The following is a 54,339-nucleotide window of genomic DNA, read 5'->3' on the forward strand; positions in this document are numbered from 1 at the left end:
CGGCGGCGTCGCCCTGCTCCGGGCGCGACAGGCCGTGATCCGCAACCTGGACGGCGAGCAAGAAGAGCCGGAAAGCCTGTCTGACGCAGCGATGTCGAGCAAGCACGAGCTTGGAAAGCTGCTTCGCAAGCAGTCCCTGCTGAACAACAACCTCTTGCTCGAGATATTCGATTCGATCGAGCAGTTGCTGAAATCCGACAGCCCGTTCATCTATCCGGACTTCTTCTTTCACCATATCCATCAATTGAAACTTCCGGCGACACTCGAATCCGAATTGATCGACCTGCTGACGGACATGATTCTGAACTTTCGAAAGGCGCGGCAATCCGAACGCAAGCGCGCACCGCGACGCAGATCCGGCCCGTATAGTGCCGACGTGAGGGCCGGCTTCGACATCGTAATGCGGGCTCTGGCAGAGCCGGCGCGCCAGATTGCGATGAACGCGGGAGAAGACGGCTCGGTGATCGTCGGCAAGATTCTGGAGAGCAAGTCCTACGCCTACGGCTTCGACTCCCAGACCGGCGAATATGCCGACCTCGTCGGAAAGGGCATCATCGACCCCACCAAGGTGGTCCGCGCCGCGATCCAGAACGCAGCCTCGGTTGCGGCCCTGCTGATCACCACGGAAGCCATGGTCGCCGAGCTGCCCAAGAAGGGCGGCGCCGGTCCGGCCATGCCCCCGGGCGGCGGCATGGGCGGCATGGACTTCTAAGGTCCAACCACCTCAAGGACTACGAAACCCCGGCAGCGATGCCGGGGTTTTTGTTTTGGGGTACGCTCCCGTCGTAGCCCGGATGGAGCGCAGCGCAATCCGGGAAAGTCGCTCCATCGCGGGCAGTCGTCCCGGATTTCGCTGCGCTCCATCCGGGCTACAAGTGAACGCTGCCGCCTCACCACACCTTCCCCATCCGCTCGGCGCGCAGCCGGCCGTTTCGGTCGAGCGACCAGAAGATCCGCGTCACCTTGCCGACCAGATGGTCCATCGGGATGAAGCCCATCTGCGACATGAAGCGGCTGTCGGTCGAGTTGTCGCGGTTGTCGCCGAGCACGAAGAAATGGCCCGGCGGCACGGTGTAGACATTGGTGTTGTCCACGTAGCCGTTATCGATGCAGTCATACGTGATGTAGCTCGCCCCGTTCGGCAGCGTCTCGCGCCAGCGCTTGATCTTGGCGCCGTCGTCGGCCCCGCAAACATCCCCGCCCGCCACGCTGGCAAGCGCGACGCGGGTCACCGGCCTGTCGTTGAGGATGAGCTGGCCGTTGCGCATCTGGACCCGGTCGCCGGGCAGAGCCACGACACGCTTGACGTAATCGACCGTGTCGTCCTTCGGCAAACGGAACACGACGACGTCGCCGGGGTCGGGATCGGCGGCGAAGATGCGGCCCGACAAAAAGGACGGCGCGGCAGGCACCGCATAGCGGTCGTAGCCATAGGCATATTTCGCGGCGAAGACGTAGTCGCCGACCATCAGCGTCGGCACCATCGAGTTCGAGGGGATGTTGAACGGCTGATACAGAAAGAAGCGGACCAGGAACGGCGGCGACCACAGTACCGGGACCAGCAGGATGAGGATGACGATCGCCTTCCATTCCCGCGATTGCGCCGAGGGGCGGATCGTTTGCTCAAGAGTGGTCATGCGCCTGCCTGATCGAAACCGTGATCGTCATCGCAAGATTACGCAACCTTTGCGCGCGCGCAATCCCCTCTCGGCTTTTTGGTCGCACGGGCGCACGCACGCGTTCACCGTGACGGGCATGTGAAGGGCCGCCCGTGGGCGGCCCTTCCGTTTCACGCGCTCTCGGGCGCCTTGAGGCGCACGAGCCGGGTCAGGAGGGCATCGAGGCCCTCGCCGTTGGAGGCATGAAGGTCGATGCGGCCGACCTTCTCGACCAGCCGCTCCAGCGACTCCAGCTCCTTGAGCCGCAGCAGCAGGGGGCTCTCCTCCATCAGGCGGGCGGTGTTCAGGAGCGAACGCGTTGCCGCGGTCTCCTCCTGCCGGCGGATCAGGTTCGCCTTCGCGACCCGCTCCGCCTCCACCACCTTGTTCACCAGCTCCCGGATCTCGCCGGGCAGGATCACGTCCTTGACGCCGAGCTCGGTCACCTCCACGCCGGACTCCGCGACGCGTGCCCGCACATAGTCGCGCAGCTCCGCATCCAGCGCCGCCTTCGCAGACAGCACCTCGTCCAGCGTCCGGCCGGCGACCGCCTCGCGGATCGCGAACTGCACCAGGCGGTACAGCCACGCATCCACGTCGGGCACGGTCGCAACCGTGCGCTCGGGATCGACGACCTTACGGAACGCCGTCAGCGTCACCCGCAGCGCGATGCGATCCCTGGTCAGCATCTCCTGCGCGGTGATCTCTACCGCCTGGGGCCGCAGGTCGAGGCGCTTGACCTCGATCTTGCGGCCGACGGTCCAGAAGGCGTGCCGGCCGGGCGCGAGCCGCTCCACGAGCCGGCCCTCGACGTAGAGCAGACCCGCCTCGTGGTTCTCGACCACCGTCTCCGACGTCACGGCCGAGCGGTTGCGCTCGATCATGGCCAGATGCCGCGCGCCGACCTTGGGATCGGCGGACACATCGATGCGCTCGACATCGATGCGGGTCGCGACCTTCCAGTAGACGCGGACCTGCCAGGGCGTCATCAGATGCACGGGCCGGCCGTCGAGGCTGACGATCGCGATCTCGTCCGCGCCGGTCTCGACCGCCTCGAACAGCTCGGCAGCCAGATCAGGCCGCGCGGCCTTCAGCACCGCGTAGCGATCGGCGGGGAATTCGGTCCCCACGACGTCGTACACGGTGGCCGTCAGCTCGTTGCGCAGATCGAACAGGCGATGGCGCCCAGGCGCGAGCACGCGCTCGAGCTGGCCGTTTCGCGTGAGTAGCGCGCGCTCACCGTCCTTGACGGTGACAGTGGTCTTCAGCAAATGCCAGGTCATGGCACGCCTCCTTCGTTTGCGCCCGGCGGATGCCGGGCAACAGGTTTCGTCTGCAAAGGATGTGAGGACGCGGACGACGCTTCCCATGACATCGACGGGCCGGGGCTTGAGCTTGCGCGATGACGGGCGCACGCGCGCGATCGCCCGACGCGTGTCGAGCGGTCATGCGGAGCCACCCGGCATCGGCGCAAGCGGTATCGACCCGCGGCGCAAAGCCGGTCTCACGGTGTCTGGGTTCGGACGGAAAGCCTTGCGGCAGAACGGCCGGACTGCGACTGAAGCGCGCGTCCGGTCCTCGTCAGAGGTGTCAGTTTTTCAGGCTGACCCGGAGCGATGGAGCGGGATTCGAACCCGCGACCCGATGATTGACGTCACCTGCTCTACCCAACTGAGCTATCCTTTGTGGGACAAGAGACCGGAATCGAACCGATGCCTTTGGGTTTCACCCCGACGCTCTCCATGAGCTACATCCTGCTTTTGCCTTCATTCGGCGGAACACGACATCGCAGAGCGATCCGCGCCAGCCGGGATCTCAGAGAGCCCGGACACATGGCCTAGCGAAGGAGCGGGCTAATAGACGAAGCACGTTCGGGTTGCAAGGGGGAAAGTTGGGATTCTTGGTCACGCGTCATGCGCTGTGACGCGATCGTCACACCGCGGCATCACCTCAACCCCGCGACATCTCCTGGAAACACGCCCTCACCCAGTCGATCGTCACGCGCGTTGCGGCGTCGCGCTTGAGGTGGTTTTGCACCAGCAGCCAGGCGTCGCGCCGCTTCGGCAGCAACGCGGCGCGCAGGCGGCGGTCGCCGAGCAGGTCGGCGCAGAGATGCTCCGGCAACACGCCGGCGGCCCGATGCGCGCGGATCAGGCTGCGGATGACGCGAACGTTGTCGGTGACGCAGCGCGCGCGGGTCTTCTTCGCGCGCAGGAATTGCATCTCGGGAATGGCACCGAGCTCGTCCGGATAGGCGCACAGCATCGGCTCGCCCTCGGTCGCAACGGGCTCGAAATAATAGAGCTTGATGTCGCCGAGCCTGGTGATCGCGAAGTCGCCCTTGTCGGGCTTGCGCAGGCGGATGGCGAGATCGGCCTCCCAGCGCGAGAACCTGACGTTCTCGCTCGAGGTGAGGAATTGCAGCGTCAGGCCGGGATGGGCGCGCAGGAAATCGCTCGCGCGCGGCGACAGCACCTCCTCGGCGACCGTGTTGGTCGAGGCGATGCGCAGCCGTCCCACCGGACCTTCAAGACTCTCGCTGAGGCGACCGATCTCGGCGGCATGCGCGGCCATGGCCTCGACATGCGCCAGCACCGCCTCGCAGCTCCGCGTCGGCCTGCGCACGCCGTCGGCGGCCTCGAACAGACGCAAGCCGAGCGAACGCTCGATGCGCGACAGCCTGCGCCCGACCGTGGTCTCGTCGATGCGCAGCCGCGCGCTGGCGCCGGCATAGGTACCCTCGTCCCTGACCGCGGCGATAATGCGCAGATCGTCCCAGTTCATGGCGTGAGGTTACACCGGCCGGCAGATGCCTGCAATATTGCAGCCACCCGCTGCAATATCCCTGCATATCGGCAGGCACTCCCGGGGCTATGTTTGCGGCACCTCTTGCCCGGAGATGTCCAAGACCATGACGACCGCAAAGACCCTGCTGCAGCTCGCCGGTGCTGATCTCACCCCGCCGCGCCTCGGCGATGCCGCGCTGGTGCTGATCGACATCCAGAACGAATATCTCGCAGGTCCTCTCGCTTTGCCCGACGCCCGGCCCGCCATAGCCCGGGCGGCCGCGCTGCTGGCACGGGCCCGCGACAGCGGAGCCGCGATCATCCATATCGCCCATCGCGGCAAGGCCGGCGGCCTGTTCGATCGCGGCACCGAGCGCGGCGCCATCGTCGCCGAGCTTAAGCCCCGCGCCGGCGAGCTGGTGATCGAGAAGGAGTTGCCGAATGCGTTTGCCAGCACCGATTTGCAGGCGCGCCTTGCCGCAACCGACAGGAAGAACCTCGTGCTCGCCGGCTTCATGACCCATATGTGCGTCAGCTCCACGGCGCGCGCCGCGCTTGACCTCGGCTTTCGCACGACTGTCGACGCCGATGCCTGCGCCACGCGCGACCTGCCCGACGGCCGCGGCGGCACGCTGGATGCCCGGACCATCCACGAAGTTGCACTCGCAGAGCTATCCGACCGCTTCGCGATCATCGCGCGCGGCGATGCGCTGAACTGACGGAGCGAGACGATGCTGCAACTCTATTTCTCGCCGATGGCCTGCTCGCTTGCGAGCCGCATCGCGCTGATGGAAGCGGGCCTCGATGCGCGCTATCACCTGGTGCATCTCCGGACCAAGGCGATTGCGGACGACGACAGCGATTTTCGCGGCGTTTCGCCAATGGGCGCGGTGCCGGTCCTGGTGCTGGAGAACGGCGAACGGCTGACCGAGAGCGCAGCAGTGCTGCAATACATCGCCGATGCAAAGCCGGAGGCGGGCCTTGCGCCGCGCTTCGGCGACCCCGATCGCTATCGCTTGCAGGAATGGCTGAGCTTCATCGGCAACGAGATCCACAAGGCGTTCCTGTTCCCGACCTTCTGGTACCAGGACGACGGCTCGCTCGCCAAGCCGCGTGCACGGATCGCTCAGACATTGGCGGTGCCATCGGCGCATCTGGCGGACCGCGAATTCCTGGTCGGCAACAGCTTCACCGTCGCGGATGCGCATCTCGCCTGGGCCCTGCTGCTGCTCCGTCCCGCAGGCGTCGACATCGCGCAATGGCCACCGCTGTCGGCCTATCTCGAGCGCATGCAGGCACGGCCCAAGGTGCGGGAAGCCATCGCCATCGAACTCGCGTTACGTAAGACCTTGGCGGCGTGACAGGATGTCACGGCCGCCCGGCCCGGCGGTTCCATGGCGAGGCCATTGATGCCGGCGCGACATGCGCTAATCTGGGGGATATTTTTCGATATTTCCCTGGAAGGCATTCATGCGCGCTCCTTCTGGAATTTTGTCTCGATTGTTCCTGGCCCTCCCCGCCCTCTTGCTGAGCCTTGCCGCCGCAGCGGCGGACACGCGGGTCGCGCTGGTGATCGGCAACGGCGCCTATGTCTCTACGGCGCAGCTTCCCAATCCGTCGCACGATGCCGAGGATGTCGCGGCCTCGCTCAGGCGCAGCGGCTTCGAGGTGTTTCAGGGCATCGACCTGCGCCAGGCCGACATGCAGGACCTGACCATCCGCTTCGCGCGCGCCGCGAGCCGGGCCGATGTCGCGCTGTTCTATTACAGCGGCCATGCGATGCAGTACAACGGCGTCAACTACCTGATGCCCGTCGACGCCATGCTCACGGATGAGGCGGACCTCAAGCGCTTCGTGCGGGTCGACGACATCGTGAACGATTTGCAGCAGGCCAAGAACCTGCGCATTCTCGTGCTGGATTCCTGCCGCGACAATCCGCTGGCCGACATGCTCAAGCGTTCCGCGACGCGCGCCGCCTCGGTCGGACGGGGCTTGTCAAAGGTCGAGGCACCGCGCGGCACCATCGTGTCATTCTCGACGCAATCAGGCCAGGTCGCCGCCGATGGCACCGGCCGCAACAGCCCCTACACCACCGCGTTTCTGAAGCACATCGAGGAGCCGCAGGAAATCGGCGACGTGTTTCGCGACATCAGCAGCGACGTCTATGACGCCAGCGGCAAGAGCCAGCTGCCGGAGCTGTCGCTCTCGATCATCGGCAAGTTTTATCTGAACGGGCCCGTGTCGGTCACGGTGGCGCCGGCGGCCGCGCCAACTGCGCCGCGGCCAGATCCATGCGCATCCGCAGAGGCGCACTGGAAGGCCGCCGACGGCATCGGCACGGCCAGCGCCTTTGAGGATCATCTGGCGCGATTTTCGAGTTGCAGCTTCGCCAGCCTCGCCAGGGCGCGACTTGACGGGCTGAAGAAGGTGGCGCTGGCGCCTGCCAGCCCCCCCAGAACCAGCGGCAGCAAGGATTTCGACGGCAACTGGGACGTGACGCTGAACTGCGCGGCAACAGGCAAGGCGCAGGGCTTCACCAGGCCCCTGGCAGCTACCGTGACGAACGGCGTATTCCACGCCGAGGCTCAGAACAAGGACGGCGTCAACCGGCTGGAGATCGACGGCCAGATACCCGCGGACGGCAAGACGACGTTGAGTGCGCGCGGCACGACGGGAGCGAGCACATACACCCTCAACAACCTGCCACCCGGCTCGCCTTACGCCTTCACCGTCGATGCGCAGTTCGATCACAGCCGCGGCAGCGGCAAGCGCAACGAGGCGCGCGCCTGCAGCCTGGTTTTCGTCAAACGCTAGCCGCGCATCGCCGGGCGGTCACACGCCGGTCTGGCTGATGAACTTGGTGTTGAAATAGCCTTCCATCGCCTCGGTGCCGCCTTCAGAGCCGTAGCCGGAATCCTTGATGCCGCCGAACGGGACTTCCGGCAGCGCCAGACCAAAGCTGTTGATCGACATCATGCCGGCCTCGACCGCCGCGCCGACCGCAGCCGCAGTCTTGGACGAGCTGGTGAAGGCGTAGGATGCCAGCCCATACGGCAGCCGATTGGCCTCCTCCACAACCTCGTCGAACGACGAGAAGCGCGAGATCAGCGCGAGCGGGCCGAACGGCTCCTCGTTCATCGCGCGTGCATCCTTCGGCACGTCGCTCACCACCGTCGGCTCGAAGAAATGGCCCTTGTTGCCAACGCGTTTGCCCCCGGTCTCGAGCTTCGCGCCCTTGGCGACGGCATCCTGCACCATGCCTTCAATGGCAGTGACGCGGCGCGGGTTGGCAAGCGAGCCCATTTTTGAATCGGGATCGAGCCCGTTGCCGACCTTGAACGTCGTCGCGACATCGACGAACCGGTCCACGAATTCCCGGAACACCTCGTCCTGCACCAGCATCCGCGTCGGCGAGATGCAGACCTGTCCGGCATTGCGATATTTTGCAGCCGCCAAGATCTTCGCGGCCGACGTCACATCGGCGTCCTTGAACACGATCGCCGGCGCATGACCGCCCAGCTCCATGGTGGCGCGCTTCATGTGCAGGCCCGCGAGCGCGTTGAGCTGCTTGCCGACATGGGTCGAGCCGGTAAAGGAAATTTTCCGGATCACCCGATGCGGGATCAGATATTCGGAGATCTCCGACGGCACGCCATAGACGAGGTTGATCACGCCATCGGGCACGCCGGCGTCGGCAAACGCACGGATCAACTGCGCGGGCGAGGCCGGCGTCTCCTCCGGCGCCTTGACGATGATCGAGCAGCCGGCGGCGAGCGCGGCGGAGAGCTTGCGGACGACCTGATTGATCGGGAAATTCCAGGGCGTGAACGCGGCAACCGGGCCGACCGGCTCCTTCATCGCCATCTGGTAGATGCCGGGCCCGCGCGCAGGGATCAACCGGCCATAGGCGCGCTTGGATTCCTCCGCGAACCACTCGATCACGTCGGCGGCGGCCATCGCCTCCATCTTCGCTTCACCGAGCGTCTTGCCCTGCTCCATGGTCAGCAGCGGCGCGATCTCATCATTGCGCTCGCGCATGATCGCGGCGGCCTTGCGCATGATCTTGCAACGCTCGAACGGCGCAACGTTGCGCCAGACCTTGAAGCCGGCGGCAGCGGCAGCAAGCGCCTCGTCGAGATCGGACTGGCCGGCATGGGCGACGGTGCCGATCACCTCCTCGGTCGCGGGATTGCGGACCTCGATCATGTTGCCCGACTGGGCCGGGCGCCACTTGCCGGCAATGAAAAGCTGGGTGTTGGAATAGGCCAAGGGATTCTCCTTTCAGGTCGAACTTTGAACGGCGCCGCGACAAATCGCGTCGGCCGCCTTAGTCATGTCGGGTCCGAGGTAGGCGCGGCAGCGCGGATCGGCGACGAGCGCGCCGAAATCCGCCATGGGCGTGACGCCGCCGCCGGCCACGAACAGGAAGCGTCCGGCGATCTCGGCGAGGATGTCGAGGTGCCAGCCGGCTGTCGGATGCATGCAGAGGATCACCAGCCTGCCCTCGTCGCGCAGCTTGCGGAAAAAATCGAGCATGAAGCCGATATAGCCGTCCTGCAGGTTGAACTGCGGCTCGTCGAACAGATGAACCAGCGGCGTCCTGGTGGGTGACGGCGCCAGCAAGGCGGACGGAACGCGCTTGCGGAAGCGCCGGACCTGATAGGACTGGTGATAGTGGATCGCGAGCCGGTCGCGCTCGCGATATTTGACGCCGTGGATATCGGTGCCCGCCACCAGCACCCGCCCCGAGGTCGGCGCGTTGGAGCCGGTCATCATCTCGAACAGGGTCGTCTTGCCGGCGCCGTTCGGGCCGACCACGCCGACGATGCCGGGCTCGTCTAGCGACAAATTGGCCTGAAGCGTGAATGTCGGGCGGCGGACGATGCGGCCGCGCGTGTAGACCTTGCGGACGTCGTCAAGAACGAGCAGCGGTGCGGCCACTTATTGTACTCCCAGCAAACGCTGACGAAGGGCACGGTCGTCGCGCAAGGTTGCGGCTTCGCCGGTCCAGACGATCCGGCCGCGATCGATTACCGCGGCATGGTCTGCCACCGACAGCGCGATCTCGGCATTCTGCTCCACGACCAGCGAGGCGATCCCCTCCTCCTTCATGCGCAGAATGGTGGCGAGCACATCGCCGACGATCTTCGGCGCAAGACCCTGGCTCGGCTCGTCGAACAGCACCAGGCCCGGCGAGCCGACCAGCGCGCGCGCAATGGCGACCATCTGCATTTCGCCGCCCGACAAATTCTCGCAGTCTCGCTCCATGAGATATTCCAGCGGCGAGAAGATCGCGGCAGCCTCCTTGACGCTCCAGTTGCGAAAACGCGTGCGCTTTTGCGCGATCGACAAATTGCGTGCCACCGACAAGGTCGGGCACAGCCGCCGGTCGTCGGGCACCCAGCCGATGCCGGCGCGGGCGACCTCGTGGGTCGGACTGCGCGTGACGTCGTGCCCGTCGAAACGAACTGCGCCGCGGCGCGGCCGGGTCAGCCCGAGAATCGAACGGAGCATGGTGGTCTTGCCGGCCCCGTTGGGGCCGAGCAGCGCAAACACCTTGGCGTGCTCAATCGCGAGCGAGGCGCCGAACAGGGCCTGCGTCTCGCCATAGAACGTATCGACGCCGTCCACTTCGAGGATCATGCGAATTTCCCGAGATTGGAGCGGCGCACCCATTCGTTCTGCTGGAGCTCGTGCGGCGTGCCGCGCGCGACCACCTGGCCCCAATGGATCACCGAGATGCGGTCCGCCAGCGAGAACAGGAATTCCATGTCGTGCTCGATGGCGACGATGGTCAGCTTGCCTTTCAGCCGTGCGACCAGCGTCGCGAGCCGCTGCACGCCGTCGGAGCCAAGGCCGGAGGTCGGCTCGTCCAGGCACAGCACGCGCGGCGCCTGCGCCAATGCCACCGCGATCTCCAGTGCGCGGCGGTCGCCGTAGGAGAGATCCTTGGCACGGATACCGCCCCTGTCGGCAAGACCAACCGCCACAAGCGCCTCGGAGGCCTGCTCCGCGAACCTGCGGTCCCCGGCCGCGGCACGCGCGATATCGAGGCCGCGCGCGCGAAACTCCGGCAGGCCCATCATGACGTTGTCGCGGGCGGAGAATTCGTCGAACAGCGTCATGATCTGGAACGAGCGCGCGATGCCCTTGGCGGCGATGCGGTGCGGGCTGAGGCCCGTGACATCCTCGCCGCCAAGCCGGATCTTGCCACGGCTTGGTTTCACCCGGCCGGTGAGCACATTGAAGAACGTGGTCTTGCCCGCGCCGTTCGGGCCCATCACGCCATGAAACTCGCCCTCGGCTACCGCAAGATCGACGCTCTCCAGCACGACCCGATCGCCGAAGCGGACATGGACACCCGCGGCCTCCAACATGCTCATCGGCCGCCTCCCACCAGCAACCGCATTGCGGACGTGCCGCGGCGCCGCAGCGCGTTGAGCGAATGCTGCTTCACGGCGGCCGAGAGCGCGCCGGCAATGCCCTCTGGGCGAAACAGCACGATCGCAATGAACAGCAGACCAAAATAGAGCATCCAGGCGTTGGTCAGCGCGCCGATCACGTCGCGGGCGGTGAGGAAGAGAAACACGCCGATCACCGGGCCCCAGAAGCTGACCAGCCCGCCGCCGACCAGCGTCATCATCACGACGTAGCCGGACTGATGCAGGCTCATCACATCGGGGAACGCGGCGAGCTGCGCCATCGCGAACAATCCGCCGGCAAAGCCTGATATGGCGGCCGATAGCGCGAACACCGATGCCTTGTAGAGCCATACATTGTAGCCGAGATGGGCGGCGCGAACCTCGCTCTGCCGGATCGCGGCAACCACGCGGCCATAGGGCGAGTGCACCAGCCGCCACAATCCGGCGGTGCCGACCGCGAACACCGCGAGCACGAAATAATAGAACGCGACATTGTCGGTGAGATCGAACGACACCAGCCCGAAATCGGCCGGCAACCGCCTGATCTTGAGCAGCCCGTCCTCGCCGCCGGTGATCCGGTGCGACTTGATCGCCAGCGTCCAGAAGATCTGGCCGAATGCGATCGTCATGAAGGCATAGTAGATACCGCGCCGGTGCGAGATGAACAGCGCCACCAGCACGCCGGCAAGCCCGGCGACCACGGCCGCGGCGGCAAGGCAGATCCACAGATTGGCGACGATGTCGAGCTGGCAGAGCCCGAACGCATAGGCGCCGATGCCGAAATAGGCGCCGTGTCCGAACGAGGGAAGTCCGGCCGTGCCCAGCACCAGGTTGAACGCGAGCGCATAGAGCGACCAGATCAGGATCTCGATCCCGAGATAGGGATAGAGCCCGACCTTGGTGATCCAGAGCGGCACCGTTGCAAGCACGAGCCAGAGCACCAGCATCGTCGGCGTGACGAGGCGCGCGGCGTCGGATGACGAATTTGATCCCACAATCATTCCCTAGGCCTCGAGCACGCTCTTCTTGCCCCACAGGCCGCGCGCGCGGAACGTCACGACGGCGACGAGCAGGATGTACATCGACAACAGCGACCATTCGGACGCATACGCACCGGCAAGACCGACGCAGAGTCCGACCAGCAATCCGGCCACGACCGCGCCCCAGAAGCTGCCGACGCCGCCGAGCACGATCACCAGGAATGCCGGGATGACCGCGTCGACGCCCATATGCGGGCGAATGCCCCAGATCGGCGCGACGATGATGCCGGCGACCGCAGCCAGCATGGTGCCGAACACGAACACCAGCAGCCGCAGGCGCGACAAATTGATGCCGAGCGCACGGACGATCTCGCTGTCATGGGCGCCGGCCTTGACGGTCGCGCCGAACGAGGTCTTCTCGATCAGAAGCCAGACCAGGCCGATGATCCCGGCCGCGATACCCGCCGCGTAGAAGCGATAGGTCGACCAGATCAGGTCGCCGAACAGGAAGCCGCCATTGATGGCGGACGGGACCTGAAGCACATAGTCGCGCGTGCCCCAGACCAGACGGATCAGCTCCTCGATCACCATCGCGGCGCCAAAGGTCAGGAGCAGTCCGTACAGGGGATCCTTGCCGTAGGTGCGGCGCATGCAGAGCTCGATCAGCATGCCGACGAGGCTGACGATCACGGGCGCGATCACGAGCGTTGCGGCGTAGCGCCAGCCGAGCGGCAGCGCGAGCCATGCCTTTGCAAGCTCGGCCGGCAATGGCGGGCGCGGCCCGGTGAGCTGCATCGCGACATAGGCGCCCAGCGCGAACAGGGAGCCATGCGCCAGATTGATCTGCTCCATCAGCCCGACGATGAGCATGAAGCCGAGCGCGATCAGTGCGAACAACAGGCCAAGTGTCAGGCCGTTGAGGAGATGCGGAAGAAGGTCGAACAAGGTCTTGGCTCTCGCAACTGGCATGCCTCACCCGGGACGCGGATGGTCCGGGCGCGCGGCGCGCGACCTGCGCGCCGCCGTTCTGCGACGTGACGGACCGTCTAGGAGTCGACGGTCGGCACCTGCTCGTAGGGCGTGAGCTTGCACTTGCCGGGTGCGGCGTCATCGGCGGCCGATTTCGGCTCGGTCCAGCTGATGATCTCGAACAGATCGGTGTTATCAGCCGGCTTGGCGTTGCGCCGCGCCAGATAGATCGTCTGCTGCATCTGGTGCGTCGCCGGGTCCATGTAGGCGTCGAAATGCTGCATGCGGTCGGTCGCCGAGACCTTGAGATTCTCGATCTCCTTGATGATCTTGACGTTGTTGGTCGACCCTGCCCGCTCGATCGCACGGAGCAATTCGCGCGTCGACATGTAGCCGTTGTAGGAGACGTTGCCCGGCACCGGGATCGGGCCGTCCTTGTTGGCGACCTGCCACTTCTTGACGAAGTCGGCGACGCCGGGCAGCTGCAGCTTGTGATACCAGGTGGTGCCGAACACGCCGAACAGGCTGTCGGGCGCGCCCCACACGTCAGGCCAGTCCTGCTGGTTGTTGATCCAGGCCGGCTTTCCGTCGAGCTTGAGCTGAGCCACCTGCTCCCGCAGCGCCTTGATGTCGTCGCCGCCGATCGCGGTCGCGACCACGTCGGGTTTTGCCTGCTGGATCTTCAGCAAATAGGCGGTGAAGTCGCGCGTGTTCTGGGGCACCAGCAGATTGTCGATGATCTTGCCGCCGGCAGCCTCGACCTGCGTCCTGGTCGCGGCAGACGTGGTGTGGCCCCAGACATAGTCGTTGGTCAGCAGCATCCAGTTCTTGCCGATGGAATCGACGGCGTTCTTGACCGACGCCTTGGAGAAATTGGTGCCGTTGCCGTCCCAGACGAATTTGACGCGTGAGCAGTTTTCTCCGGCTTCGCTCGGCGCAGAGGAATTGGTGTTCATGTAGATGACGCCGTATTTGCTGGCGACCTGCGTGATGGCGTTGGCGACGCCGGAATGCAGCGCGCCGATCAGGATGGTGCAGTCCTCACGCGTGATGAAGCGTTCGGCGACGCGGCTGCCGGTGGCCGGCGTTGTCTCGGTGTCCGCGGTGATGAAGGTAACCTGGCGGCCGAGCACGCCGCCCTTGGCGTTGACCTCGTCGATCGCCATCTTGATGCCGCGGAAATCGTCCTGGCCGCTGTTGCCGTATTGACCGCTGGCATCGCAGGTCAGGCCGAGCTTGATCGGCTTGGCCGCACCTTGCGCCCACGCGTGATTCTCTTTCCACGGCCCGAAGAAGCTGCCGGTGCCGCCGATGACACTCGCCATCAAGCTGCCCTTCAAAACGCTCCGCCGTGAGATCTGACGCCCTCTCATCGTTTCCTCCCGTTTTCGAAATCTTTTGCTTTTTTGTGCGATTAGAATATTCATTCCATTTGTTATGTAAAGTGGAATATTTGATCCAAACGGTGAAATGCCGTTAAACAGGCGACCGATCCGGAGACCCGAGACGATGAACAAGGCACAAGGCGCGATGAGCTACGACGAGTTGCGCGGCGCCATTGCGCAGCGCCATCGGGCGCTGTCCGGCCGCCTGCAGCAGATTGCGGAGTTCGTGCTCGATCACCCGACCGATGTCGCGCTCGGCACGGTCGCTGAGGTGGCGCAGCGCTCGGGCGTGCCGCCGTCGGCGATCGTTCGCTTCGCCCATGCGCTCGGATTCGGCGGCTTCACCGAGATGCAGCAGGTGTTCCGCTCTCGCCTCGTTGCCGGCGTCGCACCAAGCTACAAGGCGCGGCTCGCTCGCATGAAGAGCGAGGAGAAATCGGTGCTCGGCCGGCAGCCCGCCGCGGTGCTGTCGCGCTTCGTCGCGGAAGCGCAGTCGTCGCTGGTCGCGCTGAGCCAGTCCGTGCACGCGCGCGAGCTCGACGCGGCAACCGCGATCCTTGCCAAGGCGCGCGACATCTATCTCCTCGGCCTCGGCGGCTCGTTTCCAGTTGCGACCCACCTCGCCTATGTGCTGCGCAAGCTCGGCCGTCGCGTCGTCCTGCTGGACGGCACCGGCGGCAGCATCCATGAGCAGTCGCATGCGGCGACTGGGGAGGACGCGCTGGTCGCGATCAGCTTCCGGAATTATTATCCGGATACGGCGCGGCTGTTTCCCGAACTGGTCGCGCGCGGCGTGCCCACGATCTCCATCACCGACAGCCTGTTGAGCCCGATCGTGGAAGGGGCACGCGTCGTATTCGAGATCCAGGACATGCCCGAGCCGGCACTACGCACGCTGGTCGCACCGATGTGCCTGGTGCAGGCGATGGCGATCGGCCTCGACCTCGCGGCGGACTGATTTTTCACAACAGGAGAAGATCATGGCAGCACATGACGGGAAAGTATTGGCAGGCAAGGTCGCGCTGGTGACCGGCGCAGGCCGCGGGCTCGGCCGCGCCTTTGCGGAGAAGCTCGCCGCGCTCGGTGCCGATGTCGCGATCCACGGCATGCGCGAGAACGGGCCGGCGGAATATGGCGAAGGCACCACCCTCACCGAGGTGGCCGCGGAGATCGGCCAGCAATACGCTGTCCGCAGCCAGCGCGTGCTCGGCGATCTCACCAAGGGCAATGATATCGCGCGCGTCATCGCCGAGACCGAGTCGGCGCTCGGGCCGATCGACATCCTCGTGCATAATGCCGGCGGCGACATCGCGGCCGCGGGCGGCAAGCCCGATCCGAACGACGCGGTGCACATCAAGGAGGCCGACGTGCGCGCGGTGCTGGAGCGGAATTTGCTCTCGACCATCCTGACCTGCCAGGCGGTCGCGAAGGGCATGATGGAACGGAAGCGCGGCCGCATCGTCACGCTCGGCTCGGTCGCCGCCTTCAAGGGGCGCACCCAGGGCGCAATCTATGCGGTGTCGAAGGCCGGCGTCACCCATTACACGCGGTGCCTCGCCGACCAACTCCGCCCCTATGACATCGCCGTCAATTGCATCGCACCCGGCGATACCCGCACCGGCCGCTTCCTCGGCACCCGCGCAGTGGACCCCGACAGGTTGGTCGCGACCGGCACGCTGGACCGCATCGCGACCGTGGACGAGGTCGCGCGCGTCGTCGAGTTCTTTGCCGGTCCGATGGGCGCCTTCGTCTCGGGCCAGGTGCTGCGGATCGACGGCGGCGGACAGGCCTGGCCGGGCTGAGGCGAAAACAAAAAGGGCCGCTCGAGAGCGGCCCTTTTGTCATCCGAAATTGGCTGAGCTCATTCGACCCGCGCCAGCACCGCGAGCTTGCGGATGCCCTTGTTGCGGTAGGCGTCGAGGAATGCGTAGTAATCCTTGAACGACACGCAACCGTTGGAGTCGCCGTTGGGCCCGAGCATGAAGGTGTGCGCGAGCAGGCCGTCGCGGCCGTAGATCGCACTCTCGCCGCCGACCGGGGTCAGGCGCAGCGCGGGCACGCCGTGGAACAGCGCCTCGCGCGGCTTCAGCGTGTAGATGTGCGGCGGCGTCACGCCGCGCATGCGGGTGCGCTGCGAGCGCGGATCGTCGAGATTGGAGCCGAGGCCGGAATGCGCCTCGAGCTTGGTGCCGTCGGGCAGATAAACCGTCTTGGCGGTGATGTCGTAAACGGCCGTGTCGCGCTCATAGGGCGGCGCGCCGCCGAACATCGGGTTCTGCTCCTTCGGCGCGATCGAGGCGGTGACGCTGGCATCGGCGGAAGCATAGGCGAGCAGCCCGCCGGACGGCTCACGCTTGCCCCAGAGCTTTTCGACCATCGACGGACGCGGACCGGTGATCGACATCACCGCGGCCTTGGCGCGATCGGCGAAGGATTTTGGCTTTGCCTCAGGCGCCGGGACGATCTCGGCCGGGTCGGCCGAAGCCAGCTGCACCGGCGCATCAGCGCGCTTGGCCTTGGCCGCATCGGCGATCTTTTCAGTGACCTTGGCCGGGCTCAGCGGCTTCAGCGCTTCGGCGACCTTCGCGACGACGGTCGGCTTTGCGGCCTCCGCTGTCTTCGTCGCGGGCACGGCGCTCGCCGCATTCGACTCCACGCCTTGCGTGGCAGCCGCGGCAAAGCGCTCGTTGAACATCTCGCGCGAGATCGGGGCTGCGACCTGCAAGCGGTCGGGCAGCAGCGCAAAGGCTTCCTTGATGGCATCGCCCGCCTCGCGCAGCGCGACCCTGGGCGCGCGCTTGACCACGGGCTCGTCGTAGCCGGCGCTCCCGACGGACGGGTAGACGCTGGCGGCGAAGATGTTGTTGTAGACGGTCCAGCCGGCAAGCACGACGCAGCCGATCACAGCCGCGCCAAGCACGTTTTGGGTGGTCATTTTCCGGGAAGGCTTCCGATGTGAATGCTTGCCAGGATTTTTGGGCTTTCGTGCCGCGTTACTCTGCGCAGCGATACTCGTACTCATTCGCCTTGCGTCCAGGACGGTGTCACTCAGTCCCCCTTCGAAGTGCCGCTGGTCACGATCCGGAACCAGCATTTCGCAGAGGGTCGGAGCGTCATTAAGGCGACTTTTAGTTAAATGCAGATTAAGTTCGGGCGGATGTAGGGCAACTCGTTAACGCTGTCTCATTCTGAGAAAAAAGCCCGCAGAACTACGGACTTAGACGCGTCTGTTAACCATAATTCTCGGCCGGTTTAGCACGCCGGCTGACGTCACCGGCCCGCTCTGTAAGGCCACCCAACCAAGTCATTTTCGTGGTCTTCAATACCCGGACGATACCGGGGAAGCGTTGCGCGAGGCTGGTGCCCGACGACCCCTCAGTCGATGCTTCGCCTCTCCAGATTGCGGAGCTAGAGAGGGGATAAGCAGTGCCTCCTGACTGAAAGTTGATCGCGCCGGACTAGAAAATGCCGCAGCGAGAAAATAGCTGCGAGGAGCGGCACTTTTCAGCAGCCTCTGCGTGTGATACGGTACCGTATCAACATCGCCTTGAACTGTGCCAAGCACGCAAACGGAGGCTGGCATGAGAGGGATCGTGCGCGCCGGGCTTTTTGCTCTGGCGGGGTCGTTTTTGTTGATTGGATCTGCGATTGCTCAGCCTGCTGCCAATCTTGGCTGCACGGCATCGCCGTCGGCCGCGGGCACGCAAGTCTGGCGCTGCGACAACGGCATCACCATCGTTGCCGAAAGCGGTGCCAGATTTGAACTTAAGGACGCCAACCGCGACGGACATATAGACTCCGTCGAGTTGAGCAGCAAAGCGCTGCTGGTCGAGGTGCCCAGGAAGCCCGGCGGCAATCCCTTCAAGGTGCTGACGCCGCAGGCGATCGCCGCGGTGCGCGGCACCAAATGGGCAGTCGATGTCGCCGAGGCCAAGACCTCTGTCTTCGTGGCCGACGGCCGCGTCGGCGTCAGCCGCAGGAGCCGCGGTCGCGGCGTCGTGCTCGGACCAGGCGAAGGCGTCGATGTCGAGGCGACCGGTCCCCTGACCGTCAAGACATGGGGCCAGCCGCGCGTCGACGCGCTGATGGCGAGACTCGGTCAATAGCAAACCTGGCCAATAGGCCTGGACCATTTAAGGCCCGCGCAGCAAGGCCCGGGCGACAGAAAAGATTGCAGTACGGCATGACTAGACGCGTTCAGATCCTGGTGGCACTCGTCCTCACCGCCCTGTGGGGCGCGGGCACCTATGCCGCTCATGCCAACGGTCACCTGCGCTTTCTCGACCGGCTCGAGGCGACGCTGACCGATTGGCGCACGCAAGTCCGCGGCGTGCAGGTTCCGCCCGATCTCGTCACCATCGTTGCGATTGACGACACCGTCGTCAAGCGCGGCGGCAGCTATCCGCTGCCGCGCGCCGACCTCGCCCGGGTCGTCGACACCATCGTGCAGTTCAAGCCGAAAGTCGTCGCGATCGACCTGCTGCTGGTCGACCGCAGCGCCGCGATCGGCGACGCAACCCTCGCCAACACGCTGGCCACCGGTCCCATGGTGCTCGCCGCAGCGGCGATCTTCCCGTCCGCCAGCGAGACCGTCGAGCCCGGCAGTCATGGCGCCCTCGCCGCCCTGCCGCAAGCCGAGCGATTCCTGCAGCCGCTGCCTGCCTTCGCCGAACACGCCGAGGTGGGCGTCGTCAACGTCGCAACCGGACAGTCGGGCTCGCCGTTGTCGGTGCCGATGCTGTTCCGGACCCGCGACAAGGTCGAGCTGTCATTCCCCCTGCGCGTCGCAACGCGTGCGCTCGACAAGCCGCTGACGATCGCGCCCGACCATCTGATGCTCGGCGACCGCGCGGTGCCGACCGACAGCGACTTCGCGTTGCCGATCACCTATTACGGCCCGCGCCGCACCATCCGCACCGTCAGCGCGCAGAGCATTTTCGACGGCACGCTCAATCGCGCGGCGATCGAGAACCGCATCGTCGTGATCGGCGCCGCGGTCGCCGGCGGCGGCGACTTCTATCCGACACCATTCGACTCGCTCATGCCTGGTGTCGAGGTGATCGCGACCGCGATCACCCATATCGTTGCCGGCGACGGCATCGTGCGCGACCGCAAGGTCCACATCGCCGACGCTTTCACCGCGATCCTGCTGCCGCTGCTGCTGGTCGGCCTGCTCGCCTGGCGGCGCAGCGCGCTCGGCATCATGGCGGCAAGCGTGGTGATGATCGCCTGGGCCGGGTTCAACCTGTTCGCCTTCACGCACGGTGTCTGGCTGAATGCGGCGACCACGCTCGCCGCGGCGGTCCCGCCGGTGGTGGTGTTTGCCGGCGTGCAGCTGTGGGCGGGCGGCCGCCGCACGCAATATTTCGCTGCCAAGAGCCGGTCGCTCGCGCAATTCCAGGCCCCTGCGGTGCAGGAGTGGCTGGCACGCGATCCCGATTTCCTGTCCAAGCCTGTCCGGCAGGACGGTGCCGCCGTCTTCATCGACCTCTCCGGCTTCACCGCGCTCAGCGAGAAGATCGATCCGGGCGAACTGCAGGACATTCTCGAGGCGTTCCACGTGCTGATCGACAAGACCGCGGTCGATTGCGGCGGCATGATCACCAGCTTTCTCGGCGATGGCGCGATGATCCTGTTCGGCCTGCCACGCGCAATGCCCGATGACGCGGCGCGCGCGCTGAAATGTTCGATCGACCTGCACCGCAGCGCGGAGCGCTGGATCGCGTCATTGCCATCGGAGATCGGCAGCCAGCTGGGCTTCAAGATCGGGGCGCATTTCGGCCCGATCGTCGCCTCTCGTCTCGGCGAGAGCCACCAGCACATCACGGCGAACGGCGACACCGTCAACGTCGCGAGTCGGCTGATGGAGGTCGCCGCCCAGAACAATGCGCGAGTGGCGCTCACCGACACGCTGCTGGACGCGGCCGACTTCCAGGGCGCACCCGACGGCATCCTGACAGGCCCCCTGCTGACGCAGGTCCGCGGTCGCTCCGGCGTCGTGACGGTGTGGTTCTGGCGCGACCTCTATCGCGCTTCCGGCGGCGGCGAGCGATCCAGCACATCGCCCTTGGCGCCTTCGAGCAGATCGATACCGTAGGTCTCGACCACGAGCGGCCCGCGCTTGCGCTGGAATTGCGCGACCTGCGTCGCCTTCGCAAAAAGGGCGTTGACGTCCGGATGGCCGTCGGGACGCAGCTCGTCGACATAGATCAGCTTGCCCGCGAGCAATTTGGGATCCGGCTCGGGCATGTTGACCCAGCGGATGCGCTGGTTCTGCTGCACCACGCAGGTTCCGCGCGGCAGATAGAAGGCGAGCCAACCGGTGGTGCCGTAATCCGGCGCAAGCACGCAGGTCGCACCATTGCGCGCGCGCACGGCTTCGATCTCGGCGGCGAGCTCGCGCCAGCCGACGCCGACGCTGCGCACGGTCGCGTCGCGGCGGTAGCCGGACAGCCAGCCGGTATTGGCCTGCACGATGAGGGCTGCAAACATCACGATGCCCACGGGCGCGGCCCAGCGCAGGCAGAAATCCACCAGGCGGCGCGCGCGCGGCTGCCACTGCACGAGGTTGGCGGCAGCGGCCGCGGCGACGACGAAGGGCGGGTAGACCGGCGCGAACCAGTTGGCCTCGACGCGCGCATGCAGCGAATGCCAGACGAAATAGGCGACGATGGTCCAGAACAGCGTCTCGATCAGCACGCGCGAGGCCAGCGCGCCGGCCCGGCGCCAGGTCAGCGCGTGCAGCCCCATCGCGCCGAGGATGAAGACCAGCGGGGTTGCGAACGCAATCTGGGTCGGGATCAGCTCGGCGATGAAGACCGGGCGGAAGTCCTCGATCTTGGCGCGGCCGAGCTGCTTTGCGAACGAGACCCATTGATGATCCGCGTTCCAGAGGATCACCGGGGAGAACAGCGCGAGCGCAACGAGGCCGCCGAGATAAGGCCAGGGCGAGAGAAACCAGCGCCGCAGTTTCGGCACGGACGCAAGCCAGATCAGGATCGCGGCGCCGAAGAACATCGCGGTGTATTTCGACAGCAGCGCCGCGCCGACGGCGGCGCCGACAGCCAGCCACCAGACGCCGCGGCCGGTCTCCAGGACCTTGGCGAGGAAGAACAGCACGAAGCTGGAGGCCACCAGCAGCGGCGCATCGGGCGTCACGATCAGCGTGCCGACCGAGGCCATCATGGTCACGTTGAGCAGAATGGCGCTGGTCGCCGCCACACGCGCGCCGCCGAACAGGATCGCGGCGGAGCGGTAGATCGCGTAGCTCATCGGCAGCGCGAGCAGAATCGAGAACAATCGCACGCCGAGCTCGGTGTCGCCGGCGATCATGGTGCCGGCGCGGATGACGTAGGCCACCATCGGCGGATGATCGTAGTAACCTCCCGCGAGGTTCTTCGACCACATCCAGTAATAGGCTTCGTCGAAAGTGATCGGCGTGAAGGCCGCCGCGACGAGCCGCAAGGCCACCAGCGCCAGGATCACCAGCGCGGTATTGCGGACGATCCGCGCGTCAGCCCCGCCCATGACGGTTTCCTTGCCGCGCTATTTCTTGCGCCAGACGAACAGTCCGGACATCGCGTAATTCCACACCACGCCCATCAGCGCGCCGGCCATGCCGGCCAGCCACCAGATCGGCTCCTGGTCGTAGACCGAGAAGGCGACGCCGACATTGGCGAGCAGGCCGACGCTGCACACGATGTAGAACGCGATCAGGCCGCGCAGCAGCGCAAAGCCCTTCAGCCGCTGGTCGCGATAGGTGAAGAAGTTGTTGAGCACGAAATTGCTGGTCATGGCGACGATCGCGCCGGCGGCCTGCGCCTCCGCGAACGGCACCTTGAACAGCTGAAGGGCGATGAACAGCGTGGTGAGATGCACCAACAGGCCGATGCCGCCGACCATGGCGAACAGGATGAAGCGCAGCGAGACGGCGTCATTGGTGAACTTCGCCAACACCAGGCCGAGAAAGTCCAGCGCGACCATGGAATCGAGCTTGCTCTCGCCGTGCTGGCGCTCGCCGAAGGTGTAGGGAATTTCCACGGCGCGCAAGGTGCCGTTCGCGCTGGCGACGAGGTCGAGCAGGATCTTGAAGCCGTGCACCGACAGTTTTGGCGCAAGCTGCTCGAAACGATCGCGGCGGATCATGAAGAAGCCGCTCATGGGATCGGCGATCTCGACCCGCAGCGCCTTCCTGGCGAGTTCGGTCGCGAGCGCGCTGGCGCCGGCGCGCTGCTTGTTGAAACCTTCGCTCTTGTAGCCCTCGATGTAGCGGCTGCCGACCACGAGGTCGGCCTGGTCGCTCGCGAGCAGCAACAGCATCTTCGGCAGCTGCGTTTCGTCATGCTGGAGGTCGGCGTCGATCACGGCCGCATAGGGCGCGCTGGAGGCCAGGATGCCCTCGATGCAGGCCCCCGACAGGCCACGGCGGCCGATGCGGCGGACACAGCGCACGCGGCTGTCGCGCTGCGCCAGCTCGCGCACCACGTCCCAGGTGCCGTCGGGCGAATTGTCGTCGACGAACACGACCTCCCAGGCGACATTGACGAGCGTCGCCTCCAGCCGCCGGTACAGCACCGTGACGTTGTCGCGCTCGTTGAAGGTCGGGACGATGACCGACAGTTCCGGCCCCTCTTGAGCCTGGGACGGATTGTCGGAGCCCGGTCTGATCGCTTCATTCATGACGGCAGCGTATATCCGCCGCGTCCTGCGCTGCCAAGTTCTTGCGCCACAAAGCCGGCGTTCTCTGGGGAACGGCCCAAAAAGGGGCCTGAAATGCAAACGACCCCGGAACAACGGGCGCGCGTACATCCGGCGCAGCCTGAGCTATCCCAAGGTCGTCCCAGCAACGGAGATTGTCACTCAACGTTACCGTTAAAGGCTAGATGGGAGCGGCAAAGCCGCTTTGCAAGGGGCAAAGGCCGCCTTTTTTCGGCCCCTGGCTAGTTCGGGACTTCCTTGATCACGGGGCCTCGGGGCGCGGGCGCGACGGGGGCTATGGGCGCCGCAGCAGGCGGCGCCTCGACCTTCGCCGGCTTGGGCGGCTTGCCGTACTGGCCGATCGGCCCCAGGACGACGGCAACCGCCAGCACGAACGCCGCGACGACCGCGCCCAGAATGCCACCCACCGACTCAGACGACATGGAAACCTATCCCCGCTGCAGATTGGCCCAGTGATACCATGGATGCGCGCGGCGCCGGAAGGGCTCCCGGACGGCAACGGTGCAGGGTCTATTTCTGCGGCGGCCTGTGCTTGACGAAAGCCGTCACGATGTCCTTCTGCGCCGACTCGACCGCTCTGTTCGCGGTCGCGAGATGGGCGCCGGCATCGATGTTCGGGTATTGCGTGGTGAGATAGTCGAGCAGCGCCACCCGGTAATATTGCCGCTCCGACGGACAGGCTCCCGCCACCGAGCGGCCAAAGTCCTGCTCCGAGAGGCCCTGGTTAGAGTCGCGCGAATATTCCCGGGCCAGGCAATGCCAGTAGTCGTCGCGCCCCTGCATGGCCTGCTTCTGCGCGCCCTTCGCGCCATCCTTGGCATCGTCATCGTCCGCCATGACGGAACATGTCATGGCAGCAGATGTCATCATCACGAGCACCGCTCCCACCATCAGCATCCGCATCTTGTTCTCCTGTTTGTGCAGATTTCCTGGTGAGCTTAAACGGGACTTGGCAACTGGCCAATCACAACTCGTTTGATTAGGATGACGCCTCTCCCCTCCCCGACGATGCGAGATCCTCCGTGGCCAAAGCAAAAACCGCGTCCAAAAAATCCGGCAACATCTTCATCGGCATCGGCGGCTGGACCTTCGAGCCCTGGCGCGGCGTGTTCTATCCGGAGAAGCTGACGCAGGCGAAGGAGCTGTCCTACGCCGCCTCCAAGCTGACCTCGATCGAGATCAACGGCACCTACTATGGCTCGCAGAAGCCGGAGAGCTTTCGCAAATGGGCGAGCGAGGTGCCGGAAGGTTTTGTCTTTTCGGTGAAGGGCCCGCGCTTCGCCACCAACCGCCGCGTGCTCGCCGAGGCCGGCGATTCCATCAAGCGGTTCTATGATTCCGGCGTGCTGGAGCTGGGCGACCATCTCGGCCCCGTGCTGTGGCAATTCGCGCCGACCAAGAAGTTCGACGGCGCCGATTTCGGCAAGTTCCTCGAGCTGTTGCCGCGCAAGCTGGAGGGGCGCGCGCTGCGCCATGTGGTGGAAGTCCGCCATGACAGTTTCTGCACGCCCGATTTCATCGCGCTGGTCCGCGAATTCGAGACGCCCGTCGTGTTCGCCGAGCACGGCAAATATCCCGCCATCGCCGACGTCGCCGGCGATTTCGTCTATGCCCGTCTCCAGAAGGGCAATGACGAGATCAAGACCTGCTATCCGCCCAAGCAGCTCGATGCCTGGGCCGGGCGCATCCAGGCCTGGGCGGAGGGCGGCGAGCCCGACGATTTGCCGAAGGTCGACAAGGCCAAGCCGAAGAAGGCGCCGCGCGACGTGTTCGCCTACGTCATCCACGAAGGCAAGGTGCGCGCACCGCACGGCGCCATGGAGCTGATCGCGCGGGTGAGTTGAGGTGTCCTATGGCCAAGGCGAAAAAGCTCTTCACCATCGGTTATGAGCAGACCCCACCCAAGGCCGTGCTCGACGAGCTCGAGCAGGCCGGCGTCAAGCTCGTGGTCGACGTGCGCGCGGTGACGTCATCGCGCCGGCCCGGCTTTTCCAAGAAACAGCTGTCCGCGGGACTCGACGAGCGCGGCATCGCCTATGTCCACCTCGCCGCCCTCGGCACGCCCAGGGAAGGCCGCCTCGCCGCGCGCAGCGGTCAGTACGACGTGCTGGAGAAGATCTATTCAAGGCACCTGAAGACGCCGCAGGCGCGCGAAGAGATGGACGAGCTCTCGGCGCTGGTGAAGAAGGCCGGCCCCGTGTGCCTGCTCTGCTACGAGCGCGACCACACAAACTGCCACCGCCAGATGATCGCGGAGATCATCGAGGAGCGCGACGGGGTCGTGGTGAGGAATTTGGCGGGGCGGCAGGTCTAAACGACTCTCGCCGTCATGGCCGGGCTTGTCCCGGCCATCCCCGCCTTGCCACGCGGCACGAAGAACGCGGAAGCCCGGGCATGACGATGGGAGAGAGCGCCTAACCCTCCCCCGCCAGCCGGAACGTCCCCTCCATCATCTGCACGCAGCTGCCGCCGACATGGGCGGAGACGATCTTGCCGTCCTGCTTGCGCACGCGGGTGCGCAGGATGCTTGGCCGGCCCATGTCAAAGCCCTGGCCGACCGTGAGCTTCAATTCGCCGTCGCGGACGGGATCAAGATCGGCAAACAAGGAAACGGCCGCGACCGTGGCACTGCCGGTGGCAGGGTCTTCCGCAAAGCCACCGGTGCCGCGCATGAACATCCGCGCCTGCCGGTCGCAAGGCGCCTCCGACGTAGCGACGTCACGCGTGTAGAACCACACCGAGAATGCGCCATCGCGCGGCAGGACCCTGCCGAAGGCCGCCGCGTCAGGCCTCGCCCGCTTGAGCGCCTCGCGCGAATGCAGCTCCACCACGGCAAACGGCGTGCCGACGCCAACGACCTGCGGCATGTGGTGGTCGGTCTTGATGTCATCAGCAGTCAAGGAGATGCAGGATGCGATCTCCTCGGCGGAAAACTGCGCCAGCTTCGCCAGGGGCTGCGGCGCGGTCAGCTCGGTGCTGACCACCCTTGCCTGCTCCCGCACGATATCGACCGGCACGAGCCCTGCCTTCTCCTCGAACAACAGGCGCGGCTTCGGCTCCTTCGCGAGGCTCGCCAGCACGAAGGCGGTGCCGACATTGGGATGACCTGCAAAGGGCAGCTCCCGCACCGGCGTGAAGATGCGCACCTCGGCGTCATTGGCCATGTCGCGTGGTGGCAGCACGAAGGTCGTCTCGGAATAGTTGAACTCGGTCGCGATCGCCTGCATCTGCGCCGTCGACAGCCCGCCGGCGTCGAGCACCACGGCGAGTTGGTTGCCGCCGAAGGCGCGGTCGGTGAACACGTCGACGGTGATGTAGCGGCGCTGCATCCTGACTTCCCTCACGCAAATCGCAGCCACGACCGGCCGCATCGCCGGCACTCTACAAGCCGGCGACATCGCCCGTCATGCCCCAAAATTGAGTGCAATCGGAGCAATCGCGGAGGACGCGTCAGAACCGAAAGAGCTGATACGGCGATGCCAGCACTTGCGCGCGCTCGCTCTTGTCGACGATCAGCGCGTCGAGAAACTGCCGGTTCTTCTGATAGCTCTGCGACGCCTCGAACTGCGTGTGCGGCCAGTCGCTGCCCCACAACAGACGATCAAGACCGTAAGCGCCACGCAGCAGCGGATAGGCCGCCTTCGCAAAATCTTCGCCGGCCGCACCGTTGCGATACGGCGCCGAAATCTTCACCCGGACGTTCCGCGTCGCACCGAGCTTGAGCACGGACTGGAAGCCGGGATCGGCGACACCGAGCTTCGGGTCGGGCAGCGCATAATGATCGAGCACGATGGTGACGCCGTGGTCGAGCAGCTGCGGCGCGAACACGGCGAGATCGGCCGCGTTGCGCTGGACCTCGACCTGCCAACCCAGCGCTTTCACGTTTCCAAGCAGCGCCTTCCATTCGGCGGCGGCGAGATCGGGCAAGGACTGGCCGACGAGATTGAGGCGGATGCCGACGACACCGGCGCGGTCGAGCGCGCGGAGCTCGTCCGCGGACACGGCGGGATCGACCACCGCGATGCCGCGCAGGCGGCCGCTCGCCTGCTTCAGGCTCTCGACGAGATAGGCATTGTCGGTGCCGAGAAAGCTCGGCTGCACCAGCACGCCATGGGTCATGCCGTTGCGGTCGAGCTGCCCCAGATAGAGCGCCAGCGGCGCGTCGTAATCCGGCGCGTAGCGCCGGCCGGCTGCGAGCTTGAGGCCGCGGTGAAAGACGTGGGCGTGGGTGTCGATAACAGGCAAGGCCGCCTCACTGCTGGCTTGGCTCGCGCCGGCCGCGGCCGGCACGAGGGATAGAAGGCCCGCACCGAACTGGCGGCGCGTCAGGCCACGCCCGGGCAATGTCATGGCTCTCCCCATCCGGCATCAGGCGCGCGTCGCGGCGGTCTGTTCGAAGACCTTGCCGCGGGTTTCGGGCAACATCAGCACCGCGACCAGCACCAGCGAATAGGCGAGAGCCGCATCGATGCCGATCGCAGGCCCAAGCCCGATACGGTCGCTGAGGAAGCCGACCAGGAACGGGAACGCGGCGGAGACGATGCGGCCGAAATTGTAGCAGAAGCCGACGCCGGTGCCGCGCACGCCGGCCGGATAGAGCTCGCTGAACAACGCTGCCATGCTGGCGGGAATGCCGGCGGAGAAGAAGCCGAGCGGGAAGCCGAGCACCAGCATCTCGCCATTGGTCAGCGGCGCGAAGATGTAGACCAGCACGGTGACGATACAGGCGCTGGCGAAGAAGGCGACGTTGGCCCTGCGGCCGATGCGATCGCTGATGATGCCGCTTGCCACGCAGCCGCAGAAGAAGGCGACGATGATGACGGCGAGATAGCCGCTGGAGCCCAGCACCGAGAGCTGCCGCACCTCGCGCAGGTAAGTCGGCAGGAAGGTGGTCAACGCTGCGTAGCCGCCATGGGCGCCGATGCCGAACAGGCCGCCGATCAGGGTCGAGCGCAGCACGTCACGATGGAAGATGCCGGAGAGCGTGGCAAAGAACGGCGTCTTCTCACTGGCTGTCGCGCGGGGCGGCTCCTTCAAGCCGCGGCGGATGAAGACGATGAGGAGCGCAGGCAGCAGCCCGAGCGCGAACAGCAGCCGCCAGGCGATGTCGGCGGGCGCGTAGGTAAAGACCAGCGCCGAGAGCAGCACGGCCGCCCCCCAGCCCACGGCCCAGGCGCTCTGCACCGAGCCGAGCGCCTTGCCGCGGTGCTCGGCGCGGATGACTTCGGCCATCAGCACCGCGCCGCAAGCCCATTCGGCGCCGAAGCCGAGGCCCTGGATCGCCTTCAGGATCACGAGCTGGGTATAGGTCATCGCGAAGGCGCAGGCGAAGGTCGCGAGCGCGAAGGTCGCAACCGTGATCTGGAGAGCCTTGACGCGGCCGAAGCGGTCGCCGAGCGCACCGCCGAGCCAGCCGCCGAACGCGCCGAAGAACAGCGTGACCGAGCCGAGCAAACCGGCATCCGCCTTGCTGATGCCGAAGGCGGCGATCAGCGCGGGGATGGCGAGACCGAACATCTGGACGTCGAGCGCATCCAGCGCCCAGCCGCCAAAGCTCGCCCAGAATGTGCGCCGCTCCAACGGCGAGCTTTCACTGTACCAGTTCGACATGTTTCCTATCCCTGTACGCGTTGTTGCTTGATGTCGTTGAAGTCCGCGCTCACCTGATCTCGGCGTGATAGCGGAAACGGTCCGCCGGTCCGCGCGAGCGGCGCCATTCGATCGGCCGCCGTTCGAGGTCGAGCGCGAGGCGCTCGATCACGATCAGCGGCGCGTGGGCCTCGAGCCTGAGCAGACGTGCCTGCATCTCGTTAGCGGTCTCGACCGTCAGGATTTCCTCGGCCGACACCACGACCTCGCCACAGCGCTCCTCGTAGAGGGGGTACAGCAGGTCGCCGAATTCGGCCGTGTCGATGTCGAGGATCGGCGCGAAGCGCGATTGCTGGAGCCAGATCTCTTCGGCGAGCAGCGGCACGTCGTCGATCAGCCGCAGGCGCGACAGGCTGATCACGGGCTCGCCGACCGGAATGCGCAGCGCCGATGCGACGGCGGAGGTCGCAGATATGCTCTTGCGGCGGATGATGCGGCTCTTAGGTACGCGCCGCTCGCCGCTCTCGGACTGGAAGCGGAAGAAACGGAACAGCGACGAATTGAAGCGCGCACGCCGCACGAAGGTGCCGCGGCCCTGCTGCCGCTCCAGCACGTGATCGCCGACGAGTTGGTCGATCGCCTTGCGCACGGTGCCGATGGCGACGCCGTAATGCGCAGCCAGCTCGGCCTCCGACGGGATCGGTTCGCCCGGCCGCCATTCATTGCGGTTGATCCGCGCGGCGAGGTCGTCGCGCAGGCGCTGATAGCGTGGCAGGCGGTCGTCGCGCAGGGCTGAATTCATATAGTCATATAGATGACTAGATGAAATGCGAGTCAAGCGCTACTAAAATACCATCGACGACCATAACCACCGCCGACATTCGCGACGCCGGGCTGGCAGGTTTCACCAGCCCGGCTTCGTCTGCCGCGATCAGTAGGCGTCCGGATACGAATATCCCGTGTTCGGCAGGCAAGGCGGCTGCGTGTAGGGCGCCGACGCATACGCGCCCTCGGCCGGCGCCCTGACGCAGGAGTCGGTGATCGCCTGGGCTGCGGCGCGCGGTGGGGCGACGTGGCGCGCGGATGCGGCCTGGGTCTGGGTGACGGCGGCGGCGATCAGGGCGGCCGCAACAAGCATCGATCGGGTCATTGGCTTTCTCCGGGTGACAAAGGGAGGCCGAGATATTTCGGCCTCCACAGTGCAAGACCCGAAAACTAGCAGGGATATTTCATCACGCGTCTTCAACGGAGCGCGACGCCGCTTCAACGAAACGCGACTCGCATTTGAACGCCCCTACCCCAGCTGGAACACCGCCACCGGCTGATCGTAGCCGCGCACCTCGACCTCGCCGAGCGAAACCGCATCGTCGCCGTCCCTGCCCAGCGCCTCGCGGACGGACGCGGAGATCAGCAATTGTGTGCCGAACTCCTTGTTCAGCGCTTCCAGCCGCGAGGCGAAATTCACGGTGTCGCCGATGACAGTGTATTCCTTGCGCCGGGGCGAACCGATATTGCCGGCGACGACCTCGCCGAAATGGATGCCGACGCCGATCCGCAGCGGCCAGCTCGTCTCGGCGTTGATGCGGTCCATCGCGGCCAGCATCTGACGGCCCGCGGCAACCGCGCGATGCGCGGCGTCGGAGGCCTCCAGCGGCGCGCCGAACAGCGCGAGAAAGCCGTCTCCCAGAAATTTGTTCACGATGCCGCCCTCACGGTCGAGGATGTCGACCAGCACGGCAAAGGCGCCGTCGAGCCGATCGACCACCTCCTGTGGGGTGCGCGCCTGCGCGCCGGCGGTGAAGCCGCGGAAATCGACGAACATGACCGCGACGCGGCGCAAATCGCCGGCCGCGCTCGTCCCCTCCGCCATCAGTCGTTCGACCACCTGCGGCGAGACGTGCTGGCCGAACAGATTGGTCACGCGGTCGCGGGCGGTGGCGGCCGCGATGCTCGCTGCAAACTGCCGGCGGAGCTGGGCACCGACGGAGCCTGCGAGCACGCCGCAGATCAGGATGACGGTGCTGCGCACCGCGTGAAAATAGATCTGCGGATCTCCAGCCGCGCTCGCGGGATCGTAGATCAGCGCGACAGCGAACAGTTCGGCCGCGGCGACGAAACCGGTGAACGTGGAGAGCCGGAAATCGAGCCGCAAGGTCGAGAGAATGACAAAGATGAAATAGATCAACGGCACGACGAAGCCGAGCGCCTGGCTCGCGCCCATGCTGCGGATCTGGAGGATCAGGATGACCGTGGGCACGGACGTTTCGATCAGCGCACCGACATAACGCCTGACCACCGGCAGGTCGCGATCAAGCTTCAGATTCCTCCTGATCTGGGTGTGGACCCAGACCTCGAACAGAATGAAGCCGACCAGAAGGCCGTAGACCTCGACGAGCCCTTCCGTGCCGCGCCAGACCCGGTTCACGACGACGGGGTCGACCAGATAGATCGCGGTGAGGAACAGCGTCATGACGCTGCCCGTCATGATCAGAGCCCGCACCCGCAACAGCTCGGTGCGCAGCACTTCACGCGTCAACTCGCGCTCGAAATCCTCCGATAGCGCGGCATGCCGCCGCGTTTTCCTGCTCGCAAACCTGACCATTTCCCCCCCTTGATTCAGGGGCAGTCTGCCTCAATCCAGCGTGCGGCGAAAGCGCGTCACGGCAATGGTCATGGCGACCAGCATCAGGGCGGCCAGCGCCAGCGCGTCGAAGTGCAAATTATGCATGCCGGCGCCCTTCAGCATGATGGCGCGGACAATGCGCAGATAATGCGTCAGCGGCAGTGCTTCACCGAGATATTGCGCCCAGGCCGGCATGCCGGCGAACGGAAACATGAAGCCGGACAGCAGGATGCTCGGCAGGAAGAACATCATCGACATCTGCATGGCCTGGAGCTGGTTCTGCACCAGGGTCGAGATGGTGTAGCCGATCGACAGATTGGTGGTGATGAACAGCGTCGAGAGCAGCGCCAGCAGGAACAGATTGCCGAGCACGGGCACGCCGAACAGGAACACGCCAATGCTGATGATCAGGAACGCCTGGATGAAGCCGACCAGCACGTAAGGGATGATCTTGCCGAACATCACCTCGACCGGCCTGATCGGCATCGACAACAGGGCCTCCATGGTGCCACGCTCGACCTCGCGCGTGACCGAGAGCGCGGTGAAGATAAGCATGGTCATGGTGAGGATGGTGCCGACCAGACCCGGCACGATATTGAGGCTGGAGACCGCAGCCGGATTGTAGCGTGCATGCGCGCGGATCTCGAACGGCATCTCCGGGGGATCGCCGATGTAGAGATCGTGCTTGAGCGCGGTCTGCACGACCATCCCGAGCGAGCCGATCGCCGCGCTCGCCGCAACCGGATCGGTGGCGTCGGCCGCGACCAGCAGCGCCGGCCTGTCGCCGCGCCGCACCGCCCGCTCGAAGCCGCGCGGGATCTCGACGCCGAACAGCACCTTGCCGGACTTCAAAAGGTTGTCAAAATCGTCGACGTCGTGCACCTCGTAGATGAAGCGGAAATAGGCGGTGTTCTCCAGCGCCTTCAGGATCGAGCGGGCGAGATCGCTATCCTCCTGGAGCAGCACCGCGCTCGGCAGATTGTGCGGGGTGGTGTTGATGGCATAGCCGAACAGCATGAGCTGCATCACCGGCAGCATCACGATCATGGCAAAGGACACGCGATCGCGCCTGAGCTGGATGAACTCCTTGATCAGCATCGCATAGGAGCGCCGCAGAAAGCCGAAGCGCTCGCGGATTTCATGCACCGGGGCCGGCTGATCGGCGGCGCTCATTGGAAATTGTCCTTCGAACGGCCCATCAATTCGATGAACACGTCTTCGAGCGAGGGATGCGACTTCTGCCAATGCAGGCTGCTTTTCTCACGCCACGGCGCGATGCTGGCCTCGAGCGCGGCAACGTCGCGCCCCGAGACATGCAGCGAGGTGCCGAACGGCGCCACCATGTCCACACCGGGCTTGCCGGTGAGCGTGGCCGTGAGCTCGTTGAGGTCCTCGCCGGTCACGGTGTAGGTCGAGAGCGAGGATTTCGCGATCACCTCCTCCACCGTGCCGTGCGCAAGCAGATGGCCATAGGCAATGTAGGCGATCTCGTGACAGCGTTCGGCTTCGTCCATGTAGTGGGTCGAGACCAGCACGGTGAGGCCGTCGGCGGCGAGCGCGTGGATTTCGTTCCAGAAGTCGCGCCGCGCTTTCGGATCGACGCCGGCGGTCGGCTCGTCCAGCAGCAGCAATTTCGGATTGGGCAGCGTGCAGGCCCCGAGCGCCAGCCGCTGCTTCCAGCCACCGGAGAGCTCGCCCGCCAGCTGCTCCTCGCGGCCCGAGAGCCCGAGCCGCTTGATCATGTCGCGCGCGGCGCCGCGGGCGTCAGTGAGGCCGTAGAGCCGCGCGACGAATTCGAGGTTCTCGCGGACAGAGAGATCCTGGTAGAGGCTGAAGCGCTGCGTCATGTAGCCGACCTGGCGCTTGATCTTCTCCGCATCCTTCAGGATGTCGTAGCCCAGGCAGGTCCCCTCGCCGCTGTCGGGCGTCAGCAGGCCGCAGAGGATGCGGATGGTGGTGGTCTTGCCCGAACCGTTAGGGCCGAGGAAGCCGTAGATCGAGCCGCGCTTCACCTGCATCGACAGATCGTGCACGACCTCGCGGCCGCCGAACGACTTGGTCAGGCCCTTGACGTCGATCGCGATGCCGCTGTCGCCGTTCATCGCTTGTCCGCCACCGGTGTCTTGGGATTGAGATAGACGTCAATCGGCTGCCCGACGCGCAAGGCATCGGGGCGGGAGGGCCGCGCCTGGATCAGATAGACCAGCTTGTTGCGCTCATCGAGGCTGTAGATGACAGGCGGGGTATATTCGGCCGATGTCGCGATGAAGTAGATCTTCGCGGTGAGATCGGCGGCGCAATTGTCGCACACGACCCGCACCGTGTCGCCGATCGAAAGCTTGGGCAGCTCGCGCTCCGGCACGAAGAAGCGCAGTTTCATGTTGCCGGGCGGCATGATCGAGAGCACCGGCCGCTGTGCCGCGACCATCTCGCCCTCGCGGAAATAGATCTGCTGGATGGTGCCGGTGACAGGCGCGAAGCCCTTGCGCCGTGCCATCCGCGTCTCCGACGTCGCCACCCGCGCTTCAGCGACGCGCAAGGCGGACACGGCAGAGTCGAGATTGGCCTGCGTGCCGGAGCCGGTCTTGCTCAGCGAGGCCGCGCGGTCATAGGTCTGCTGCGCGTTGGCCAGCGTCGCCTTGTTCTGGTTGAGATCGGCGAGCTGGAGATCGTCGTCGACGGAATAAAGGGCATCGCCGACCTTGACCTGGTCGCCCTCGCGAACGCCAAGCTTGGTCACCCGCCCGGCTTCGTCCGGGCTGACGAAGATCATGTCGGCCTCGACCCAGCCCTGGAAGCCGGGATCGCGCTTCTCCTGGCAGCCGGCGAGCGCGGCTGCGAGGACGAATATCGCGATCGAACAGACGCGCGGCAGACACCTATGTCGATCCCTCACCCTGAGGAGCTGCGAAGCAGCGTCTCGAAGGGCGAGGAGCCACAGCCGGGCCTGCATCCTTCGAGACGCGCGTTCCGCGCACCCCAGGATGAGGGGAGAGATGGTTCGCGACGACTTCATGTCGTCCTCCGTTCGCCAAAAATCAAATCGAGATGGACGCGCAGCATGTCCTGCGCATCGAGCGGCGCGTGCCGCGCAAACAGGCTCTGCCAGATCACCGCGATCATCGCCGGCGCGATCATGATCTGCGGATAGCGCGCGAGGTCCTTTTCGCGGATCTCGCCGCGGGCGATGCCCAGCTCGATCAATGTGCGCATGCCGGCGATCCCGCGTGAGACGACCTCGCGGTAGTAGAAATCGGCAACCGAAGGAAAGCGCGGCCCCTCCGCCACGATCAGACGCACGAGATCGCCGCGCCTGGTGCCGATCACCTCCTTGAGGAAGTTGCCGGCGAACGCTTCGATGAGGTCACGCACCGAGCCCACCGGCGGCGGCAGCGCGGTCAGCCGCGCCACCACGGGCACGATGACGATGCGTACAAGCTCCTCGAACATCGATTCCTTATCCTTGAAGTGCAGGTAGATCGTGCCCTTGGCGACACCCGCGCGCTTCGCAATGTCGTCGAGCCGCGTCGCGGCAAAGCCGCGCGTGATGAACTCCTCCATCGCAGCCTCCACGATCGCCGCCCGACGCTCTGCGGCGCGCGTGGCGCGATTCGAGGCGGCCGCTCCCTCGCTGCTGGCGGATGACGTCGCGGATTTGGTTGGCTTCTTGATCATGGTTCATTTATGACTGACTAGTCAGTCATAGTCAAGGGAGGAGCAAAGCGCAAAACAATCCAATAAATTAGTATTGACTAATGCATTAGCTCTTACTAATTTATCTACATGATCGAAGCCGCCCCAAATCCCGTCACCACCGTGATACGCGCCCTCGCCGATCCCACCCGCCGCGCCGTGTTCGAACGCGTGTTCGAGAGCACGGAGATCAGCGTCGCCGAGCTGACGCGCGGCAGCGGCGTCACCCAGGGCGCGATCTCGCAGCACCTGAAATCCCTCAAGCAGGCCGGCCTCGTCGCCGAGCGCGCCGAGGGCCGCAACGTCTATTACCGCGCCGCGCCGCAAGGACTGGAGCCGCTGGTCAGCTGGATGGACCATTACGGCGTCTTCTGGCGCGAGCGCTTCCAGAACCTGCGTGACCTCTTGAAGGAGATCGATCCGTGAGTGCTGCCGCGTTGAAAGCTGAAATCAAAGACATCGTCATCGACGAGGTCTTCCCTCACACCGCCGAGACGGTCTGGAAGGCGCTCACCAGCGCGCAGCTGATCGCGCGCTGGCTGATGCAACCGACCGGCTTCGAAGCCATCGAAGGCAAGGACTTCACATTCCAGACCAAGCCGGGCGGCGACTGGGACGGCGTCATTCACTGCCGGGTTCTGGAGGTCGTGGCCAACAGACGCCTCGTCTACGCCTGGAAGGGCGGCGATGAACGCAACACCGGCTACGGCGCGCCGCTCGACACGATCGTGACGTGGTCCCTCACTCCGGTCGAGGCCGGCACGCGAATTCAGCTGGTTCATGCCGGCTTCGTCCTGCCCAGAAACGAGTCGGCCTACACGGTCATGAGCGGCGGCTGGAAGAAGGTTGTCCGCCAGCTCGACGAAATCAGCGGCGAAGACAGTTAAGGAGTTATCGCGATGGACAAGCCCTATACCGGCGGCTGCGCCTGCGGCGCGATCCGCTATTCGATTCAGGGCGAGCCCCTGTTCAGCAATCACTGCCAGTGCCGGGACTGCCAGCGGGAAAGCGGAGGCGGCCACGGCTCCTACATGACCTTCGCGCGCGCCGGCGTCACGGTGACGGGGGAGGCAAAACACTGGGACATGGTCGGCGACAGCGGCAATGTGAAGACGCGCGGCTTCTGCACGCAGTGCGGCTTGCCGGTTTACCTGACGTTTGCAGCCATGCCCGACATCTTCACCATCCGTGCCGCCAGCCTCGACGAGCTCGCCCGTTACAAGCCGCAAGTCGTCACCTACGCCGCGCGTGGGCATGAATGGGATCGCCTCGATCCGAGCTTGCCGAAATTCGCGGGCATGCCGCCTTCGTGAGGCGCTAGCCAAAGTCGAGCACCATGCGGCCGTCGATCTTGCCGGCCTTCATCCGGCCGAAGACGTCGTTGATCTCAGCGAGCGGCACCTTGGTCACCTCCGCCTTGACCTTGCCGTCGGCGGCGAAGGCGATGGCTTCGTCGAGATCTCTGCGGGTACCGACAATGGAGCCGCGCACGGTGATGCGCTTGAGCACCACGTCGAAGATCGGCGTGGGGAATTCGCCCGGCGGCAGGCCGACGAGGCTGACGGTGCCCTTGCGCCGGACCATCTTCAGCGCCTGGGCAAACGCAGCGGTCGAGACCGCCGTCACCAGCACGCCGTGCGCCCCGCCCCCGGTGACCGCCAGCACCTTCTCCACGGCCTCAGCTGCGAGCGCGTTGACGGCGAGGTCGGCGCCGGCATCGCGGGCGAGCTTGAGCTTGTCTTCGGCGATATCGACGGCAACGACCTTGAGCCCCATCGCCTTGGCGTACTGGATCGCGACGTGGCCGAGCCCGCCGACGCCTGAGATTACGACCCATTCACCGGGCTTCGCCTCCGTCTCCTTCAGGCCCTTGTAGGTGGTCACACCCGCGCACAGGATCGGCGCGATGCCCGCGAAATCGATCGTCGCCGGCAGCTTGGCGGCGAAGGCGGCCGAGGCGATGACATATTCGGCGAAGCCGCCGTTCACACTATAGCCGGTGTTGTGCTGGTGCTCGCACAGCGTCTCCCAGCCGGTCTCGCAATATTCGCAGGACATACAGGCGTCGTGCAGCCAGGCGACGCCGACGGCATCGCCCACTTTCAGATTTTTCACGCCGGGCCCGAGCGCGGCGACGATGCCGGCGACCTCATGGCCCGGGATAAAGGGCGGTACCGGCTTCACCGGCCAGTCGCCGGAGGCCGCGTGCAGATCGGTATGGCAGACGCCGCACGCCTTCACCTTGACCAGAACCTCGCCAGGTCCGGGCTGCGGCACCGGCACGTCCTCGATCACCAGCGGCTTGCCGAATTGTCGGACGATTGCGGCTTTCATGGTCGGCATCGGTCTGCTCCTCTGCATTGCGGAAGGCAGACTAGCGAGGCCGCGCGGAGCACCCTTGATTGGGATCAAACCGCACAAAGTTTGCGCAGCGCTCGCGCGATCGTGACATCGAGATGACGACGCGGCGCCAGGCGCCGAGATGCGTCAGCTGTGGAATTTGAGGCCGTCAACGATCTTGTCGATCACCTTGCGGTCGGCGCGCATCGCGATGCCGACGAGATTGAGGTCGGTGCGCGCCACCGCCTTCACCGCCTCGCGATTGGCGGCGTCATGCGTGGTCTTGAACATGTCTTCGGTATAGACCGCCGGCTTCACGTTACGCGTCAGCGCACGGTCGAGTGCGCGCGTCAGCGCCGGACCATCGGCACCGTAGATCAGGATCGGCTGGCCGATCAGCGAGAGATATTGCGTGCCCGAGGCGTCCTCATAGGGATCGCCGATGCATTCGGGAAACGCGGCCGCAATGCCGCTGGTGAGAAAGGACGCAACGTTGAGCTTCTGCCAGGCCTGAAGATCGGTGCGGATCACCACGGCGATCTTGGTGTCGAACTGCATGAAATTCCTCGAATGTCATTCCGGCCTCGATGCTACGCATCGCCCCGGAATGACTGCAAGAGGAAATCACCCCTTTGCGTCGCAGGCCCAGGCGCGGATTACGCATTCCTTGCCGCCGTATTTGTAGCATTCGCGCGTGGCGGCATTGAGCGAGGCCGAGATCTTCGGCTTCACGGCATAGCCATAGGCGCCGCAAGGATTGGACAGATCGACCGACATCGCGGCGCAGGCGCGCTTCATCGTCACGGTCGTGCAATCCCCCTTGCACTGCTTCTGCGCAGCGGCACGGGCCTCGTGCTCGGCTCCATAATCAAAAGCCTGGCCGTAGGCGCCGCACTTGCCGACCGCAATCGCACCGGCGGCGTGCGCATCCGTAACGTGGCGAGCGCCGGCGACACAGACCGACAGCGCAAAGAAAAACATCGCGCAACGGCGCGCGACGACATTCGAAGCCATGGAAAACCCCTCCCCCCAAGGCAGGTGGAAGGAACTCTAAGCCGTGGTCGTTTCCAGATGGTGAACGGGAGGTTGAAATCGGACGAACGGGAGGCGCCGGAGGGTGGGCAAAGCGAAGCGTGCCCACCAAACGAAAATCACAGTACCAAGAGATGGTGGGCACGGCGCTGCGCGCCTTTGTCCACCCTACGGCAGCGTCACCCGCGTCTTGCCGCTTCCAGCGCCTGCGGCGTGTCGATGTCGAGAAAGGCGCCCTCGCCGTCGACGGGCACTTCGGCGACCGCCTCGGTGTGCTTGGCGATCAGGTGGCGTGCGCCGACATCGCCGTCGAGCGTCATCAATTCCTTGAAGAAGCGGCGCGACCACAGCACGGGATTGCCGCGGCGGCCCTCGCTGACGGGCACGACGATGAGATTGCCGCGATCGGGTGCGAAGCTGTCGATCAGGCGGTCGATCAGGCCGGCATCGATCAGCGGCATGTCGCCGAGGCAGACCACGGCGCCGTCGCACGCTTCAGACACGGCGGCGATGCCTGATTTGACCGAGCTCGCGATGCCGCCGGCGAAATCCGGGTTCTTGACGAACCGCACCTTCAAACCTTGCAGCGCCTGCTCGACCAGCTCGGTCTGGTGGCCGGTAACGACGATCACCTCGGAGGCCTTGGACGCCAGCGCCTGCTCCGTCGCGATCCGCACCAGCTTCTTGCCGTCGAGCTCGGCGAGCAGCTTGTTCGGTCCGCCCATGCGGGTCGAACGGCCCGCTGCGAGCACGATGGCCGCGACGTTATTGCCCTCGATTTCGGGCTTGGCGCGGGGCTGCGGGCGCGTCACGATCTCCATCAGGAGACCGCCGACGCCCATGCCCATCAGCTCGGAGCGCGTCACCTTGATGCCGGCGAGCAGTCGCATCAGCACCCAGTCGAACCCGTTCTCGACCGGCGAGCGCGCGCAGCCCGGCGCGCCCAGCACCGGCACGCCGCCGGCACGGGCGATCAGCAGCAGATTACCGGGATCGACCGGCATGCCGAAATGCTCGATCTCGCCGCCGATGCCGGTGACGGCCGCCGGAATGACGTCGCGCCGGTCGGCGATCGCGGATGCCCCGAACACGATCACGAGCTCGGCGCCGAGCGCGAGCAGCTCCTTGATCGCGGCCGACAGCGCATGCTCGTCGTGCTGGACCCGGCGCTCCGTGATGATGCTGGCGCCGGCCGGCCCCAGCCGCTCGGCGGTGACGCGCAGGGTCTTGTCGACCACCTTCGAAGAGAGACCCGGTAGCAGCGTCGAGACCACGCCGACGCGCTTGATCACATAGGGCGCGATCTTCAGGACGTCCTTGCCGGCGGCCTTCACGGCGGCATCGCGCAAATTGCCTTCGACGCCGAACGGGATGATCTTGACGGTGCCGACCATCTCGCCCTCGACCACCGGCTTGTAGGCGGTGAGCGTCGCAAAGGTGATGGCCTCGTCGATATTGTTGATGCGGTCGACCGCGGCCCGGTCGATCACCAGCACGCCCGGGCGCGCCGCGAACAGATTGGCGCGGCCGGTGAAGGCGCGCTCGACATGGATGCCTTCGCCGCCGACCGCGAGCGCGATGCTGGCGGCCGCGACGTCCTCGGAGACGTCGCCCTCCTCCATCCGCACCACCACGACATCCTTGATGCCGGCGCGCTCCAGCGCCTCGACCTCGGCGGGCCCGATCGTCGTGCCTTTCTTCAGCACCAGCGGTCCCTGGCGCAGGGTGTGGACGGTCACCCCGCCGATCGCATCCCTGGGGCTCGCCGGTCCGAACTTCATGCCGCTTCTTCTTTTTCCTTGGGGGGCAGGCGGAGCACCGCCGTGATCTCGGCCATGATCGACACCGCGATCTCGGACGGCGAGACCGCCCCGATCGCAAGCCCAATCGGCGCGTGGATGCGCGCGATGTCAGAATCCTTCGCGCCCTGCGCCCGCAGCCGGTCGCCGCGCTTGGCGTGGGTCTTCCGCGAGCCGAGCGCGCCGATATAGAAGCAATTGCGCTCGAAGGCGTGCAGCAGCGCGGGATCGTCGATCTTCGGATCGTGCGTCACCGCGACGAAGGCGGTGTAGGCATCGACATTGAGCGGCGGCAGCGCGGTGTCGGGCCACTCGGCGACCAGCGGAATGTCGGGGAAGCGCTCGGGGCTCGCAAACGCCGTGCGCGGATCGACGACAGTCACGTCGTAACCGAGCGAGCGCGCCAGCGGCGCCAGCGCCTGGCTGATATGGACGGCGCCGACGATGACGAGCTTTGCGGTCGGCGCGTAGACGTTGAGGAATAGCTTCTTGCCGCCGGCCTCGACACTGGCGCTCTTGCCCATGCGAAGCTGCTTGTCCAGCTCGGCGCGCAGCGGGTCCTTGGGAAAATCCGCGGCCTTCACCAGGCGCTGCTCGCCGCTCTCGGTGTCGGTCACCAGGATCGCCGGCCGGCGCGCGGCGCGCTCGGCGTTAAGTTCGTGCAGGATTGCGAGCTTCACGGCTAGCCGACCTTCTCGACGAAGACGCGGATGGTGCCGCCGCAGGACAGCCCGACATTCCAGGCGGTCTCGTCGGCGACGCCGAACTCCAGCATCTTGGGCTTGCCGCTCTCGATCACGTCCATGGCCTCGGTGACCACGGCGCCCTCGACGCAGCCGCCAGAGACCGAGCCCAGGAACGTGCCCTGGTCGTTGATGACGAGGCTCGAGCCTGCCGGACGCGGAGCCGAGCCCCAGGTTTCGACGACGGTGGCGAGCGCCACGCCACGGCCGGCCTTCTGCCAGTCCTCCGCCGCCTTCAGGATATCCTCGTCGCGATCGAGCATGGCTTAACCTCTCAGGCTGCGGAGCGAATCAGGCTGCGGTGATGCGGCGGCAGCGGCCGGGAGAGCGTGGTGATCAGCTCCTGGATCGAACTCAAATTATGTACCGGGCGGAATTCGTCAACGTGCGGGAGCATCATTTTGATGCCCTGGGCCTTGGCCTCGAAGCCGCCGAACCGCAGCAAGGGGTTGAGCCAGATCAGCCGCCGGCAGGACCGGTGCAGCCGGTCCATCTCGAAGGCGAGCTTGGAATCGGCCTCCCGCTCCAGCCCGTCGGAGATCAGGAGCACGATGGCGCCCTGGCTCAGAACGCGCCGCGCCCACAATTTGTTGAAGTTGTGCAGCGAGGCCGAGATCCTTGTGCCGCCGGCCCAGTCCTCGACCGAGGCCGAGCAACTCGCCAAGGCTTCGTCCGGATCGCGCTGGCGCAGCGCCCGGGTGACGTTGGTGAGGCGGGTGCCGAACAGGAACACCGAGACGCGCTTGCGGGCGTCCCCTACGGCATGGAGGAAGTGCAGGAACAGGCGGGTGTACTCGCTCATCGAGCCCGAGATATCGAGCAGCGCGACGATCGGCGCCGGCTTCTCGATCCGCCCGAGCCGATGGATGTCGATGATCTCACCGCCGGTGCGCAACGATGCGCGTAGCGTGCGGCGCAAATCGATGCGCAGGCCATGGGGATCAGGCCGGTGCCGGCGCGTCAACAGCTCGGCTTGCGGCAGCCGCATCCGCTCGATGGCGCGAAAAGCTTCCGTGATCTCCGCCGCGCTCATCTGCGCAAAATCCTTCTTCTGAAGGATCTCCTTGTCGGAGACCGACAGGCGCAGATCCTGCTCCTGATGCTGCGGCGTCTCGGTCATGCGCGGCTGCGACATCGCCTCCTGGACGCGGCGGGCGCCGGCCTGCGGTTTCTTCTTGGCCTGCTCCGGCAGCGGCACCGAATCCAGCATGTGCTTCCACTCTTCCGAGGCGCGGAAGAACAGGTTGAAGGCCTGGCGGAAGATCAGCGCGTGCTCATGGCGCTTGACGAAGATCGCCTCCAGCGTGGTGAAGACGTCGGCGCGGTTGCCGATGTCGATCACCTGGAGCGCGCTCATGGCATCGATGACGGCGCCCGGTCCCACCGGCATGCCGGCCGAGCGCAACGCGCGGGCAAAGCCGACGATGTTGTCGGCGAACTGCTCGGTTTGCTCGGGGGCAAGGTGGTTGATGGCCATCGATCAAAACTCTCGGTCGTGATTCCCGGGCGCGACGAAGTCGCGAGCCCGTAATCCATACTCCCGATCTTGGTTATGGATTCCGGGCTCGACGCTTGCGCGTCGCCCGGAATGACGAGCTCAGTTGTCGCGCGAGATCAATTCTCGCTCGTCGCTTCCTTCAGCACCTTCTGCAGGGTGTCGCCCTGCATCCGGGTGATGTCGTCCTGGTACTTGAGCAGCGCGCCCAGCGTGTCGCCGACCACTTGCGGGGTCAGCGAGCGGGCGTCGAGCTCGGACAGTGCGGTGGCCCAATCGATTGTCTCGGCGACACCAGGCGACTTGTAGAAATCCTGGTTACGCAGCGCCTGCACGAAGCGCACCACCTGCTGCGACAGCTTTGCGGAGATGCCGGGCACGCGCGTCTTGACGATGGCAAGCTCGCGCTCGGCGGCGGGATAATCGACCCAGTGATAGAGGCAGCGTCGCTTCAGCGCGTCGTGGATCTCGCGGGTGCGATTCGAGGTGATGATGACGATCGGCGGCTTCGGCGCCTTGACGGTGCCGAACTCGGGGATGGTCACCTGGAAGTCGCTGAGAATTTCGAGGAGATAGGCCTCGAACGCCTCGTCGGCGCGGTCGAGCTCGTCGATCAGCAGCACGGGCGGGCCGGCAACGTCAGGCTCCAGCGCCTGGAGCAGCGGCCGCTTGATCATGTAACGGTCGGCGAAGATATCGCTCGAGAGCTGGTCACGGTCGGTGTCGCCGGCGGCTTCCGCCATCCGGATCGCAATCATCTGCGCGGCGCTGTTCCACTCGTAGACGGCTGAGGAAACATCGAGGCCCTCGTAGCACTGCAGGCGGATCAGCTTCCGCCCCAGCGCCGCCGACAGCACCTTTGCGATCTCGGTCTTGCCAACGCCAGCCTCGCCTTCCAGAAACAGCGGCCTGCCCATGCGCAGCGACAGATAGGTCACCGTCGCAAGCGACCGCTCGGCGAGATAGCCGCGCGAGGTCAAAAGTTCGAGCATCGCATCGACCGATGCCGGCAAAGCACCGGAAGAAGTGGCCGCTGAAGTCATGAAAAAGCCAGTCTCGCTACGTCCTCACCGGGACAGATTTGGCCGAGGAGTAAGGATCACTCACTCCTTGGCGTTGGCGGCGTCGAGGGCCCGCCGGGTCAGCACGCCGATGAGATGCGCGCGGTATTCGGCGCTGCCATGGATATCGCTGTTGAGGCCGTCCGCCGGCACCTCGATGCCCTCGAGCACCTTCGAGGAGAAACGCTTCTTCAGCGCTTCCTCGAACGCGGTGACGCGGAACACGCCCTCGGAGCCGGCACCGGTGACGGCGACCCGCACGTCCGACGGGCGCCGCGCCACGAACACGCCGACCAGCGCGTAACGCGAGGCCTGGTTGCGGAACTTGATATAGGCCGCCTTCTTCGGCAGTGGGAACATCACCTTGGTGATGATCTCGTCGGCTTCGAGTGCGGTCGTGAACAGGCCCTGGAAAAATTCCTCGGCCTTGAGGCGACGCTTGTTGGTGACGATGGTGGCACCGAGCGCGAGCGCCGCGGCCGGATAGTCCGCGGTCGGATCGTTGTTGGCGAGCGAGCCGCCGATCGTGCCCTTGTGACGGACCGCGGGATCCCCGATCTGGCTGGCGAGATTCGCCAGTGCCGGGATCGCCTCACCGACGATCGCGGAGCTTGCGACCTCGGCATGCTTGGCGGTGGCGCCGATCACGAGCGCGCGGCCCTTCATCTCGATCGTGTTGAGCCCCTCGATATGGGAGAGGTCGACCAGATGCGGGGGGCTGGCGAGGCGCTGCTTCATGACGGGAATCAGCGTGTGGCCGCCGGCGACGAGCTTGGCGTCTTCGTTCTTCACCAGGAGGTTGGCGGCCTGCCGCACGGTCCCGGGGCGATGGTATTTGAATTCGTACATCTGAATGTCCTGATCGCAGAATGCGCGCGCGGTTAGGCGAGATCGGATTTCGCCATCGCCTTGGCGCCGGCGGAGATCGAGGCGACGATGTTCTGGTAGCCGGTGCAACGGCAGAGATTGCCTTCCAGCTCCTCCCGGATCGTATGGTCGTCGAGCTCGTTGCCCTTGCGGTGAACGATATCGATCGCGGTCATGATCATGCCGGGCGTGCAGAAGCCGCACTGCAGGCCATGATGCTCGCGGAAGGCCTCCTGCATCGGGTGCAGCGGCGCGCCGTCGGCGGCCAGCCCCTCGATCGTCTTGACCTCATGGCCATCGGCCATCACGGCCAGCGTGGTGCAGGACTTCACGGCCTTGCCGTCGAGATGCACGACGCAGGCGCCGCACTGCGAGGTATCGCAGCCGACATGGGTGCCGGTCAGCCGCAGATTCTCGCGCAAGAACTGCACCAGAAGCGTGCGGGGGTCGACGTTGGCCGTCACAGGATTGCCGTTCACGATGAGGGAGATTTTTGCCATAAGCACTCTCTATCAGCGCCCCGACGGGTCCCGTCGAAGCGGTTCTTATAATTATTCCAACCCATCATATGGGCCATTAAGCCCCGGGGCAACATCACCCAAGGCGCAAGGCGCCATGCCGAAAGACGATAGGTTTCAGCCCTGTACCGCTTTCGCGAAATTCGCGAAAAACTCGTCCGCAAGCTTCTTGGCGGTACCGTTGATCAGGCGCTGTCCGAGCTGCGCCAACTTGCCGCCGATCTGCGCCTCGACCTCGTAGGAGAGCAGCGTGCCGCCGTCCTTCTCCGCGAGCTTGACCACGGCACCGCCCTTGGCAAAGCCGGCGACCCCGCCCTCGCCTTCGCCTGATATCTTGTAGCCGTTCGGCGGGTCGAGATCGCTCAGCGTGACCTTGCCCTTGAAGCGCGCCGACACCGGCCCGACCTTCATTTTCGCCGTTGCACGGAAGCCGCCGTCTTCGGTCCGCTCCAGCTCCTCGCAGCCGGGGATGCAGGCCTTCAGCACCGCGGGATCATTGAGCTTCTCCCACACGGCCTCGCGCGGCGCCGCAAGCTGGACTTCGCCGTTCATTGTCATGGCCATGGGCTGCCTCCGGGGATCCTAAAAGGTGGGGATGCTCAAGTAACGCACGGGAGCCGCAAAGGAAAGGGCAGGCCCGGGTCACGTGCAATGCATATTCGCAACTGCAAAAGGCTTGCGGGAGCGGTTTGGGATTGGCAGAGCCGGGGCATGGTGATTAGGTCGCGCGCAACATGAGCACAGCCCTCTCCCCCCTGCTCGCGCCGATGCTGTCGAGCGCGGCCATGCGCGCCGTCTGCGACGACCGGTCCACGCTCCAGAACATGCTCGATTTCGAGGCAGCCCTGGCGCGGGCCGAGGGCGCGACCGGTGTGATTCCCGCATCTGCGGCGGGTCCGATCGAAGCCGCCTGCAAGGCTGATGCCTTCGACATGGCAGCCCTCGCCGAGGCCGCGACGCGATCCGGCAATCTCGCGATCCCCCTGGTCAAGGCGCTGACCGCCAATGTCGGCAGGGCCGATGCGGAGGCAGCGCGCTACGTGCACTGGGGCGCGACCAGCCAGGACGTCATCGACACCGCGACCATGCTCAGCCTTCGCGCCGGCATCGACGCGCTGGACGCCGACCTCAGCCGCGCCATCAGGGGTTTTGCCGCACTGGCCCGCAACCATCGCAACACCGCGATGGTGGCACGGACCTGGCTCCAGCACGCCCTGCCGATGCCGTTCGGCCTGAAGGCCGCGGAATACGCCTCGAGCCTCGCCCGCGCCCGCTGCCGCCTGCGGCGGCTCTCCCGCGAAGGGCTGGCGCTGCAATTCGGCGGCGCGGTAGGAACGCTTGCGGCCCTCGGCGACAAGGGGCTCATCGTCGCCGAGCGATTGGCGCAGGAGCTCAACCTGCCGCTGCCGGACGCGCCCTGGCACACCCATCGCGACCGCATCGCCGAAGCGGCATCGGCGTTCGCGATTCTCGCCGGAAGCTGCGGCAAGATCGCGCGCGACGTCTCGCTGCTGATGCAGACCGATGTCGGCGAAGCGTTCGAGCCCGCCGGCGAAGGCCGCGGCGGCTCCTCGACCATGCCCCACAAGCGCAACCCGGTTGCAGCGGCAAGCGCGCTGGGCTGTGCGACCATGGCCCCGCAACTCGCCGCGACGATCTTCGCGGCCCAGGTGCAGGACCATGAGCGCAGTGCCGGGCCCTGGCACGCGGAATGGCCGACGCTGCCGCAATTGATGCTGGTCACCTCCGGTGCACTCGCGGCCATCGTCGATATCGCCGAGGGTCTCGACGTCGATGCCGCGCGCATGCGCAGCAATCTCGATGCCACGCACGGGCTGATCATGGCCGAGGCCGTCACCTTTGCGCTCGCCGACAAGATCGGCAAGAGCGATGCGCATCATCTGGTCGAGGCCGCGAGCAAGCGTGCGGTTGCCGAGAAAAAGCATCTGCGCGAAATTCTCGCAGCCGATTCGCAGGTCACGGCGCATCTTCCACCGGAGAAAATTGCGGCATTGTTCGAGCCGATGGCCTATCAAGGGGCTTCCCAGGCCCTGATCGACCGGCTGCTCGACGGCCTCGACCGCGAATAGAGCAGCCTTGAGCGGAAACAAAACGGAGACGCCATCATGCCCATGATCGATGCCGACGGCTGCCTGATCAACGTCTCCGTCGAGGGCCGGGACGGCGGGCCGACCCTGATGCTCTCCAACTCGCTCGGCTGCACGCTTCAGATGTGGGAACCGCAGATGAAGGCGCTGACGCAGGTCTTCCGCGTCATCCGCTACGACCGCCGCGGCCACGGCAAGTCCAACGTACCGCCCGCCCCCTACACGATGGAACGTTTCGGCCGCGACGTGCTGGCGATCCTCGACGACCTCAACATCGAGAAGGTGCATTGGTGCGGCCTGTCGATGGGCGGCATGGTCGGTCAATGGCTGGGCGCCAATGCGCCTGAACGCTTCGGCAAGCTCATCCTCGCCAACACCTCCTGCTACTATGCCGAGCCGACCAAATGGCTCGAGCGCATCGACGCCGTGAAGAAGGGCGGCATCGCGGCGGTGGCGGATGGCGTGATCGGCGGCTGGCTGACGCAGGATTTCCGCGAGCGCGAGCCTGACATCACCGCAAGGATGAAGTCCATGCTGCTTGCGACCCCGGTCGAGGGTTATCTCGCCTGCTGCGAGGCGCTGTCGACGCTCGACCAGCGTGCACTGCTGCCGAAGATCAAGAGCCCGACATTGGTGATCGCCGGCCGCCACGACATGGCGACGCCGATCTCGGCGGGCGAGCTGATCCGCTCGAACATTCCCGGCGCCAGCATGACCATCATCGACGCCGCCCACATCTCCAACATCGAGCAGCCGCACGCGTTCACGGACGCGGTGGTGGGCTTCCTGACGCAGCGCTGAGACCGCCTAGCGCGGCTCGGCGGACGGCTGCGGCTGCGGTGTCGCCTGCGGCTCGGACGGAGGCCGTGCGGGCTCAGGGGGCGACGGATCTGCAGACTGTAGTGATGGCCGTTGAGGCGTCCGCGGCTCATCCGGGGCCGTCGGCACTTCGGACTTCGTCGGAGCCGATTCGTGCGAGGGCCGGGTCCGCACGCCGTCGTCCATCCCTGGCTCCGCCCGGTGATGTCCGGGTTGGGGCGGCGCGATCAGCGTCACGCCGATCAACACCAGTTCGGCCAACGCGAATGGCAGCAGGATCAAGATCAGCCTGCGGCGGTCGAAGGTCTGATTGAAAGCGCGGTAGATCGCGAACGCGACGCTGAGCAGCCAGACACCGGTGGCGGCCCGCGATTTGAACGGCCATTCCTCTCCCATGATCAGGAAGAGCATATGGGAGACGTAATAGGGCACCAGGGCGGCGAGCAGGATGAACTCGCCCCAACGCTGGATGCCTCCGATCTCCGACTGGATCGTCTTTGTCTCCTCGTCGATCTTGGTGGCGCGCTCGACCAGCGAGTTCTGCGTGATCGAGAGGTAGTTCTGGTCGAGGCTGACGATGCTCGACATCGCGCGCTCGTAACGGACGCCCAGCCGGTCGATGAAATCGAACTCCGGTCCCAGCCGGCGCCGGATGAACTGGTCATAGGGCTGGTCGCCCTCGAGGCGCAGGATACGCAGAAGCTTCACATTGTCCTCGAACTGCCGCACGTAGTAGCGGGATCGTTCGATCCGGTAGAGTGGACCGCTGCCGGTCTGCTCCAGAAACTTGCCGGTGATCTCATTGAGCTGCGCATGCGCCTTGGCAATCTCGGCCATGGCGATGCGATTACGCTGGTTGGCGGTTCCCGGCACGCTTTCGCCGGGGCGCGTGCCGTAGGCCTCCGTCTGCGCAATCGCGCGACGTGCCCTCTGCGTTGCCTCCTCCAGATCGGCCAACTCGAGGCCGGCGTTGTGCAGCCACTTGACGTCCTTGAGCGCACATAGCCGGAACGTGCCGAGCTGGAGGATCTGGCTGACGAGACGGCCGAGTTGCCATTTGTTGACCACGGTCCTGTCATCAACCCTCTGATGGGCATAGACGATGAACTCGACTGGAACGCGCTCGCCGTCCGGAATCTCGGGCAATTGCGGACCAAGCGTGCTCAGATAGAGCGCACGTCCGTCGAGCATGTAGTTGGCGGCGCATTCGTAACGCGTGTGGTCGGTGCGGATGCGATGCTGGATCAGAGGCAGCAGCATCTGCTTGGCCTCGGCGCCCCAGCTCGGCGGTCCGTTGAACTTGAAGAAGCGATCGTCCTGGAAAGTCACGGCCCGTTCGGAGGCGATCAGGCCGCGAAAATCCGCGCAGACACGCTGAAAGATTGCATCGTTCCGGAACTGACCGCCCAGCGATAGCACCTGCTCGTCAAAGACGCGCCAGAACTCGTGGAATGAATAGCGGTTGATATCCTTGGCGAGCTGATCGATCACCTCTTGTGACGGCGGAGTCGCGGAGTCGCTCCCGGCGGAGCGGTCCCGGTCCGGGTCGAGATAGGCGGTGATCCGGTCCATCGTCACGTTCAGCCCGGCGATGCCGCTCGGCGTTCTGGTGCGCGGCCGGTCGAGCTCGACGAAGACCGACATCGTGAAATACTCGGCCTGGATCTCGAAGCGGATCGTGACGTCGAGCACTTGCCAGACGAATTGCAGGCTGACGACGCGGTTGGTGCTCGCAAAGATGTCGTTCTGGCGCCGCGTGAGCTGTTTCTTGACGTCATCGCCCTGTGGCGTCCAGTAGGCGCTGCCGAACAGCAGGTTGACGCCGCCAATCCGGGGCGTGACGTCGACCGTGGTGCCGAGCTTCGCTTCCAGCCTGACCCAGAGCTCCCGGATGAAACTGTCGAGGGCCGCGCTGATCTCGTCCGGCCGCTTGTTTGGCGCCCATTCCGGATTGACTGGCGGCCTCTGACCGCGGCCGAGCTCCTGGAAATTGGTCCAGAAGGCCAGATGCCACACCAGCGAAGGCGCGCTCAGCACCTTGGGCGGCTTGCGGTGTGCGCCCGCGTTCAGCTCGTGATAATCGTCGGCCGTGTTGAACATGGCAGTATAGCCGGGGACGGTCTCGACCATGGCAATTCACTCCCTCGCAACGAAGGCCTCAGGCGCGTGCAATGGCCGACACTACCGCAGATAGAACGGCGCCGAAAGATGTGAGCCTTGCCTCGACGGCCTGTCGGCCGCGGCGGGGGTACGCTAGATTGGCGCAGACGTCATTTTGACCAGAGGATGCCCATGGACGACCAGAAGCGCCGCGATGCCGGCATGAACGTGCGCCGAAAAGTGCTGGGCAATGCCTGGGTCGACAAGTCGATCGCGAACCGCAACGCCTTCAACACCGATTTCCAGGACATGATCACGCGTTATGCCTGGGGCGAGATCTGGACGCGCCCGCATTTCGACGAGCGCACGCGGCGGGTTCTGGTGATCGGCACCATGGTCGCGCTCGGGCAATGGGACGAATTTCGCCTGCATGTGCGCGCGGCGCTGGCCGAGGGCGGCTTCACGCCCGACGACATCAAGGAAATCCTGCTCCAGCAGGCGATCTATTGCGGCGTGCCGGCGGCGAACCACGCCGTCAAGGAAGCCTCAGCCATTGTGCAGGAGCTCGGCCTCATCAAAGGCTAGCGGCGGAGTTGCCTCGACGGTGTTCTGAATGATTTTGGGCGCTGCCGCGGGCTTCTCGATCACCACCACGATGGCGGCACCGAGCAGGAGCAGCAGCTCGGTGGCGTGCAGGCGGAGGGCGGCCATCTCGCCGACCTTCGAAGCCATCACCATGCTCGCAAACGAGATCACGCTGCCGATCGCCAGCGCGATGCCGAGCGCCTCGTCACTGCCGCCGCTCTTGCGGCTTCGGGGGATGCACAGCAGCGCAAGATAGATCGCAAAGAACGCCACGACGGTCAGCCGTCCCAGCGCCAGCAACCAGGCGGCACGCACCGTGTCCATCCCGGCCATCTGGAGATGGTCGCTGAGGAACAGCGCGACGGCGACGCTTGGCCGCTCGTAGAGCCCGTGCACCGGCGCCACCATGATGTTGAAGGCGACAAGGGTCCAGGCCGGAATGAAATAGGCCGCCAGCAACGCGCCGTTGACCGAGCCGATCCGCCAATTCCTGAACATGCCGCTTCCCGCTTCGTCTGCCGCGCGCCTTCACCGGGAAGGCTTTGCGCGGAGCTAACTCGCATCGGACTGTGGCGGCAATTTAAACCCTTTGTTTACCTTAATTGCCCTGTGGACCGCGCAGCGCAACGAAAAAAGCCCCGCCTTGCGGCGGGGCCTTCCTCACTCCTTGGCTCCCAAATCCTGGGTCGAAATCTACTTGTTGTCCTGACGGGGCTGGCCGCCCTGCTGCTGGCCGGGCCTGTCGCCCTGGCGCTGCGGATCCTGCTGCTGCTGTCCGGGTTTCTGGCCGCCACCCTGCTGCTGACCGGGGTTCTGGCCCTGCTGGCCCGGATTCTGGTTCTGCTGCTTCGTCATTTCGGGAAACTCCCTTGTTGGACGTCAGAGGTGAGATAACCGCCAGGGACTCATTTGGTTGCTAGGCGGAACCCGGTTCCTCGCGCCTGCGGAACCCCGGGATGACATCCGTAACCGAAATGACCTCTGTACAAGACCTTCTAACGAGGCAGGGCCAGTTGCGGCCGCCAGTTCCCTCCTGTTACAAAACAGGAAGAACGCTTGGGGCTGCCGGGGCCCGCCAAGAAACTCACAGAAACTCTCTCTCAAGAGCTCCCTTTGAGCCCGCGTCAGGTTTGGTAACGGCAGCGCATGGATTATTTCGCCCAGCAGCTCATCAACGGTCTCGTCCTGGGCTCGATCTACGGCCTGATCGCGATCGGCTACACGATGGTCTACGGCATCGTCGGCATGATCAACTTCGCCCATGGCGACGTCTTCATGATCGGCGGCTTCATCGCCCTGATCACCTTCCTGCTCCTGATCTCGACCGGCCTGACCGCAATCCCGGTGATCCTGCTCGTGGTGCTGCTGGTCTCGATGGCGATCACCGCGCTCTATGGCTGGACCATCGAGCGCATCGCCTACCGGCCGCTGCGCCATTCCTTCCGACTCGCCCCGATGCTGTCGGCGATCGGCATGTCCTTCGTGCTCACCAACTACTCGCAGGTGGCGCAGGGCGCACGCGTCAAGCCGATCCCGCCCGTCATCACCGGCGGCTATACCCTGCACGAGAGCGCCGATGGCTTCGTGATCCAGCTCTCCAACATCCAGATCATCGTCGTCATCACCACCATCGTGCTGCTCGCGATCTTCACATGGCTGGTGTCGCGCACAAGGCTTGGTCGCGACATGCGCGCCTGCGAGCAGGACCAGACCATGGCGGCGCTGCTCGGCGTCGACGTCGACCGCACCATCTCCATGACCTTCGTGATCGGCGCCGCGCTCGCCGCGGTCGCGGGGCTGATGTACCTGCTCTATTACGGCCTGGTCGATTTCTTCATGGGCTTCGTCGCCGGCATCAAGGCGTTCACCGCGGCCGTGCTCGGCGGCATCGGATCGCTGCCGGGTGCGATGCTCGGCGGCCTCGCGATCGGCCTGATCGAGACGTTCTGGTCGGCCTATTTCTCGGTCGAGTACAAGGACGTCGCGGCGTTCTCGATCCTGATCGTGGTTCTGATCTTCATGCCGACCGGCCTGCTCGGCCGTCCCGAAGTCGAAAAAGTCTGACGGCCGCGCGTGACAGTCATTTCGCCAGAGACCGCCTCCGCAAGCCGCACCGCCGGCATCCCCGCCCTTCTGAAGACAGCCTTCGTCAACGCCCTGATCGCTCTGGTGCTGTTCTCGCTGATGGTCGGCATCCGCACCGAGGCCGGTTCCGACGGTCAGCTCACCTATTGGACGCGGTTTGGCGAGGTCGCAGCCCTCGTCGCCGCCGTGTTCGGCGGCTCGATCGTGATCGAGCTGCTGCGGCAATGGATCGGCCCGGCCGGTACTGAGAAACTCATTCCGCCCGCGGTGCAAACCGGCATGTCCCTCGTCGGCCGCTATCTCGCGCCGGCACTCCTGGTCTTCACGCTGCTGGTGCCTGTCATCTTCTACGACCAGCGCTACATCCTCGACCTTGCGATCCTCGTGCTCACCTATGTCATGCTGGGCTGGGGCCTCAACGTCGTGGTCGGACTCGCGGGCCTGCTCGACCTCGGCTATGTCGCGTTTTACGCAGTGGGCGCCTATTCCTACGCGCTGCTTGCCACCAATTTCGGCTGGTCGTTCTGGGTCTGCCTGCCGCTCGCCGGCATCCTCGCCGCATTCTGGGGCGTGCTGCTGGGCTTCCCCGTGCTGCGCCTGCGCGGCGACTATCTCGCCATCGTGACGCTCGCCTTTGGCGAGATCATCCGCCTCGTCATCATCAACTGGCAGGAACTGACCGGCGGGCCCAACGGTGTCTCCGGCATTCCGCGCCCCTCATTCTTCGGTATCCCACTCGACAACAGCGACGACGGGCTCGCCGCCTTGCTCCACATCGAATATTCGACCACCCATCGCATCGTCTTCCTGTTCTATCTGATCCTGGCGCTGGCGCTGCTCACCAATTGGGTGACGATCCGCCTGCGCCGCCTGCCGATCGGGCGGGCCTGGGAGGCCTTGCGCGAGGACGAGGTCGCCTGCCGCGCGCTCGGCATCAACACCACGACCACGAAGCTCACGGCGTTCGCGACCGGCGCGATGTTCGGCGGCTTCGCCGGCGCGTTCTTCGCCACGCGCCAAGGCTTCATCAGCCCGGAATCCTTCACCTTCCAGGAATCGGCGCTGGTGCTCGCCATCGTCGTGCTCGGCGGCATGGGCTCGCAGCTCGGCGTGGCGCTGGCCGCGCTCGCCATGATCGGCGGCTTCGAGCTGTTCCGCAGCCTGGAGACCTACCGCATGCTGGTGTTCGGCATGGCCATGGTGCTGATCATGATCTGGCGGCCGCGCGGCCTGATCGGTCATCGCGCGCCGACCGTGTACCTGACCAAGGCGCAGGCGATCTCCTCCGACCTCGTCAAGGAAGGGCACGGATGAGCGGCGAGACGATTCTCAGCGTTGACCGGCTGACCATGCGCTTCGGCGGCATCGTTGCCGTGCAGGACCTGTCGTTTGCGGCCGAGCGAAAGAGGATCACCGCGCTGATCGGGCCGAACGGCGCCGGCAAGACCACCGTGTTCAACTGCATCACCGGCTTCTACAAGCCGAGCGGCGGCAGCATTCGCCTCACCCACGACGACGGCCGGACAATCGCGCTGGAGCGGCTGAACGATTTCCGCATCGCCAAGCAGGCCAAGGTCGCCCGCACCTTCCAGAACATCCGCCTGTTTCCCGGCATGACCGCGCTGGAGAATCTGATGGTGGCGCAGCACAACGCCTTGATGCGCGCCTCCGGCCTCACCTTCCTCGGCCTGATCGGCGCGCCCGGCTATCGCGATGCCGAGAAGCGCGCGATCGATCTTGCCACCGACTGGCTCAGGCGGGTCAATCTGCTCGACCGCGCCGACGACGCCGCCGGCAATTTCGCCTATGGCGACCAGCGCCGGCTCGAAATTGCGCGCGCGATGTGCACCGAGCCCGCGCTGCTGTGCCTGGACGAGCCGGCCGCCGGCCTCAACGCGCGCGAGAGCGCCGCGCTGAGCGAGCTGCTGCTCTCGATCCGCAACGAGCTCGGCACCTCGATCCTC

Annotated in this window: 58 protein-coding genes and 1 tRNA gene (1 of these 59 only partly in view); 19 read left to right on the forward strand and 40 right to left on the reverse strand. The window is 65.4% G+C overall.

Annotation, left to right across the window (positions count from 1 at the left end):
• On the forward strand, window positions 1-712 hold a 712-nt coding region (locus tag PMI42_RS40505; RefSeq protein ID WP_008137435.1), incomplete at its 5' end, for a TCP-1/cpn60 chaperonin family protein.
• 178 nt (window positions 713-890) lie between these two features.
• On the opposite strand, the gene lepB is transcribed toward PMI42_RS40505, so the two are convergent.
• The 4 genes from lepB to PMI42_RS20135 form a co-directional block, all read right to left on the reverse strand.
• Entirely contained in the window at window positions 891-1,637 is a 747-nt protein-coding gene (gene lepB / locus PMI42_RS20115) for a signal peptidase I (RefSeq protein WP_008137437.1), read from the reverse strand.
• Between the two features lie 152 nt (window positions 1,638-1,789).
• Entirely contained in the window at window positions 1,790-2,941 is a 1,152-nt protein-coding gene (locus PMI42_RS20120; RefSeq protein ID WP_008137439.1) for a slipin family protein, read from the reverse strand.
• Window positions 2,942-3,275: 334 nt separating this feature from the next.
• Window positions 3,276-3,340: transfer RNA gene (locus tag PMI42_RS20125), tRNA-OTHER, on the reverse strand.
• A 268-nt stretch (window positions 3,341-3,608) separates the two neighbouring features.
• A complete protein-coding gene (locus tag PMI42_RS20135; RefSeq protein WP_008137442.1) occupies window positions 3,609-4,442 on the reverse strand; it encodes a LysR family transcriptional regulator in 834 nt (277 codons plus the stop codon).
• 127 nt (window positions 4,443-4,569) lie between these two features.
• Here PMI42_RS20135 and PMI42_RS20140 point away from each other — a divergent pair, with 127 nt between their 5' ends.
• The 3 genes from PMI42_RS20140 (at window position 4,570) to PMI42_RS20150 (ending at window position 7,258) form a co-directional block, all read left to right on the forward strand.
• On the forward strand, window positions 4,570-5,163 hold the full coding sequence (locus PMI42_RS20140) for a cysteine hydrolase family protein (protein ID WP_008137443.1): 594 nt from the start codon (window positions 4,570-4,572) through the stop codon (window positions 5,161-5,163).
• 12 nt (window positions 5,164-5,175) lie between these two features.
• Window positions 5,176-5,805, forward strand: coding sequence for a glutathione binding-like protein (locus PMI42_RS20145; protein WP_008137445.1), 630 nt, complete (start codon window positions 5,176-5,178; stop codon window positions 5,803-5,805).
• A gap of 109 nt (window positions 5,806-5,914) precedes the next feature.
• On the forward strand, window positions 5,915-7,258 hold the full coding sequence (locus tag PMI42_RS20150; RefSeq protein ID WP_008137450.1) for a caspase family protein: 1,344 nt from the start codon (window positions 5,915-5,917) through the stop codon (window positions 7,256-7,258).
• Window positions 7,259-7,276: 18 nt separating this feature from the next.
• Here PMI42_RS20150 and PMI42_RS20155 read toward each other — a convergent pair whose 3' ends face one another.
• The 7 genes from PMI42_RS20155 to PMI42_RS20185 form a co-directional block, all read right to left on the reverse strand.
• Window positions 7,277-8,713: an NAD-dependent succinate-semialdehyde dehydrogenase gene (locus PMI42_RS20155; RefSeq protein ID WP_008137452.1), complete on the reverse strand. Its 1,437-nt coding sequence runs from the start codon at window positions 8,711-8,713 to the stop codon at window positions 7,277-7,279.
• A 12-nt stretch (window positions 8,714-8,725) separates the two neighbouring features.
• On the reverse strand, window positions 8,726-9,385 hold the full coding sequence (locus tag PMI42_RS20160; RefSeq protein WP_008137453.1) for an ATP-binding cassette domain-containing protein: 660 nt from the start codon (window positions 9,383-9,385) through the stop codon (window positions 8,726-8,728).
• Window positions 9,386-10,087 (reverse strand): ABC transporter ATP-binding protein, encoded by a 702-nt coding sequence (locus PMI42_RS20165; RefSeq protein WP_008137455.1) that lies wholly within the window; start codon window positions 10,085-10,087, stop codon window positions 9,386-9,388.
• Window positions 10,084-10,827, reverse strand: a complete 744-nt coding sequence (locus PMI42_RS20170) for an ABC transporter ATP-binding protein (protein ID WP_008137458.1) — start codon at window positions 10,825-10,827, stop codon at window positions 10,084-10,086. The genes PMI42_RS20165 and PMI42_RS20170 overlap by 4 nt, the downstream gene beginning before the upstream one ends.
• Window positions 10,824-11,867 (reverse strand): branched-chain amino acid ABC transporter permease, encoded by a 1,044-nt coding sequence (locus PMI42_RS20175; RefSeq protein ID WP_008137459.1) that lies wholly within the window; start codon window positions 11,865-11,867, stop codon window positions 10,824-10,826. Before PMI42_RS20175 ends, PMI42_RS20170 begins: the two co-directional genes overlap by 4 nt.
• Before the next feature lie 3 nt (window positions 11,868-11,870).
• Complete coding sequence (locus PMI42_RS20180) at window positions 11,871-12,815, reverse strand: branched-chain amino acid ABC transporter permease (RefSeq protein WP_063824609.1); 945 nt, start codon at window positions 12,813-12,815, stop codon at window positions 11,871-11,873.
• Between the two features lie 77 nt (window positions 12,816-12,892).
• Entirely contained in the window at window positions 12,893-14,140 is a 1,248-nt protein-coding gene (locus PMI42_RS20185; RefSeq protein WP_035966171.1) for an ABC transporter substrate-binding protein, read from the reverse strand.
• A 184-nt stretch (window positions 14,141-14,324) separates the two neighbouring features.
• Between PMI42_RS20185 and PMI42_RS20190 the strand changes: the two genes are divergently transcribed.
• Window positions 14,325-15,158 (forward strand): MurR/RpiR family transcriptional regulator, encoded by an 834-nt coding sequence (locus PMI42_RS20190; RefSeq protein ID WP_008137466.1) that lies wholly within the window; start codon window positions 14,325-14,327, stop codon window positions 15,156-15,158.
• Between the two features lie 22 nt (window positions 15,159-15,180).
• On the forward strand, window positions 15,181-16,002 hold the full coding sequence (locus tag PMI42_RS20195) for an SDR family NAD(P)-dependent oxidoreductase (RefSeq protein WP_008137468.1): 822 nt from the start codon (window positions 15,181-15,183) through the stop codon (window positions 16,000-16,002).
• 59 nt (window positions 16,003-16,061) lie between these two features.
• On the opposite strand, the gene PMI42_RS20200 is transcribed toward PMI42_RS20195, so the two are convergent.
• On the reverse strand, window positions 16,062-17,135 hold the full coding sequence (locus PMI42_RS20200; RefSeq protein ID WP_008137470.1) for a DUF2778 domain-containing protein: 1,074 nt from the start codon (window positions 17,133-17,135) through the stop codon (window positions 16,062-16,064).
• A 646-nt stretch (window positions 17,136-17,781) separates the two neighbouring features.
• Here PMI42_RS20200 and PMI42_RS20205 point away from each other — a divergent pair.
• Window positions 17,782-18,306: a FecR domain-containing protein gene (locus tag PMI42_RS20205; RefSeq protein ID WP_008137472.1), complete on the forward strand. Its 525-nt coding sequence runs from the start codon at window positions 17,782-17,784 to the stop codon at window positions 18,304-18,306.
• Window positions 18,307-18,383: 77 nt separating this feature from the next.
• Window positions 18,384-20,297 (forward strand): CHASE2 domain-containing protein, encoded by a 1,914-nt coding sequence (locus tag PMI42_RS20210; protein ID WP_008137474.1) that lies wholly within the window; start codon window positions 18,384-18,386, stop codon window positions 20,295-20,297.
• Here the strand turns inward: PMI42_RS20210 and PMI42_RS20215 are convergent.
• From PMI42_RS20215 to PMI42_RS20230, 4 genes are all read right to left on the reverse strand, one after another.
• A complete protein-coding gene (locus PMI42_RS20215) occupies window positions 20,225-21,727 on the reverse strand; it encodes a glycosyltransferase family 39 protein (protein WP_008137477.1) in 1,503 nt (500 codons plus the stop codon). The two genes, PMI42_RS20210 and PMI42_RS20215, sit on opposite strands and share 73 nt — an antisense overlap.
• An 18-nt stretch (window positions 21,728-21,745) precedes the next feature.
• Entirely contained in the window at window positions 21,746-22,879 is a 1,134-nt protein-coding gene (locus PMI42_RS20220) for a glycosyltransferase family 2 protein (RefSeq protein WP_008137479.1), read from the reverse strand.
• A gap of 260 nt (window positions 22,880-23,139) precedes the next feature.
• A complete protein-coding gene (locus tag PMI42_RS20225; protein ID WP_008137481.1) occupies window positions 23,140-23,340 on the reverse strand; it encodes a hypothetical protein in 201 nt (66 codons plus the stop codon).
• A gap of 88 nt (window positions 23,341-23,428) precedes the next feature.
• Window positions 23,429-23,821, reverse strand: a complete 393-nt coding sequence (locus PMI42_RS20230) for a hypothetical protein (RefSeq protein WP_008137483.1) — start codon at window positions 23,819-23,821, stop codon at window positions 23,429-23,431.
• A 119-nt stretch (window positions 23,822-23,940) separates the two neighbouring features.
• Between PMI42_RS20230 and PMI42_RS20235 the strand changes: the two genes are divergently transcribed.
• Both PMI42_RS20235 and PMI42_RS20240 read left to right on the forward strand, forming a co-directional pair.
• Window positions 23,941-24,762 carry a DUF72 domain-containing protein gene (locus PMI42_RS20235; protein ID WP_008137486.1) on the forward strand — a complete coding sequence of 274 codons (822 nt, stop codon included), beginning with the start codon at window positions 23,941-23,943 and terminating at the stop codon, window positions 24,760-24,762.
• Between the two features lie 8 nt (window positions 24,763-24,770).
• Window positions 24,771-25,232 carry a DUF488 domain-containing protein gene (locus tag PMI42_RS20240; protein WP_008137487.1) on the forward strand — a complete coding sequence of 154 codons (462 nt, stop codon included), beginning with the start codon at window positions 24,771-24,773 and terminating at the stop codon, window positions 25,230-25,232.
• 100 nt (window positions 25,233-25,332) lie between these two features.
• Here the strand turns inward: PMI42_RS20240 and PMI42_RS20245 are convergent, their stop codons facing one another.
• From PMI42_RS20245 to PMI42_RS20290, 10 genes are all read right to left on the reverse strand, one after another.
• Complete coding sequence (locus tag PMI42_RS20245; protein WP_008137488.1) at window positions 25,333-26,247, reverse strand: PhzF family phenazine biosynthesis protein; 915 nt, start codon at window positions 26,245-26,247, stop codon at window positions 25,333-25,335.
• A gap of 121 nt (window positions 26,248-26,368) precedes the next feature.
• Complete coding sequence (locus PMI42_RS20250; RefSeq protein WP_008137489.1) at window positions 26,369-27,268, reverse strand: amidohydrolase family protein; 900 nt, start codon at window positions 27,266-27,268, stop codon at window positions 26,369-26,371.
• 18 nt (window positions 27,269-27,286) lie between these two features.
• A complete protein-coding gene (locus PMI42_RS20255) occupies window positions 27,287-28,528 on the reverse strand; it encodes an MFS transporter (protein WP_008137491.1) in 1,242 nt (413 codons plus the stop codon).
• Window positions 28,529-28,577: 49 nt separating this feature from the next.
• Window positions 28,578-29,309 carry a GntR family transcriptional regulator gene (locus tag PMI42_RS20260; protein WP_008137493.1) on the reverse strand — a complete coding sequence of 244 codons (732 nt, stop codon included), beginning with the start codon at window positions 29,307-29,309 and terminating at the stop codon, window positions 28,578-28,580.
• A 129-nt stretch (window positions 29,310-29,438) separates the two neighbouring features.
• Complete coding sequence (locus tag PMI42_RS20265; RefSeq protein ID WP_008137494.1) at window positions 29,439-29,657, reverse strand: hypothetical protein; 219 nt, start codon at window positions 29,655-29,657, stop codon at window positions 29,439-29,441.
• Between the two features lie 144 nt (window positions 29,658-29,801).
• Window positions 29,802-31,109, reverse strand: coding sequence for an adenylate/guanylate cyclase domain-containing protein (locus tag PMI42_RS20270; RefSeq protein ID WP_008137496.1), 1,308 nt, complete (start codon window positions 31,107-31,109; stop codon window positions 29,802-29,804).
• Window positions 31,110-31,139: 30 nt separating this feature from the next.
• Window positions 31,140-32,303, reverse strand: coding sequence for an ABC transporter permease (locus PMI42_RS20275; RefSeq protein ID WP_008137497.1), 1,164 nt, complete (start codon window positions 32,301-32,303; stop codon window positions 31,140-31,142).
• Window positions 32,300-33,232, reverse strand: coding sequence for an ABC transporter ATP-binding protein (locus tag PMI42_RS20280; RefSeq protein ID WP_008137499.1), 933 nt, complete (start codon window positions 33,230-33,232; stop codon window positions 32,300-32,302). The genes PMI42_RS20275 and PMI42_RS20280 overlap by 4 nt, the downstream gene beginning before the upstream one ends.
• Window positions 33,229-34,146 carry an HlyD family secretion protein gene (locus tag PMI42_RS20285; protein ID WP_008137502.1) on the reverse strand — a complete coding sequence of 306 codons (918 nt, stop codon included), beginning with the start codon at window positions 34,144-34,146 and terminating at the stop codon, window positions 33,229-33,231. Before PMI42_RS20285 ends, PMI42_RS20280 begins: the two co-directional genes overlap by 4 nt.
• Entirely contained in the window at window positions 34,143-34,805 is a 663-nt protein-coding gene (locus PMI42_RS20290; RefSeq protein WP_085969665.1) for a TetR/AcrR family transcriptional regulator, read from the reverse strand. The genes PMI42_RS20285 and PMI42_RS20290 overlap by 4 nt, the downstream gene beginning before the upstream one ends.
• Before the next feature lie 108 nt (window positions 34,806-34,913).
• Between PMI42_RS20290 and PMI42_RS20295 the strand changes: the two genes are divergently transcribed.
• Genes PMI42_RS20295 through PMI42_RS20305 form a run of 3 tightly spaced genes read left to right on the forward strand, consistent with a single transcriptional unit; the run spans window position 34,914 to window position 36,136 of the window.
• Window positions 34,914-35,249 (forward strand): ArsR/SmtB family transcription factor, encoded by a 336-nt coding sequence (locus tag PMI42_RS20295; protein WP_008137505.1) that lies wholly within the window; start codon window positions 34,914-34,916, stop codon window positions 35,247-35,249.
• The gene (locus tag PMI42_RS20300) at window positions 35,246-35,710 is read left to right on the forward strand and encodes an SRPBCC family protein (protein ID WP_008137507.1); all 465 of its coding nucleotides are present in this window, start codon (window positions 35,246-35,248) and stop codon (window positions 35,708-35,710) included. Before PMI42_RS20295 ends, PMI42_RS20300 begins: the two co-directional genes overlap by 4 nt.
• A gap of 12 nt (window positions 35,711-35,722) precedes the next feature.
• Window positions 35,723-36,136 carry a GFA family protein gene (locus PMI42_RS20305; RefSeq protein ID WP_008137508.1) on the forward strand — a complete coding sequence of 138 codons (414 nt, stop codon included), beginning with the start codon at window positions 35,723-35,725 and terminating at the stop codon, window positions 36,134-36,136.
• A 4-nt stretch (window positions 36,137-36,140) separates the two neighbouring features.
• Here the strand turns inward: PMI42_RS20305 and adhP are convergent, their stop codons facing one another.
• The 11 genes from adhP to PMI42_RS20360 all read right to left on the reverse strand — a co-directional run bounded on the left by adhP (window position 36,141) and on the right by PMI42_RS20360 (window position 45,242).
• Entirely contained in the window at window positions 36,141-37,166 is a 1,026-nt protein-coding gene (adhP, locus tag PMI42_RS20310; RefSeq protein WP_008137510.1) for an alcohol dehydrogenase AdhP, read from the reverse strand.
• Between the two features lie 144 nt (window positions 37,167-37,310).
• Window positions 37,311-37,721 carry a DUF2000 family protein gene (locus PMI42_RS20315; protein ID WP_008137512.1) on the reverse strand — a complete coding sequence of 137 codons (411 nt, stop codon included), beginning with the start codon at window positions 37,719-37,721 and terminating at the stop codon, window positions 37,311-37,313.
• Between the two features lie 66 nt (window positions 37,722-37,787).
• A complete protein-coding gene (locus PMI42_RS20320) occupies window positions 37,788-38,177 on the reverse strand; it encodes a DUF4189 domain-containing protein (RefSeq protein WP_008137514.1) in 390 nt (129 codons plus the stop codon).
• 197 nt (window positions 38,178-38,374) lie between these two features.
• Complete coding sequence (locus tag PMI42_RS20325; RefSeq protein WP_008137517.1) at window positions 38,375-39,976, reverse strand: NTP transferase domain-containing protein; 1,602 nt, start codon at window positions 39,974-39,976, stop codon at window positions 38,375-38,377.
• Window positions 39,973-40,674, reverse strand: a complete 702-nt coding sequence (locus PMI42_RS20330; RefSeq protein ID WP_008137519.1) for an XdhC family protein — start codon at window positions 40,672-40,674, stop codon at window positions 39,973-39,975. The genes PMI42_RS20325 and PMI42_RS20330 overlap by 4 nt, the downstream gene beginning before the upstream one ends.
• Window positions 40,675-40,676: 2 nt before the next feature.
• The gene (locus tag PMI42_RS20335; protein WP_008137521.1) at window positions 40,677-41,000 is read right to left on the reverse strand and encodes an XdhC family protein; all 324 of its coding nucleotides are present in this window, start codon (window positions 40,998-41,000) and stop codon (window positions 40,677-40,679) included.
• An 11-nt stretch (window positions 41,001-41,011) separates the two neighbouring features.
• A complete protein-coding gene (locus tag PMI42_RS20340; RefSeq protein ID WP_008137523.1) occupies window positions 41,012-42,214 on the reverse strand; it encodes a vWA domain-containing protein in 1,203 nt (400 codons plus the stop codon).
• Window positions 42,215-42,351: 137 nt separating this feature from the next.
• On the reverse strand, window positions 42,352-43,275 hold the full coding sequence (locus tag PMI42_RS20345; protein WP_035966175.1) for an AAA family ATPase: 924 nt from the start codon (window positions 43,273-43,275) through the stop codon (window positions 42,352-42,354).
• Window positions 43,276-43,335: 60 nt separating this feature from the next.
• Window positions 43,336-44,142, reverse strand: coding sequence for an FAD binding domain-containing protein (locus PMI42_RS20350; RefSeq protein ID WP_008137527.1), 807 nt, complete (start codon window positions 44,140-44,142; stop codon window positions 43,336-43,338).
• A gap of 32 nt (window positions 44,143-44,174) precedes the next feature.
• On the reverse strand, window positions 44,175-44,660 hold the full coding sequence (locus tag PMI42_RS20355) for a (2Fe-2S)-binding protein (protein ID WP_008137528.1): 486 nt from the start codon (window positions 44,658-44,660) through the stop codon (window positions 44,175-44,177).
• 135 nt (window positions 44,661-44,795) lie between these two features.
• On the reverse strand, window positions 44,796-45,242 hold the full coding sequence (locus PMI42_RS20360; protein WP_008137529.1) for an SRPBCC family protein: 447 nt from the start codon (window positions 45,240-45,242) through the stop codon (window positions 44,796-44,798).
• A gap of 170 nt (window positions 45,243-45,412) precedes the next feature.
• On the opposite strand from PMI42_RS20360, the gene PMI42_RS20365 reads away from it, so the two are divergent.
• The gene (locus PMI42_RS20365) at window positions 45,413-46,768 is read left to right on the forward strand and encodes a 3-carboxy-cis,cis-muconate cycloisomerase (RefSeq protein ID WP_008137531.1); all 1,356 of its coding nucleotides are present in this window, start codon (window positions 45,413-45,415) and stop codon (window positions 46,766-46,768) included.
• 36 nt (window positions 46,769-46,804) lie between these two features.
• Window positions 46,805-47,587: a 3-oxoadipate enol-lactonase gene (gene pcaD, locus PMI42_RS20370; RefSeq protein ID WP_008137533.1), complete on the forward strand. Its 783-nt coding sequence runs from the start codon at window positions 46,805-46,807 to the stop codon at window positions 47,585-47,587.
• A 6-nt stretch (window positions 47,588-47,593) separates the two neighbouring features.
• Here pcaD and PMI42_RS20375 read toward each other — a convergent pair whose 3' ends face one another.
• On the reverse strand, window positions 47,594-49,735 hold the full coding sequence (locus PMI42_RS20375) for a DUF3422 family protein (protein WP_008137535.1): 2,142 nt from the start codon (window positions 49,733-49,735) through the stop codon (window positions 47,594-47,596).
• Window positions 49,736-49,897: 162 nt separating this feature from the next.
• On the opposite strand from PMI42_RS20375, the gene PMI42_RS20380 reads away from it, so the two are divergent.
• Window positions 49,898-50,290, forward strand: a complete 393-nt coding sequence (locus PMI42_RS20380; protein WP_008137537.1) for a carboxymuconolactone decarboxylase family protein — start codon at window positions 49,898-49,900, stop codon at window positions 50,288-50,290.
• Here the strand turns inward: PMI42_RS20380 and PMI42_RS20385 are convergent.
• Both PMI42_RS20385 and PMI42_RS40095 read right to left on the reverse strand, forming a co-directional pair.
• Window positions 50,252-50,788, reverse strand: a complete 537-nt coding sequence (locus PMI42_RS20385) for a hypothetical protein (protein WP_008137539.1) — start codon at window positions 50,786-50,788, stop codon at window positions 50,252-50,254. The genes PMI42_RS20380 and PMI42_RS20385 overlap by 39 nt on opposite strands.
• Before the next feature lie 195 nt (window positions 50,789-50,983).
• A complete protein-coding gene (locus PMI42_RS40095) occupies window positions 50,984-51,145 on the reverse strand; it encodes a hypothetical protein (protein ID WP_008137541.1) in 162 nt (53 codons plus the stop codon).
• A gap of 291 nt (window positions 51,146-51,436) precedes the next feature.
• Here PMI42_RS40095 and PMI42_RS20390 point away from each other — a divergent pair, with 291 nt between their 5' ends.
• The 3 genes in view from PMI42_RS20390 to PMI42_RS20400 are tightly spaced (at most 9 nt apart) and all read left to right on the forward strand, a layout consistent with a single transcriptional unit that may run on beyond the window.
• Complete coding sequence (locus PMI42_RS20390; protein WP_008137543.1) at window positions 51,437-52,354, forward strand: ABC transporter permease subunit; 918 nt, start codon at window positions 51,437-51,439, stop codon at window positions 52,352-52,354.
• A gap of 9 nt (window positions 52,355-52,363) precedes the next feature.
• Window positions 52,364-53,689: a high-affinity branched-chain amino acid ABC transporter permease LivM gene (gene livM, locus PMI42_RS20395; RefSeq protein WP_008137544.1), complete on the forward strand. Its 1,326-nt coding sequence runs from the start codon at window positions 52,364-52,366 to the stop codon at window positions 53,687-53,689.
• Window positions 53,686-54,339, forward strand: partial view of an ABC transporter ATP-binding protein gene (locus PMI42_RS20400; RefSeq protein ID WP_008137546.1) — the 5' portion only. It continues 180 nt past the right edge of the window; only the first 654 of its 834 coding nucleotides appear in the window; it begins with the start codon at window positions 53,686-53,688; the stop codon falls past the right edge of the window. Before livM ends, PMI42_RS20400 begins: the two co-directional genes overlap by 4 nt.

The organism is Bradyrhizobium sp. YR681 (assembly GCF_000282615.1).
Taxonomy (GTDB): domain Bacteria; phylum Pseudomonadota; class Alphaproteobacteria; order Rhizobiales; family Xanthobacteraceae; genus Bradyrhizobium.

Excerpts from the sequence above, each read along its gene's own strand:
- lepB (WP_008137437.1), bottom strand. The coding sequence starts at position 1,637 with ATGACCACTCTTGAGCAAACGATCCGCCCCTCGGCGCAATCGCGGGAA.
- PMI42_RS20120 (WP_008137439.1), bottom strand. The coding sequence starts at position 2,941 with ATGACCTGGCATTTGCTGAAGACCACTGTCACCGTCAAGGACGGTGAG.
- PMI42_RS20135 (WP_008137442.1), bottom strand. The coding sequence starts at position 4,442 with ATGAACTGGGACGATCTGCGCATTATCGCCGCGGTCAGGGACGAGGGT.
- PMI42_RS20140 (WP_008137443.1), top strand. The coding sequence starts at position 4,570 with ATGACGACCGCAAAGACCCTGCTGCAGCTCGCCGGTGCTGATCTCACC.
- PMI42_RS20145 (WP_008137445.1), top strand. The coding sequence starts at position 5,176 with ATGCTGCAACTCTATTTCTCGCCGATGGCCTGCTCGCTTGCGAGCCGC.
- PMI42_RS20150 (WP_008137450.1), top strand. The coding sequence starts at position 5,915 with ATGCGCGCTCCTTCTGGAATTTTGTCTCGATTGTTCCTGGCCCTCCCC.
- PMI42_RS20165 (WP_008137455.1), bottom strand. The coding sequence starts at position 10,087 with ATGATCCTCGAAGTGGACGGCGTCGATACGTTCTATGGCGAGACGCAG.
- PMI42_RS20170 (WP_008137458.1), bottom strand. The coding sequence starts at position 10,827 with ATGAGCATGTTGGAGGCCGCGGGTGTCCATGTCCGCTTCGGCGATCGG.
- PMI42_RS20175 (WP_008137459.1), bottom strand. The coding sequence starts at position 11,867 with ATGATTGTGGGATCAAATTCGTCATCCGACGCCGCGCGCCTCGTCACG.
- PMI42_RS20180 (WP_063824609.1), bottom strand. The coding sequence starts at position 12,815 with ATGCCAGTTGCGAGAGCCAAGACCTTGTTCGACCTTCTTCCGCATCTC.
- PMI42_RS20185 (WP_035966171.1), bottom strand. The coding sequence starts at position 14,140 with ATGGCGAGTGTCATCGGCGGCACCGGCAGCTTCTTCGGGCCGTGGAAA.
- PMI42_RS20190 (WP_008137466.1), top strand. The coding sequence starts at position 14,325 with ATGAACAAGGCACAAGGCGCGATGAGCTACGACGAGTTGCGCGGCGCC.
- PMI42_RS20195 (WP_008137468.1), top strand. The coding sequence starts at position 15,181 with ATGGCAGCACATGACGGGAAAGTATTGGCAGGCAAGGTCGCGCTGGTG.
- PMI42_RS20200 (WP_008137470.1), bottom strand. The coding sequence starts at position 17,135 with ATGACCACCCAAAACGTGCTTGGCGCGGCTGTGATCGGCTGCGTCGTG.
- PMI42_RS20205 (WP_008137472.1), top strand. The coding sequence starts at position 17,782 with ATGAGAGGGATCGTGCGCGCCGGGCTTTTTGCTCTGGCGGGGTCGTTT.
- PMI42_RS20210 (WP_008137474.1), top strand. The coding sequence starts at position 18,384 with ATGACTAGACGCGTTCAGATCCTGGTGGCACTCGTCCTCACCGCCCTG.
- PMI42_RS20215 (WP_008137477.1), bottom strand. The coding sequence starts at position 21,727 with ATGGGCGGGGCTGACGCGCGGATCGTCCGCAATACCGCGCTGGTGATC.
- PMI42_RS20220 (WP_008137479.1), bottom strand. The coding sequence starts at position 22,879 with ATGAATGAAGCGATCAGACCGGGCTCCGACAATCCGTCCCAGGCTCAA.
- PMI42_RS20225 (WP_008137481.1), bottom strand. The coding sequence starts at position 23,340 with ATGTCGTCTGAGTCGGTGGGTGGCATTCTGGGCGCGGTCGTCGCGGCG.
- PMI42_RS20230 (WP_008137483.1), bottom strand. The coding sequence starts at position 23,821 with ATGCGGATGCTGATGGTGGGAGCGGTGCTCGTGATGATGACATCTGCT.
- PMI42_RS20240 (WP_008137487.1), top strand. The coding sequence starts at position 24,771 with ATGGCCAAGGCGAAAAAGCTCTTCACCATCGGTTATGAGCAGACCCCA.
- PMI42_RS20245 (WP_008137488.1), bottom strand. The coding sequence starts at position 26,247 with ATGCAGCGCCGCTACATCACCGTCGACGTGTTCACCGACCGCGCCTTC.
- PMI42_RS20250 (WP_008137489.1), bottom strand. The coding sequence starts at position 27,268 with ATGACATTGCCCGGGCGTGGCCTGACGCGCCGCCAGTTCGGTGCGGGC.
- PMI42_RS20255 (WP_008137491.1), bottom strand. The coding sequence starts at position 28,528 with ATGTCGAACTGGTACAGTGAAAGCTCGCCGTTGGAGCGGCGCACATTC.
- PMI42_RS20260 (WP_008137493.1), bottom strand. The coding sequence starts at position 29,309 with ATGAATTCAGCCCTGCGCGACGACCGCCTGCCACGCTATCAGCGCCTG.
- PMI42_RS20265 (WP_008137494.1), bottom strand. The coding sequence starts at position 29,657 with ATGACCCGATCGATGCTTGTTGCGGCCGCCCTGATCGCCGCCGCCGTC.
- PMI42_RS20270 (WP_008137496.1), bottom strand. The coding sequence starts at position 31,109 with ATGGTCAGGTTTGCGAGCAGGAAAACGCGGCGGCATGCCGCGCTATCG.
- PMI42_RS20275 (WP_008137497.1), bottom strand. The coding sequence starts at position 32,303 with ATGAGCGCCGCCGATCAGCCGGCCCCGGTGCATGAAATCCGCGAGCGC.
- PMI42_RS20280 (WP_008137499.1), bottom strand. The coding sequence starts at position 33,232 with ATGAACGGCGACAGCGGCATCGCGATCGACGTCAAGGGCCTGACCAAG.
- PMI42_RS20285 (WP_008137502.1), bottom strand. The coding sequence starts at position 34,146 with ATGAAGTCGTCGCGAACCATCTCTCCCCTCATCCTGGGGTGCGCGGAA.
- PMI42_RS20290 (WP_085969665.1), bottom strand. The coding sequence starts at position 34,805 with ATGATCAAGAAGCCAACCAAATCCGCGACGTCATCCGCCAGCAGCGAG.
- PMI42_RS20295 (WP_008137505.1), top strand. The coding sequence starts at position 34,914 with ATGATCGAAGCCGCCCCAAATCCCGTCACCACCGTGATACGCGCCCTC.
- PMI42_RS20305 (WP_008137508.1), top strand. The coding sequence starts at position 35,723 with ATGGACAAGCCCTATACCGGCGGCTGCGCCTGCGGCGCGATCCGCTAT.
- adhP (WP_008137510.1), bottom strand. The coding sequence starts at position 37,166 with ATGCCGACCATGAAAGCCGCAATCGTCCGACAATTCGGCAAGCCGCTG.
- PMI42_RS20315 (WP_008137512.1), bottom strand. The coding sequence starts at position 37,721 with ATGCAGTTCGACACCAAGATCGCCGTGGTGATCCGCACCGATCTTCAG.
- PMI42_RS20320 (WP_008137514.1), bottom strand. The coding sequence starts at position 38,177 with ATGGCTTCGAATGTCGTCGCGCGCCGTTGCGCGATGTTTTTCTTTGCG.
- PMI42_RS20325 (WP_008137517.1), bottom strand. The coding sequence starts at position 39,976 with ATGAAGTTCGGACCGGCGAGCCCCAGGGATGCGATCGGCGGGGTGACC.
- PMI42_RS20335 (WP_008137521.1), bottom strand. The coding sequence starts at position 41,000 with ATGCTCGATCGCGACGAGGATATCCTGAAGGCGGCGGAGGACTGGCAG.
- PMI42_RS20340 (WP_008137523.1), bottom strand. The coding sequence starts at position 42,214 with ATGGCCATCAACCACCTTGCCCCCGAGCAAACCGAGCAGTTCGCCGAC.
- PMI42_RS20345 (WP_035966175.1), bottom strand. The coding sequence starts at position 43,275 with ATGACTTCAGCGGCCACTTCTTCCGGTGCTTTGCCGGCATCGGTCGAT.
- PMI42_RS20350 (WP_008137527.1), bottom strand. The coding sequence starts at position 44,142 with ATGTACGAATTCAAATACCATCGCCCCGGGACCGTGCGGCAGGCCGCC.
- PMI42_RS20355 (WP_008137528.1), bottom strand. The coding sequence starts at position 44,660 with ATGGCAAAAATCTCCCTCATCGTGAACGGCAATCCTGTGACGGCCAAC.
- PMI42_RS20360 (WP_008137529.1), bottom strand. The coding sequence starts at position 45,242 with ATGGCCATGACAATGAACGGCGAAGTCCAGCTTGCGGCGCCGCGCGAG.
- PMI42_RS20365 (WP_008137531.1), top strand. The coding sequence starts at position 45,413 with ATGAGCACAGCCCTCTCCCCCCTGCTCGCGCCGATGCTGTCGAGCGCG.
- pcaD (WP_008137533.1), top strand. The coding sequence starts at position 46,805 with ATGCCCATGATCGATGCCGACGGCTGCCTGATCAACGTCTCCGTCGAG.
- PMI42_RS20375 (WP_008137535.1), bottom strand. The coding sequence starts at position 49,735 with ATGGTCGAGACCGTCCCCGGCTATACTGCCATGTTCAACACGGCCGAC.
- PMI42_RS20380 (WP_008137537.1), top strand. The coding sequence starts at position 49,898 with ATGGACGACCAGAAGCGCCGCGATGCCGGCATGAACGTGCGCCGAAAA.
- PMI42_RS20385 (WP_008137539.1), bottom strand. The coding sequence starts at position 50,788 with ATGTTCAGGAATTGGCGGATCGGCTCGGTCAACGGCGCGTTGCTGGCG.
- PMI42_RS40095 (WP_008137541.1), bottom strand. The coding sequence starts at position 51,145 with ATGACGAAGCAGCAGAACCAGAATCCGGGCCAGCAGGGCCAGAACCCC.
- PMI42_RS20390 (WP_008137543.1), top strand. The coding sequence starts at position 51,437 with ATGGATTATTTCGCCCAGCAGCTCATCAACGGTCTCGTCCTGGGCTCG.